The organism is Microtetraspora niveoalba, from assembly GCF_001570405.1.
Taxonomy (GTDB): Bacteria; Actinomycetota; Actinomycetes; order Streptosporangiales; family Streptosporangiaceae; genus Microtetraspora; species Microtetraspora niveoalba.
This window is the reverse complement of the sequence record NZ_BBYM01000017.1, coordinates 115,225-170,186: the sequence shown is the minus strand read 5'-3', so window position 1 is coordinate 170,186 and position 54,962 is coordinate 115,225. Positions and strand designations below refer to the sequence as shown.

The window sequence follows — 54,962 nt, the reverse complement described above, 5'->3', positions numbered from 1 at the left end:
GTTGAGGCGGTCCGCCCCCTCCCCCAGCGCCGCGCCCGCCCCCTCCGAGCCGCAGCGAAGGGATGAACACGATGTCATCGTCATCTAACGGTCGGATCCGGGTGTAGGCGGCCATCTAAAAACTCCAGGTCGACGGACAGGTGAATCCAGGCGGATGGCCAGAAGGGCCCCGATCGGCGGACATCGGAAACCCTGATCGATGGCCACGTATCTCTTGATCTTGCCGTTACTACCGGAGCTCCTGGAAGGACGACAATGACTGACCGCGATCAAGAGAAACGCGACGCGATGCGCTGGCTTGTCCTGACATACGGTGGTCCTGCTTTGCGATGGCTGGCCGCCGCGCTGGACGAACCCGATGACCCCACCACTGTGGGGGCACCCGTACCGCAGAGTGCCGGTGGGGTGGCGTCCGAGAGTCAGCCGGTCTGATCACCGGATCGAACCAATCGGCGTTCCCAGGCCAGGGCCGCGACCACACCGATGGCATAGGCGACCAGGTCCCATGGGTCGGGGAACGCGCCGACCAGGACTCCGCCGATGCCTGGCGGGGTCATGCCGACTATTTGGTAGAGCTCGACGGCGGTGGCGATCGCGGCCGTGGCCAAGGTGCGACGTGCGGCGGTGGTGCGCCACAGCAGCCCCAAGAACGCGTAGACCAGCATGGTGGCGCCGACGTCGCTCACGTAACCACGAATGAACGGTTGTCCCGGGCCCCGGTAGAAGAGGGCAAACGCGCCGACGGCGAGGGCGACGCCCCCCAGAAGGACCATGGCGCGGCGCATGAGATTGACATCTTCTCCGAATCTCAACGATCAGGACGAACTGATCATAGAGCTCGTCCCTTATGGCAGCATGCTGATTGCGTCGGGTCACCGGCCGCGGTGGAGTGCCATGGCGACGGCATGCCAGCACGCTGGAACGTAGTGACGATTCGTCCGGAATGAGGCGACCGCCTCAAACTGCACATGCGAAACGCACACGACGACGGCTCGTGGCGACGGCGACGGCGACGGCGACGGCGACGGCGGGAACTGTGGCCCGACCCCCACCCATACGACATCCGGATCGACCGGATCGGCGGCCTGCTCACTTTCCGCGCCGCACCGGTCCTCCTCAGACATTGGGCCCTGGAAGTGGCGCGGCTCGGCGAGGACGACTACCACGGCATGGCCTACACCGAGATCCACAGCGCGACATACGAGCCGTGCCGACGGCGACGGCGAGGTGCAGACCTTCCGGGACTACCACCAGCGAGTCGCCATCGCCCGGACATCCCGCCAGGAGATCCTCAACGGCCCAGCCGACTCCCTGGCACCCGGCGAGGCCAAACCCCTCATCTGGCGCCACAACAGCACAGTCCGCGCCCGCCACCGCATGAACGATCAAAGCGTCCGGCCGGATGCGAGAGCATGAGTTCGTTGGGCTGTTCGCCTGACCCGAAGCGCGAACCTTGCGGCTACGACATCGGCCAGTTCCCCGGAAAGCCGTACTCAAATCCCTCTTCCTCAAAGAGGGCAATCATCCAAGCACGCCGAACCGAAGTAGAAGCCGCCAAAGCGTAGGCCAGAGCACCAGGCACATCATCCTCCCTCTGGCGCCCCCGCGAAAGCCCAAGAGGCCGAATCAAATAGTGGCACAAATCAGCCAGCGCATAGATCCGGCGATACGCCTCTTGACATGCCGCCCCAGAGCCCATCTTGTCATTCTGCAAGTCCAGCGCTGCTCGCCGAACTTCCAGCTGAGCTCTATGCGCCATTTTAGCAGCTATTACTATCACCGCCGAAGGTGGCGGCACCTCATGCGATCTCCTAAGAAATTTCATTCGACCCCCCTTCCATGCCTGGCCAGACTTACGTTGCGAGTGATGAGCGTGCCGAGGAGCGACGATGCTCTTCTCCAGCCGCTCGACCACCTCGAAGAGCAAGTCCGCCGTCTCAGCATTCATCTTGCTCTCCCAACGCTCGGTCGCCACGGCTGTCCAGCTGTCAGCCGCTACCGGAGGGTAGCGCCAGCACTCTTGACGACACGCGGATCGGAGTCTTCGACCGTATCTGCAACAGGAAGTCGATCGTCTCGTCCGAGATGTCCATGTCGTTGGCAACGCCGTCCATCCGCCCAGCGTGATATTTACCCGATACCACGCTGGACCGGCCGCCAGCGGTGGAATGCTGTGAATGTCCCCTCCCGTATTCACTCAATTCCGCGGGGACTTGGTGAGCTACAGCAACGTCTGAGTGTCTTCCACCCGCCCCAGCCGCTTGTGGCGGTTCGCCGTGGCAGTTAACCACCGTGGCAGGTCCGTCGCGCTGGCCGCGATCACCCCCTCCGCTGAATCGGGAATGCAGCCGATCCAGGACCTGGCGGTGGCGGACCCCAGCGGATGGCGCCCTGCACATCAAATCAATGAACAATTCAGAGGAAGCGGAGAATAATCGCCTCTAAAGCTCAGCGCTCGTGGTGATCACCGGCGGGGAGCCATTGATCCAGCAGAGGCAACTGGTTCCGCTGGTGCGCCGCCTGGTTGAGGGGGGCGGCCGGAATACGCCAGAAACGGGCCGCCCCTGGGTGAGGGTTATCCGATCGCGTAGGCGCGGTGGATGGTCTGGCTGACGGTGTTGCCCGCGGTGTCGGTGGACGTGGCGCGCAGGGAGACGAAGCCTGCCGTGCGCGGGTTGGTCAGCTGCGCCGTCCAGCCCGAGCCGTTGGCTTTGATCCGGATGTCGCGCCAGGTCGCCCCGTCATCGGCGGACATCTGCAGACGGATGGACTTCACTGCCGTCGGGGAAGCGTCGGGGTTGCGTTCGATCCAGATCGGGAGCCTGGTGGTCGATCCGCGCTTGGCGCGGTTGTACTCGTCCAGCCCTTCCGGGGCGTAGCGGATCGCCGCCAGGGCGAGCGCTTCCCGCTTGGCAGTGCTCGCCGAGCGGAACGTCCACGTCGATTCCACCTTCGTGGACAGCGTGGAGTGTGGCACCTGGCGGCTGGCCGTCGCGCTGAGCGTGTACGTGGCGGGCTCCTGCGGGAGGCCGGCGGTCAACCGGCAGGAATCGATCTCCCACGGCCCGCACCTGGTGTAGTCGATCTTGGAGACGATCTGGCCGCCCTTGGCGAGGCTGACGGTGCCGGTGGCCGCGCCGTCCATGCCGACCCGGCCGGGCGCGCCCTCGGAGAACAGCCGGGCGCCGTCGAATGTCATGGTGTTCCCCTCTCGCCAGGCGCCCACGGTGGCGAAGGACGGGCCGCTCACCGCGACGCCCCATGTCTGCCGGTCGCGGCCGTCGCCGGTGGGTCCCTTGGTCCCCGTGACGATGGATTCGCCGATGCGTAGAGCGCTGGACCACTGGTGGCCTCGCGTCCGGTATTCCGTCAGCTTGCCCGGCAGCGGTACATCGTTCGTGGGGGTCAGGAATCCGTCAGAGATGCCTTCGATGGCGTTCGCCACGAAGTAGGTGCCCTTCGCGGCCGTTCCGGCGCCGCGGAAGGTCGTGGTCACCTTGTCGAGGTCCTTCACCCTGCCCGCGTAGGTGGGGTCGGCGGGGATGCCGTCGTGGCGTTCGTCCACCAGGTCGTAGCGGACGGGGGTGGGAGAGACGTCCTTCTTGTGGAAGTGCATCCGGGTGACGTACTTCAGGCCGGGTTGCTTGGAGCCGAGCACGAAGTACACCGCGCTTGGGTCGGGCCTGCCTCCGGCCCAGCCGAGGTACCACGAACCGTTGATCACCCACATCTCGGTCCACCCGCTGATGACAGCCGTGGGCTCGTCCAGGGTGAACCTGATCGGTTTGGCCTTGCGCGTGTCCAGGACGATCTCCGCGCCCTGTTGGCCGACCTTCACCGGCAGGTGCGTGGTCGTGATGCGCGCGCCTTCGAAGATGTCGACGTACAGGCTCCACTCGCCGGCGGCGAGCCGATAGGTGTCCGGCGCGCCGGTAAGGACCATCCGCAGGCTCTCGCCCTTGCCGTTGTAGAACTCCCCGATCGCGTCGACGGGCCGGCCGTCGGTGCCGAGCGCGCTGATCTTCACGTCGTAGGCTTCTGGCTCCACGTACGCGGTGGCGACGGTACGGACGAGAAGGTCACCCGATCGGGCCGTGACGGTGCCCGGGTGATCACCGGGCTGCTTGCCGGTCCCGTCGATCGTCACGGTGACCGATGCCGTCCCCTTGGCGGGCACCTCGACCCGCTGTGCCGAGGTGCGCAGCACGTCGCCCTCCACGGTGAGGTCCAGCGTGAGCGGGGAGCCACCGGCATTGGTGTAGGTGATCTCCTTGGTCGCCTGCCGCTCGCCGGATTCGCCCCAGCGGAAGACCGTGCTGATGTTCGCGGGACTGGCGTACACCTGCTGGTCGATCGCGCGGGCCACGTCGACGCGCCCGGCGCCCTGGTCGAAGTGCGTGGCGCCGGCCTGCGGCGCGGCGCTGCCGATGAGCACGGCCTTGAGCTGCTCGCCGTTCCAGTCCGGGTGCCGCTGGGCGAGGATCGCCGCCGCGCCCGCCACGTGCGGCGCCGCCATGGAGGTGCCGCTGTGGGCGATGTACGGGCCGTCCGCCGTGCCCTGCGCGGCCGCCGCCATGATGTCGACGCCGGGAGCGGTCACGTCGGGCTTGATCGCATGATCGCCCAGCCGTGGGCCGCGGCTGGAGAAGGGGGCCAGCTGGTCGGACTTGTCGACCGCGCCGACCGTCAGTGCCGCATCGGCGCTACCCGGGCTGCTGACCGAGCCGGGCACTCCGTCGTTGCCCGCCGCGATGACGAACAGCGCTCCCGTACGCGCCGACAGGGTGTTGACGGCGTGTTCCAGCGGATCGATGCCGGGCGTGTCGGGACCGCCGATGCTCACATTGATGATCTTTGCTTTGATCTCGGCGGCGGCCCACTCCATGCCCGCCAAGATCGCCGATTCGCTGGCGTACTCTCCGCCGACCTTGCCGAGCGCGATCTTCGCGCCCGGTGCGACGCCCCGATACTTCTCTCCTGCTCCCGCCACGATGGAGGAGACATGGGTGCCGTGCCCGACGCCATCGGTGATGTCGGGTTCGTCGGAGAAGTTCCGCGACTGCGTGACCACGTCCTTGAGATCGGGGTGGGTGGCGTCGTAACCGGAGTCGAGCACGGCGACCGTGACGCCGGCTCCGGTCAGCCCCTGTTGCCACGCCTGCGGGGTCCCGATCTGTTTGACGCTCTGGTCGAGGGTGGTGGGCCGCTTGCCGTCCAGCCAGATCTTCGACTTGCCCGCGGCCAGTGATCGGGCGCCGCCGACCAGGCTCTGCCAGGTCTGGCCCGCCGTCGCCTTGGAGACGCTCGTGACGGCCAGTCCCAGCCCGGCCAGTTCCGTGGCCTTGCGCGTTCCGCTGAGCGTCTGCGCCGTCTTCCCCTCGGCGGATTGCACGATCAGCGGGATGTCCGCCTTGTGGGCGTCGCCGTACCGCCATGTGAGCAGCTGCGTGACGTCGAACAGGCGCTCATCCAGCAGGCCCTGGGCGAGCAGCCGTTTGGCGTCTTCTGGAATGACGTGAAGGTGGCCCTGACGGCGCTGAACGTCGAAACGATCCTTTCTGCCTGGTCCAGGCTCGATCCGGTAGCCGTTCGCTGTGACGCTCACCCGGTCGCCGGTCAGCAGCGTCACCGAGCCCGACACCCCGATATCAGGAGATACCGGCTCGGCCGCCTGCGCGGCGCTCGTGGTGCCGCCTGCGATGACAGATCCCGCCACGATCATGGCGAGGGTTGTATGGGGTAATTTCATCTGCTCTCTCGTTGTCGATGTGCGGAGAATTGACAGCGTTCGTGACGCTGCAGCCTCGACAGGCCGGGTACGGAGGTATGCGGCAGAGACGCTGATGGCCTGGGAAGCGACTCTGCCGTACCTTCCGTCATCAAGTGATCTTGGAGGCGGACGCGGCGCAGGGGGCCGCTCGTCGAGGACGCCGCGGGCGATCAGCGGGTAGGGTGCCGCTCGCGCGCCACGAGCGGCGCCCCGGGAGTGCCGCGTCAGATGAGCTTGCGGTAGATCCGGGATGGGATCGCCTGGGCCGCGCCCTCCCGGCCGAACTCCTGGTAGACCCGCGACGTGAGCTCCATGGCCTTGGGAGAGTAGGCGGGGTAGAAGTCCTTACCGCACTGCAAATCCTTCAGCGCCGCCTTGATCTCCTTGTCCAGGTACGGCCTGGCCTGCGCGGGCTTCAGATTCGGGCGGAAGATGACGGTTTTGCCCTTGGGCAGTTCGCCCTTCCACGCCTTCTTGGCGACGTCCGAAGCCTGCCGCACGATCTTCGTGTGGCTCAGACCGTCCAGCGCGGTCGGCTCGGTCCGGCTGACGCCCAGGCACGCGGCGAACTGCTTGCCCAGCCGGGCGAGCTGCTTGTCCTGGTCGAGGGAGCTCAACGACTTCCGCACCGCCGCTTCGAGCTGGTCGTAGTAGTCCTCCTGGGAGGTAACGGTCTTGCCCAGCACCTCCTTGACCGCCTGGGAGAAGCAGGACTCGTCGGCGGCGCGCCACTTCTTCAGCTGGTCGGCCGAGAGCGACATCAGCGTCTTGTTGTTCGGGTTCTCGTGCTGAACGGGGTTGACGACCTTGTCCTTGGGATAGACATTCGGCGACCAGACACCGAAGCCGTACTTGGTCCGGTACGCCCGCAGCGCCTCCAGGTCACCCGCGAACCGCTCCTGCTCCCCGGGCTGCCACGTGTACCGGGGCTCCGGGAAGGCCACGTAGTCCAACCCCTGCTCCGTCATGCAGACGACGCGCTTGGCCTCCAGCTGCGTCTGCTTCTCGTACGCGGCAGTGTCTCCCGACGGTGGCGAGGTGAGACCGCCGAACGAGCCGGCGAGCAGGGTGGCAGCGATCGCCTTGGCGATGAACATGGATGTTCTCCTTCTTCCTTGAGGGCATGCCGGATCGATGTGAGGGCATGCGAAACAGAACTCACGGCCGGAAAGGCCGGATCAGGCGGGGAAAAGTCTCAGCAGGGGATCTTCATGCGGGACGCCTTCGGCGACACCTCGGGCAAGCCGGGGACAAGATCGACGGCGATGACGGCGGTGCCGTTCACCACGCCCTTCTTCTCGGTGTACTCGCCCCCGGAAATCATCTTCACCTTGCGGTCCCTGGTGTTCACCGTGCGCTCGCCCAGGTACCGGTAGGTTGTCCGATCGAAGATCAGCTCGGACCGGATGCCGTCGCCCTCGTCCATGGCGACGGCCAGGCCGGGGCGGCCGGCGGCGTCCACGGCCTCGCCGATGAGCACGATGCCGTCCAGCTCGGCGGCGACCTGGTACAACGCGGCAGCCAGGCTGGGCCGTACCACGGACTCACGGACCAGATCCTGCAGGGAGCGCCAGACGCGCAGCGGATCCTCGCCCGTGTCGGCCACGATCTTCGCCCGTACCTGGGCAGGGTCCGTCGGCCACGCGCCCAGCCGCGCATAGGCCGGCTGACCGGGACAGGCCCCCGGCTCGGACACGATGTCCTCGACGCCGCGATCCCAGTACTTGCGGGGCGCCGGTCCCGTGGCCGACAGGTTCTGGCTGCGGCTCAGCCAGGGCTTGCCCACGTCGGCGGCCTCCCAGCGTTCCTGGCTGACCAGCACCTTGGTGTAGACCATCCGGCCCGACTCGTCCTTGGTGTACAGGCTGTTTTGGGCCAGAGTCTTGGTAAGAACGTACTGGCCGCGGGCCGGCACCATGTCGGGCCGGCCGACGGCGGCCCGCGCGGCCAGGGTGAGCAGCACCTTGGCGTCGGCCGGAGGGGCGCCGACCAGATACCCGGTGGTACGCGGGTCGGAGCCACCCAGACTCACCTGGGTGACGATGATGCCGCCAGTAAGCATCACCGCCATGGCACCGACCAGGGAGACGCGCCGGATCAGCAACACGGCGGGCCACCTGCGACGCGGACGGCCCACCTGCGACGCCTGCGCTTCGCGGGTCAGGCGGAGGAAGCGGTCACGCCCCTTCGCCGCCGCCTCCGGCGTCGGCTCCGGCTGCGCGAACATGGCCTCGATCAGCTTCAACTCGTCCATCGCCACTCCCCGATCGGGTCGACGTCGCCCAGGGCTTTGCGCAGCTTCTTGCGTGCCCTGTTGATCCGGGACCCCACGGTCCCCACCGGTATGTCCAGGGCCGTGGCGATCTCTTCGTAGCCCAGCCCGCCGAACACGAGCAGGAACACGGCGTCGCGATCGCCCGTCGCCAAGCCCTTCAGCGCCCGTACGAGCTCCGGCCGACTGGCCTGCGCCGCGAGCCGCGAGATCACCTGGTCCTCGTGCCCGTCGGCGGACTCCTCAGCTGCCACCTTGCTGAGCGCGTTCAGGCGGCGGCCCTCCCGGCGGCGGTGCCGGGCCACGACATTCGTGGCGATGCCGAACAGCCACGACCGCACGGTGCCCCGCCGCGGGTCGAAGCCGCGCCTGCCGTTGAACGCGAGCAGGAAGGCGTCCGCGACCAGATCCTCGGCCAGGTCACTGCCGAGCCGGGCGGCCAGATAACAGTAGATCTCCTTGAAGTACCGGTCGTACAGGAGGGCGAAAAGCTCGGGATCATCCAATGACCGCTCGACCACGGTGACGTCTTCCATCACCTCGTTGGCGTCAGGTGGTGCAGTCATGGCGTCCTTCCGAAGGCAACGGTCGCCCAGTATTCGCCGCTCGGCAGGTTTTCTTCACGCCGATTTCCGGGGCGGCCATCGAAGCGACCTGGCGCGAAGGGTCTGTCCAGCCAACGGCTCTGTCGCAGATTCGGTGGTGACGGAACGTCTCGTCGCGTAACGGTAAGCCGTGCATGATCTCAACGAGCTTGTGAATGTGGTGTTCTCCGGGTTATCGCCACTGGTCGTGGAGGACGTGGCGGACGAGGGCGGGTGGATCCAGGTGCGGGCGCGAACCCCGGACCGGCCGGTCGCCTGTCCAGGCTGCGGCGCCGAGACGGCGCGCGTGCACGGCTATCACGAGCTCACCGCGCTGCGCATCCTGCTGCACCTGCCCCTGCCCCAGCCGCGAGTGCCCCGGGTGGTGGGGGTGGACGACTTCGCTCTGCGCCGGCGCCACCGCTACGCCACCGTGCTGATCGACGCCGAGACCCGCGAGCGGATCGACGTCCTGCCCGGCCGCACGGCCGATGTTCTGGAGGCCTGGTTGCGAGCCCATCCCGGAGTGCAGATCGTGTGCCGGGACGGCTCGGGCGCCTATGCCGAAGCGATCCGCCGCGCGCTGCCGGACGCCGTCCAGGTCGCCGACCGCTGGCACCTGTGGCACAACTTCAGCGAGGCCGTCGGCAAAGAAGTCGCCGGTCACAGCGCCTGCTGGGCCAAGGCCGGACCGCCCCCGCAGGACGGCACGCACGCGCGCCCAGACCACCCGCGAGCGCTGGCGTCAGGTCCACGACCTGCTCGGCAAAGGTGTCGGAGCCCGGCTTCCTCGTGCGGTTGGCCGGCGGCCCGGCGCTCCGGGCCCGCCGGGTGCTGGTGGCCACCGGGCTGCGCGACGAGCTGCCCGCGATCCCCGGCGTGCGCGAGCGATGGGGCAGGGACCTGCTGCACTGCCCGTACTGCCACGGTTACGAGGTCCGCGGTGAGCCGATCGGCGTCCTGGGCACCCATCCGCGCGCGGTGTCCCAGGCGCTGCTGCTGCAGAAGTGGTCGGCCGACATCGTCTTCTTCCCGCACACCCTGGCGCTGACCGATGGCGAGCGCGAGCTGCTGGCCGCCCGCGGAGTACGCGTCATCGGCGGTGTGGTCAAGCGGCTGGTGGTGGACGAGGACCGAGTGCGCGGAGTCGAGCTGGCCGAGGGCACCGTGGTGCCGCGCAGCGCGGTGTTCGTCTTTCCGCACCTTGTCGATCGGCTGATCGGCCGGGAAGGCGAGCGCGACCGCGTCGGCTCCCGCCTCGGCGAGGTCGGCCAGTCGGCGCGCGCAGTCACCTGGCGTGCCCACGACGGCCAGCCGGTCGAGCCACTCGTCGGGGATGTCGGGGATCGCGGCCTCGAGTCCCCGTGCCGCGAGCGCCTCCGCCTCGTCGGCGATTCCCCGCAGCTCCGACATCGGATTGCGAGGTCCGCTGAGCAGGTACAGCCCGAACAGCTCGCGCAAGGCGGCCCGCGCGGCGTCACGGTCGTCGTCGACCATGCACAGCGCGTAGACCACGACTCGGTGGCCGGCGTCGGCTCCCGCCTCCGCCAGCCGCTCGCGGGCCCATCGCACGTAGTCGGGATCCGCCAGCACCGAGAGCACGGTGCCGTCCGCCTCGGCCGCGGACAGCCGCAACGCCTTGGGGCCGCCCACACCCGCGTACAGCGGTGGCGGCGTCGCCGGCGGGTGTTCGAGCGTGATGTCGTGCGCGGTGAACGAGGTGAACTCGCCGGTGAGCGGGCCGCCGCGGAGGAGGGTGCGCAGCCCGCGCAGAGTGTCCCGCACCGCGCCGAGCGGAGAGCGGGGGCGCAGCTCCATCGCGTCCAGCCATTCGGGCACGCCGAGGCCGATCCCCGCGCGCACGCGTCCCGGGTGCAAACCGGCCAGGGTGGCGACCTCCATCGCGGTCACCGCCGGGTGACGGGTGGTGGCCGGGACGATGCCGATGCCGACCGGCAACCGGGTGGTGGCCAGGAGCGTGGCGGCGGTGGCGAAGGCCCCGGTGAAGAAGTAGTCCTCGCCGAGCCAGAGTTCGTCCAGGCCGGCGCGCTCGGCCGCGGCGGCGGCCGTCAGGATGTCCTCCGGCGACTGCGAGCTGCCGAGCACGAGGCCGAGCTCAGGACGGCCGGCGCGGGTCATCACGCCTCCCGCTCGGGGAGCGGCTCCCACGGCACCCAGCCGAGGCCGCGCGCCCGTATGGTGTCGTTGAATCCCGGCCGGGGCTCGTCCTCCGGTGGCAGCGGGCTGATGTGGGTGTGCCACATCCGCCACCGCGGGAGTCCGTCGCCGTTGTCGCGGTGGTAGATCTCGGTGGCGCGCACCAGCAGCGTGTTCCTCGTGTCGGGAGCGTGCTCGCCCTCGTCCAGCGCGATCTCGTCGATCCTGGCCTCACAGGCCAGCCACGCGGTGTCGCCACGCACCTCCAGGCGCATGATCCGCACGTCGGGCTTGCCGACGAAGTCCTCACGCGCGCGGTAGTGACTCCAGAGCGCGACCTTCTCCCGTAGGTAAGTGATACTGACCTGGGGTTTTCCGCTGGGTGCGCTGCCAGGGAGTCGAACCCTGGACCCGCTGACCAAGAGCCAGCGGTTCGCCCCCGGGTCTCTGCCAGGGAAGCACTACTGGCCTAGAAGCGGTAGTGCTGGACGGCGGTGCCCTTCCGCGAGATGGAGGTGCTCCAGGCGGTCAGGAAGCTGGCCAGGCGGGTGCTCCACGGGTAGTCGGCGACCTCGGGCTCGCGGGCCAGAAAGATCTCGCGTACCAACTTCAGGCGGGACTCCAGGTGTTCGACGTCCTGCGGGGTGTCGAAGCCGGGAGACCTCAGGTAGGGGGCGACGGACTGGGTGCCGGCGTACTTCTTGGCCGCCCACACGTGGAACCTCGTGTAGCCGTTGAAGCAGATTTCGCCTGTGGGGAAGTGGCGGATGAGGCGGTCGAGGAGGGTGGCCAGCTCCTCCTTGGACAGGAACCCGATCAGGCCGTCGGCGATGATCACGGCGGGGCGGTCGTCGGGGACTTCGTTGATCCATTGGGGGTCGTTGAGGTCGGAACCGATGGTGTGGGCGTGGGGGCGCTCGGGGAGCAGCAGTTGCCTGGCCTTGGCCACGCCGGGCAGGTCGACGTCGTACCACTCGACGGTGGCGGGCGGGTCGACACGGTAGACGCGGGTGTCGAGTCCGGCGCCCAGGTCGAGCCCGACCGCGTCGGGATTTCTGGCGATGAACTGCCGCACGATGTTGTCCATGACCAGGGAGCGGTGCGCGATGCCCACGATGGGGCTGGCGGAGAGTTTGAACTGCCCGGCGTCGTAGTCGAGCTTCCTGACGATGTCGTAGGCCGTCTTGTCGCGCAGGATCGGGCGCTTGGCCTGGTAGTCGAGCGCCTTGCCCGCCAGGGTGAGCCAGAGCGTGTTCTCCAGGGGGCTGAGGTTGGGGAGGGTGATGGCCATCGTGTCAGTCCTCTTCCTGTGGTGAGTCGTTCAGCGCGGCCCGGGCTGCCTTCAGCGCGGCATCGTCGGTGAACAGCCCATGGGTGTAGAGCTCCAGCGTGGGCAGCGCCAGGCGGCGCAGCACGTCGGGGCCGAACCGCTCGTAACCCAGCGCCCGCGCCAGGGGTGGCGGCATGGTCAGCGTGGCCACGCTGTGAAGCACGCTCAGCACCGCCAGCGCCCGCACGTCCGAAGACGGGTGCATCGTGCCGTCGGCGATCCCGGCCCGCAGGATCTCCTCGGACTCGTCCACCAGCGTGTTGACGAACGTGGCCGCGGCGGGCATGTCCTCCTCGATCGCGCGCAGCATGTACTGCACCTGGAGGCGGTATTCCTCCGGGTTGGACAGATATTCGCGAAAGGGGTCCTGCATGCCGCTCGGGCGGGCTTCGTCGGCCCGCTGGACCAGGAGGCGCAGGACGTGGTCGTCGCAGACGCTCCGGAGCTTCTCCTTGCTGCCGAAGTGGTGGATGACCAGGCCGGCGCTCACTCTCGCGGTCGCCGCGATGGCGCGCAGGTTGGCCTTCTGGAAGCCGTCCTGGGCGAAGTGCGCGATGGCCGCGTTTCGGATCTTGGCCTGGGCGGTCAGGTCCGACGATGCTGAACACATGTTTTAAATGCTAAACACATGTTCAATGCATGGCAAGTCGCAGGGAAAAGCCCCGCACCGGAGGGAACGCGGGGCTCTGGAGCCTTGGGTAGCGGCGGGTAATAGGGACCCCGGTCCGGACTCGGCGGGCAGATCCCACCAGGCACCGCGGGTACGACCTGCCGCTCACCGCTTCGAGCGGCGCTTACCCGGCGGCGGCGCGGCCGATGACGTCCTTGACGACGCGACCGCCCACGACGACGAACGGGGGATCCAGCAGCGCGTCGACGCCGGACCGCGGGTCGGCGTCGACCGCGATCAGGTCCGGCCAGGTATCCCGGCTTGACCGCGCCCGCCTTCGCCAGTCCGGCGGCGCGCATCCCGGCCTCCGTGGCCGCCGCCAGCGCCTGCCGTACGGACAGGCCGGAGGCGACGAGGCCGCGCAGGCCGTCGACAACCGCGCCGACTCGTTATCCATGAACCAGCAGTGCCCGTTGGTCCGGGTCAGCGGGCGGGGGCCCGGCGCCGTCCCGCTCCGGATCTCATCGCGGATCCGCGCGGAGAGTCCGCGCGGCGCGCCGAGGTCCCTGGCGAAGGTGACTCCGCTCTCCACCAACTGGCCCGCAACTGGAGGGCCACAGACACACGCCAGGCGAGCAGGGGTGGCGGTCGTCCTCCGGGGCGGCCGAGGATCGCAACGCAGCGGCGGCGGCGTGGCCCCGTTGACCCCCTCCGGTGGCGGTCGTCCTCCGGGGCGGCCGAGGATCGCAACAACCAATGACTGTGCTAGCGGATCTCGAAACGCTGCGTAGTAACAACCGCGGGGACGAACGCAGGGGAGGAGAGATCGTGCCTGAGTTCAAGCTCTTCCACCTCGGCCATGTTGCTGCACTGGAACGACTCCTCGACGAGGAAGGCCTTCTTACGATGGGCGGATTTACGCCGATCTCGTGATGGGCGTCCCGGGCCGGGCATGCCGTAAATTTACGGCGCTCTCATCTGCGGTTTCCTCGGGGCCGTCTCATTGTTGAGACCCGCGCCGAGGTGGTCAAGGGCGGTGTGGACCGACGGGCTCTTCCTCGTCGTCGACGCTGATCGTTGGATCCGAGGGACGACCACCTCGTCCGTGATGCCGGTCGCGGTCATTGCCGCGGCGGTGTCGTACCGGCATGTGCGGCAGTTGGCGCTCCGTCACGGGGGGAAGGGCACTCGTATCTGGACACGCTCATGGGCCTCGCGTCCAGTTTCGGCATTGGAGCACTGGTGGTCGGGCGGTCGGCGTCCGGAACGACCTGTGAGGTCGACGAGGACCACCCGGTGGCGGAGGCGTCCGGGGCACTGGCCGAGAAGCTGCGAGACACCCCCTGTTCCACCTGCCCCAGGAATCCGCGAGCGCGGTGCTCCACAAGCTCGCCGCGGGGAACGGCATGCCCGCAGAGCAGCCGGCACGGGAAGTGGACTTGTCCGTGCCGCCACCCAGTACCGCGGAGCGCCGCGTGCGATTGAGTATCGTCGGCGAGCCGATCGTCGAGGTCGATGGTAAGGCGGTCGACGTCTCCGGCCGAACCAAGGCTCTGGAGTTGTTCGTTCTCCTCGCGGTCCATCCGAAAGGGCTGGAACGCGAGGAGATCTGCGAGTATCTCTGGCCGGATGTGGACCCCGGCCCTTTGAGGCGACGCCCGGTCGCGACTACATCGTTGTGCCTACCGCTCCCTTCCCACCCGTCAGCTCGCGATTCCGACGATCTGCTTGATCGTCTCCGGCTGGTCCATCATGGCGAGCATGTGGTGGGCGACGTCGGCGCGCGGCACGGAGAAGCCGCCCCGGATGTTGCGGTTCAATGCGGTCCGGTACCTGCCGGTCAGCGGCTTGTCGGTGAGCTTGGGCGGGCGCGACACCGTCCATTCCAGACCGCTGTCGCGCAGGATCTGCTCGGTCATGGCGAGGTCGGCGTAGTGCCGGCCGAACATCGCCCGAGTCAGCGGAGCGCCCAGGTACCGCATGAAGATGCCATCGCCGGGGTCGTGCCTGGGTGGCTTCGGCCGGCCGGGCACCGCCACCGGTCCGACGGGTGCGGCGCTGACGATGATGATCCGCCGGACGTGCTCGGCCTGCATCGCCGTGACGATCGCGCGGGTGCCACGCGAGGTGATGCCCGCGTCCGCGCGTGGGTTTCGCGGGCCGAGCGCGGACAGTACGGCGTCGGCTCCGCGTATCGCCGAGGCGAGTGCCCGCATGTCCGGCCGGGCGAGGTCGACGGCGACAGCCCGGACGCCGTCCGGCAGGTCACGTGGGCGGCGGGCCACAGCGGTCACGTCATGCCCGCCGGCCACCGCCTGCTCGACCAGGTGTCGTCCGATGCCGCCGGTGGCGGCCACCATCGTGAGTTTCATCGTTGTCCTCCCGAGCTGAAGGCGGCGCTGTGGTCCGTCGCCCAGGTGGCGTACGTCCGCGCCGGGCGGCCCAGCAGCCGCCGTACGGTGTCGGTGGTGGGCCCGGCTTCGCGGGCGTAGTCGGCCAGCGAGCCGAGCAGCCGGTCGGGCACCTCGTCGGGCAGGCCGGCGGCGAGCATGCCGCGGCGTATCTCATCCGGTGTGGCCTCGACGAACGACAGCGCTCGGCCGAGCGCCGCGCCGATCGCGGCGACCTTCTCCGGCTGGCTCAGCGACTGCTCACCGGTGAGCAGGTACGTCTGACCGGCGTGTTGCGGGTGAGTCAGGGCGAGGGCGGCCACCGCGGCGATGTCGCGCTCGTCGATCGTCGAGGTCCTCGCCCGCGGGTACGCCCCCCGCACGGTCCCGGTCGCCTGGATCTGCCCGGCCCAGGCCAGCGTGTTGGCGGCGAAGTCGGCGCAGCGCAGGATCGTCCAGTCCAGGCCGCAACCCTTGGCGAGGTCCTCGACCGCATGGAACTGCTGCCGGAAGCGTGCCTGCCCGGCTGGGTACTGCACGGTGACGGCGGACAGCACGACAACCCTCCTCGCGCCCGTCTCGCGGGCGTGGCCCAGAAGGCCGGCGGCAGCGGCTCCGACGGCGCGCGGACTGAGCAGGATGGCTTCGACGCCGTCGAGGGTGGCGACCTCGGCGGGGTGGACGAGCTGTGTACCTGCGGGGAAGCCGGCGTGCGGGTTACGGGTGACGGCGGCGACCTTCGCTCCCTCCTCACCCAGGAGGCGGACGGCTTCCCTGCCGACAACGCCGGTGGCGCCGGTGATCAGGATCATGACTGAATCCTTCCACTGTCATATCATACGAAGGTCATAGTAGTTGAGTTTGAGATCGAGACAATATGAGTTACGTAACATCTGGAGACGGGCGTACCCGCAGGCGGCTCACCACCCAGATCAAGGACGCCCTGCGCGGCATGCACAACCAGCTGTCGATGCTCAACCGCCAGGTCGGCGTCCAACTCGCCCTCAAAGACATCGACATGGGCTGCCTGGACCTCATCAGCCGACACGGGCCGCTGAGCCCAAGCACCTTGGCTCGCCAGGCCGGGCTGCACCCGGCCACCATGACCGGAATCCTCGACCGGCTGGAACACGCCGGCTGGATCGCCCGCGAACGCGACCCTGACGACCGGCGCGCCGTCACCGTCCGGGCGCTGCCCGACCGCGGGAGGGAGATGTACCAGCTCTTCGCCGGAATGAACTCGGCCATGGACTTGATCTGCGCCGAGTACGACGAGGAGCAGCTCAGGCTGCTCGCCGACTTCCTCCGCAAGACCACTGACGCCGGACTCACCGCGACCCGCGACCTCACCACCGGCGGCGATGCCTGACCGCGTGCCTGCGCATCGACTGGACCGTGCCGGGCTCGAACAGCCGACCTTTGCAGCTTGCGAGTGCGTTCGTCAGCCGGTCGGCTCATCCAGGTCACGCCGTGTGTGCAGGGTCTCCGGGTGGGTGTGGCCCAATACGCGGACTCTGCCGTCCAGTTTCGTCTGGAGTTAGCGCCTGCCGCCCTCCACATCACCTCGCGGGCACAGCAGCGTGGCCAAGGTGTGACGGGTTCTCGGCGTCGCGGTGTGATCCGCGCCGAGAAGACGTTGCTGCTCGCCCCGCACCCCGCCCCCACCGGCTCCCGCATTGCCTCCCGCGCCGGGGCGGCAAAAGGGGAACATGATGCCCCCAGCTGTGGCGAGCAACTGACCAGCACCTAAAGGCCGGTACGTTCAGCCACAAGGCGGTCGGCATAGGAGGCCACGGACCTCCTACGCCGACCTGCGGTGTCTGCTGCGGGCTCTTCAGTGCGACTGCCGTGTGCTGTGGTAGCGCTGGGCGAGCCGGGCGAGAGCGACTGCGCCGAGCAGGAGGCCGAAGTCGCGCAGCGCGATGTCGTAGTGACCGGGGATGGTCAGCAGCTTGAGGATGATACCGGCCAGCCGGGCGGCGTGGGCAGAGGGCCAGTACTTGGCGCCCTGGAGCGTCTCGCCTTTGAGGGTGGCGTTGAGGGCCTCAGCGAGCGTTATCCGCGCTGGTGCCCACCGCTCCCATCGACTGGCGCACCCCGAGCTGCCTGCACACGGCGGCAAAGTCAGCAGAGGTGTATTGCGCCCCGTGGTAGCTGTGAAAGATCGCCCCGATCCGCGCACGTTCACGACATAGCCGTCGACCGTCGTGGAGCTTGAGGCCTGGGCAGGGCGACGGGGGTGACCGGTCCGGGAACGGTGACGGTGCGGCTGAGAACGAAGTCTTGGCCCTTGCCTGAGCCGGTGTCCGGAGTGAACTGGGTGAACAGCCGCCATGTCCCGGGCTGAAGCGCGGCCAGCGAGGCGGTCCAGACGCCATCGGAGGCCATCGTCGGGTGGATGTGCTGAGAACCGGTCAGGTCCGAGCGGATGGCGTAGAAGTTCAGCACCTTGGTCTGCGTGATGGCGAAAGCGGTGACAGGCTTGCCGTTCGGGCCGGTAATGGTGAAAACCGGTAGTCGGCGGCCTTGCCGGACGGCAGTGTGGCGGTGCTGGAGGCCATCGTGTAGCCGGCCTGCTCGGAGGACAAGCCGTCCATGGTGCCCATACCGGGTATTGGCGACGACGTGGCGGGCATCGAGCTGTGGCCCGTGCTCAGCACCGGGGCATGGTCCCCAGAACCGGGGTTGAGGCCGCAGGCGGCGAGCACGAGCGCGAGCGCGGCAGGAACTACGGCCACGACGCCAGCACGCCGACGCGATAACCAGCGGGAAGAGACACCCATGACGAGGTCCTTCGGGGGCGCACCATATGTGGGCAAGGCACGGTCATGCGATGCCCGTGCTATTTGGTGTTCAGAGCACATGGACGACGTGCACCTCATGAGTTAGCGGCAGGAGGCTCCGCTCTATGACTCGTTCCCCCGCTGACCGCCACCATGACGGCCACTACGAGTCATCCGGCCCAAGGTAGGTCGTGGAGTTGTCAGCAACCGGCATGAAAGACGTGGAATGTCTTCCATCCAGGGCGGGCCGATGTAACCGTGGTTGCAGAGGTGTTTCGTCGGGTGCTGAGGGGAGCACACGATGCACACTGTTTCGTTCCCACGCATGAGCCGGATCCGCACAACAGGGCTTGTGGTGATAGTCGCGCTGGTGACAGCATCGGGCGGCTCGGGCATGGCGACCGCGTACGCAGCTGACGGGGACGCACCACAACAGGACCCCCTCCTGCGGCCGGTGGCCACCAGCGAGGCCGACTGGAAGTCGACCGCCCAGGCACTGGGCAGATCCGGAAAGCTGTCAACCGATCACACCGTGTACCGGGTGGGATTCCCCCGATCAGACCTCAAGGTCACATCCAAAGGAGTTCCCATCAAGCCGGGGTTCGCGCTGGGCTCGTACGCGGCCTTCACCCGCTACGGAGACGGCCAGACGATGATGATGGGCGATCTCGTGGTCACCGAAGATGAAGTGGGCAAGGTGACCGACGCCCTACAAGCGGCCGGGATCTCCCAGACCGCACTGCACAAACACCTTCTGGCCCACGAACCGCCAGTCTGGTGGACCCACATCCACGCCATGGGAGACCCGGCGACCATCGCCCGCGGCATCCGCTCCGCTCTGGATCAGACAGCCACCCCTCCCGCATCCCCTCCGTCATCACCACCGCCGATCGACCTGGACACCGCCGGGATCGACGCCGCCCTGGGGACTAAAGGCACGAACGACGGCGGCATCTACAAGTTCACCTTCGCCCGCCGCGAGGACGTCTCCTCCGGCAACCGGGTCACCCCAGCGGGGATGGGCGTGTCCACCGGCCTGAACTTCCAGCCGACCGGGGGCGGAAAGGCCGCCATCAACGGCGACTTCGTCATGACCGCCCCAGAGGTCCAGAACGTCATCCGCGCTCTCCGCCGGGGCGGCATCGACATCGTCGAGCTGCACAACCACACCCTCGACGATCAGCCCCGCATGTTCTACATGCACTTCTGGGCGGTCGACGATGCCGTCAAGCTCGCCCGCACGCTGCATCAGGCGGTAGCGGCCAGCAACATCAAACCGGCTGCCTGAAGCTACGGCCACCAGCAATAGGGGGCGCGATGAACGGGACGGCCGGACACCACAGCCAGGCCGGTATGTGGAAGTCGCTGCGCCGGCTCCTGCTCCCGGACCGCGAGGCGGGACTGGCGGCGCTTCGCTGCGGGGCTGAATGGCGGCGCTTGGGCGCCCGTCTCGGCGCCCGACGCGATCCGGTCGCCCAGACGGGGCACGCGATCATTCGGGCGAAGCGGGACAGGCGAAGCTGAAAGGGGGAAGCGGCCACACGACCAGCGGGATGGGCTGGCGTTCGAGTTGCCGACCAGGGCGTTCGCCCGGAGACACCCATCACCAGCCCTCCCGTACCAGATCAGGTACAGGAACCGCGCCGATATGGCGTGCATGAGATCGCATCCGCGCTGATCGGCGCCACCGCGCTATGAGATGCCTGCCACCCGGGCGGGCCCCCGGCAGAGGTGATGGGCCGTGAACATGCGGCACGGCGGGACAGGCGAATGGGTGCTGCCGTCCTACCGGCTGCCCCGCGAGCCGTCCACCCCGCGCATCGGCGTTTGGCGCAAGCTCAAGCGCCTGGGCGTGGCACAGCTGTCCGATGGGCTGGTCGCGCTGCCGGCCGACGCGCGTACTCGCGAGCAACTGGAGTGGATCGACGATGAGGTGATCGAGGTCGGCGGGACCGCCGGGATCTGGCTGGCTCACCCCGCCACAACCGCCCAGGAACGACGGCTCGCGGCATCGATGTCTGCTGCCAGGGCGGCCGAATACGCCGCCGTCAGCGAGCAGGCCGCACTCGCACTCGCGTCCGGCCAGGACGAGGCGACCCGGCACTCAGCCGCCCGACGGCTGCGGGCCGAGTTGCGCCGCATCGGCCGCCGCGACTACTTCCATCCGCCCCAGCGCCGCACCGCCCACGCCGCGGTCGATGCCCTCATCGCCCCAGGCGGCCACCGGCGAGGAGACGAAGGAGCGGCAGAGATGAAGTGGAGTACCCGCGCGGGGGTTCACATCGACAGGGCCGCGTGCGCATGGCTGATCCGCCGTCACATCGACCCCGACGCGGAGTTCGTGTTCGTCGGTGACCCGGCCACCGGCAGCGCTTCCGTACGCGGGCCGAGGCACGGATGAAGATCGCGACCTGGATCGTCGACTTCTACAACACCAGCAGGAGGCACAGCGCTAACGACGGGCTGCCGCCTGTCACGTTCGAGCGTCAGATGATTGAGAAGAGGCAAGCATCAACGGCCCTGCTGAGGGCCGCTGTGGCATAGGACCGTCTCCACGCTTTCAGGGGATTGACAGGCCCGGTGGCTGGCGATGTTGCCCCGGACATCGGCGGTCGGGACGCCGGCCTTGCGACAGAGCGATGGTATGACTGCGGTGTTGATGTAGGTGTTGGCGAGACGCTTGGCCCGGTGGGCGAACAGGAAGTCCACGTGCTCGCTGGTCTTGCGGTCGAGCATCTTCGGCTGCTGCGGCCGGAGCTCCTGCCATGCCTCGATCGCCTTGCCGAGCAGGGGGTCGACGGGCTTGGTGAACGAGGTACCGGTCTTGTGGGTGGGGATGTCCAGCAGGCAGACGGCGTCCCGCACCAGAACCTCGCCGGAATCTCCGGGGATGGGGAATCCGTCGTGCTGCCAGCGGATGCAGCCGCTCCCGTGCGTGGAACTGCGGCGTCCACGGAGGCGATCCGCACCCGCGCCTCCTCCACCGAATGATCCGCACATGTTCGAGTTCACGGTCGCGGCGGGACGCCCCTCCCCGACCCCTGAGGGTGAGTTAGCCTCGCCGAACATTCGCATGCCGATATTCGTCAGCTCCCTCAGGTCCGCGGGCGCATCACATGTGCGCACCGCTGCGCGCATATGAGTTCCAGGTTCCGAGCTGGTTCCTCATCTCGTTCACGGTGGCCTCCGACACACTCTGCACATCGACGGTGGCTTTCAGTGCTAAGAGGACGCGGCTCTCAAGATTGCGGATGTTTCGCTCACTTCGCCGACTTCCTCACGCACTCGCAATGGAGGATTTCGAGTCCGTGAATCACCCCTGGATCATCTACCTGCGGGCTTGCCTGGGCATTCGGGAGCCTGCCGAGTGGATATCAGACACAGATCACGTAGACGGTTCCCTTAGCCTTCCTGGCGACGGCCAGCCAGCCCGTTGGCTTGTCCTTGGCCACCAAAGGAGCACTCGCGATGATCTCCCGGCCGTTCTCCGCGGGCTCGTCCAGGAAGAATCCTCCGCCCGTCGCGGTCTTCCCGCTGGGGCAGTAGACGATCTTGTTGCCCGAGCCGGGGAAGTTAAAGTCCCCGTGCTCGACGCTCGCCTTGATCGAGTCGGCCGGCCCCTGTGGGATGTTCTCATTCCATGAAAGCTTGCGTTCGTTGGCCCTGCACGTGGTCGTCTCGGCGACGATGCGGACGTCGCCCGACCCGTTCTTGACGCAAGCGTTGATGACGCCGGAGTCTGAGGATGCGGCGGCCATGCCGCCCGCCGCAAAGAGGGACCCGGCGAGCACGCCGACCGTCAAAGCAGCGATTGTGCGTCCACTCGAAGACTTGATGGCCATGGGATACATCCCTTCTGAGAAACTCTCCGGCGCCCGTATCTCTGCTTGCCGCCAGCAACGGCCAAACTGGTCAGACATTGCTCATCGGCGAATGAAGTCTGGGGCGGGCCTCTTGCAACCGGCTTAAGAGGGGATTGCATGTGGTATTGGCCCAGCCGTGAAGACGCCGACGTTGGCGGGTGTGCCGAACACCTGCTGCGTGCGGACCTGAATGCGGCGCGGCCGACAGTTAGGCACGCCGTTTCCAACCTGTTCCTTATCAGGCAACGACGAAACGCGCTCGAACTGGTCTCACAGAGTCGCCACCTGCGGGGATCGTCTGCTGTCGTCCGCCAGCATCCATGGTTGTCCATCGCCGTTGTCACGCAGTTGGTCACGCACCCGACCTTCTACTTACAAGGGAAGGGTAGATGCGTCGTCAGCAGCATCCCTGCTTGCTCAGATGGTAGACGCGGGCCGGTGGCGTGTGATCGTGTAAGGCCGCGTTGCTGTACGGACTGCTGTACAGATTTACGCCTGGCATCACCGCGAGCCCCGGGCCGGTAGCCCGGTTCGGCCACAACATGGACCCGCCGCAGTGGCGGCCCCTATGCAACCCTGATCCTGTGATCGCGTATCGAGTGCAGGAGTACAGCGGAACGATCGTTGCTCGTGGCCGGCAAGGCATTCACGCGTCAGCTATCGAAGCACTAATCGCATTGCTTTCCCCATGATCGGACACATCGATCCCTACGACGACACGATGTTCAACCGCTTGCAGGTCGACACTCTCGTCGAGGAACTGGGACGCTCGTCCGGGTCATGGAACAGGCGGTGCGTGACGGGATCATCGATCGCAACCCTGCACGGGTGACCGGCTGGCAGCGGGAGTATCAGCGGGCAGAGGACGAACTGGATGACCCTCGATCGCTGGCACTGCCCGATTGGGAGACTCTCTCCAAGCTCGCCGCCGCTCTGGTCGAGCGATCGGCGGACAGGTACGCGGGCTGGGGTGACGTGGTCATCTTCGCCGCCTGTACAGCTGCCCGCATCGGTGAGGTCTCCGGGGTCAGGGTAGGCGATATCGACCGCAAGGCGTGGACGTGGACCGTGCGTCGGCAGACGACTCCCAGCCCTGGCGGGGCCGTGGACAAGGGGACGAAGGGGAAGCGTGCGCGCGTCGTCCCGCTGATCGTGGAAGTGCGTGACCTGGTTGCCCGGCGTCTGGATGCTCTCGGCTCGAACCCTTCCGCCCGGCTGTTCACCGGCCCTCGGGGCGGACGCATCACCACCGCGGTGCTCAGAGACGCCACCCATTGGGATGACGAGGTGACACGCCTCGGCTACGAACACCTTCGCCGGCATGATCTGCGGCACACGGGTCTCACCTGGATGGCCGACGCCGGCGTTCCGGTCCACGTGCTCAGGAAGATCGCCGGACATGGATCCCTGACGACGACCCAGAGATATCTTCACCCCGACATGCGCTCGATCTCGGAGGCTGGGGCCGCGCTCAGCGCCCATCTCGCGGTCAGACGGTCCCCAGATGGTCCCCGGCTCAGGGCCGTCTAGCTGATCGCAAGGACACCCACAACACAGCAACAAGGCCTGCTGACCAGGGCTCTTGCCCCGGCCGACAGGCCTTGTTTTACTGTCGGGACGACAGGATTTGAACCTGCGACCCCTTGACCCCCAGTCAAGTGCGCTACCAAGCTGCGCTACGTCCCGTTGCCCGGCTGGCCGAGCGACACCAACCTTAGCGCAGATTCCGCCCACGTGCGTACACGTCGTCCCTCGGCGGGCCTAAGCTGTCGATCATGGGAAGAAAACCGCTGGTAGATCATGAGGAACTGGCCCGGCTGGCCGCGGCCGGATGGTCGAACGCGGACCTCGCCGCCCGGTTCGGCGTGACGGAGTCCGGCATCCTCCAGGCGAAGAGAGCGGCCGGGCTCTCCAAGCGGATGACCGACCACAGCCGGGCCCTTCCCTGGAAGCTGCGCCGCGAACACAACCAGTCGGGGCCCGCCACCAATCTCCGCAATCTGTCCTCGGTGGCGCAGGGCCGTACGGTCCCTAAGGAGAAGCTCAACACGGCGCTGCGCTGGGCCGGCCGTCTCGTCGACAACGGCCTCGACATCGCCTACGACCCCGAGCGTGGCTTTCACGAGGTTCCGGCCACCGCGGAGTCCCATGTCGCCGCCGTTCTCGCGGAGGCGCTGGCCGTGCTGGAGACACCCGAGTGACACGGCCGCTCGCCTGGCGTACGGCGCCCGCGCGGCAGGCGGTCTGTTCCGACCTCCTCGGCGAGTTCCGCCGCCGTGACGAGGTCCCGACCTCCTCGACGAGTTCCGCCTCGTCGCCATAGCCGGTCGCCTCCGGAGCGGCCGGAGCGGCCGGTGCGGCCGGAGCGAGATCGGGATCGGCATACCGGCATTTCCCGGCGCCCCCCATCGAGCGACACCGACGGAGACCGTGAAGGCGGCCCGCGCCCGCAATGGCTGTGCCGTACGTCCGAACGAGACTCTCTGTCCGCGACGGCCATGAGCGGTGACCCGACTCCCGCACGCGGCGGGCTCCCGGCCGGGCCGTCGCCATGTCCAGCCCGCCGGCGCACCGAAGCCGCCGCCCTACCGCCTCCCCGGCAGCGAAACGTCGGTGAGATCCCGGCTCCGGGCCGTCTCAGTCGTGCCGGTGGATGCGGCGGTTCTCCTCATGCACGTGGACGTGGGGTTCGACGGTCGGCTCAGGGGTGTACACGGTGTCGGGTTCGACCACCTCGACCGTCTCGTCGGTGCGGGGCCGGCGCGTGTAGAGACCGGTCAGCAGCGCTCCCACGGCGCCGACGGCGATGAGGATCCACCCGATCACGTGCAGGTCGATGCCGGGGACGTCCCAGTTGACGGCGAAGGCGAGGACCGCGCCGACGGCGATGAACGCAAGACTTGCTCCGAATCCCATGGTTTGCCTCCTCTTGCGGTGACCGTCCGGGCTACCCGGGAAACCCGGCATTACGCGCGCTTGACCGTCGCTTTCGACTCGGTCCGTGCGCTTGAAGGCCCGTATCCAGGGCAGTGCGAAGCGACAACGCACTCATCTCTGGAGGCTTGTATGACCCCCGTCGCATGGCTCGTCGTAGCCATTGCCATCGTGGTGGTGATCCTCGCGGTGGGTTACGTCATGATGACCAACCTGAACCGCCGGCGCCGCCTGCAAGATCGCTTCGGCCCGGAGTACGAACGTACGGTGCGGGAGCGCGACAGCCGGAGAGAGGCCGAGGAGGAGCTGCGGGCTCGCGAACAGCGGCACTCCCGGCTCGACCTCCGCCCCCTCACGCAGGAGGCGAGGAACTCCTACGCGCGGAAGTGGAGCGAGGTCCAGGAGCGCTTCGTCGACGCCCCGGGCTTCGCGGTGACCGAGGCCGACACTCTGGTCACGTCCGTGATGGGCGATCGCGGCTACCCGACCGAGAACTTCGAGCAGCGCCTCAGCGACCTGTCGGTCGAGCACGCCTCGACGCTCGACCACTACCGCAAGGCGCACGACATCAGCAGGCGCGCGGCCAGGCGGGACGCCACCACCGAGGAGCTGCGCCAGGCCATGGTCCACTACCGCGCGCTCTTCCAGGAGCTGCTCGACGAAGTGCCGGCCGAGTCCGACGGCCACCGCGCCGTACGTTCCAGTGCCAGGGAGGCTGATCACTGATGGAGAGGGACCGTTACGACTCCAGGTACGGCAACGGCCGGGCCGCGACCGGCGAGGAGCCGGTCGGGATCCGGCGGGACGCCGGTTCGGAGGGGCAGGCCGAGCGGCACAGCAGGTTCGAGGGCCCGGGTCCCGTCTACTCCCCCGAGGAGGCGGAAGCGACCTGGGACACCGGCGAGGCAGGGGGCCGGGGTGCGCCGGTGGCCCCGGAGGGCTTCGAACCGAGCGCGCCGGTACGCCGTGAGGACGCGATGCCTCAGACCCCGGCACGTGACGCGACGGGCGCCGCGCGATCGGGCGGCTTCGAGCGGCCGGGGAGAGAGCGGGCCGCCGTACCGGCGCAAGGGGACGTGCTCGCGGCGGGCCGCCCCGGCGGGACGAGCCGGGATCCGGGCCGTACCGGCGTGACAGGCGAGGACAGCCGCGACGCCGGGCAGGAGGGCGCGGACACCGGGCAGGAGTTCGCCGGGATCGACGTGGACCGTCGATGGCGCGACATCAAGGCCGCGTTCGTCGACGATCCGCGCGGCTCGGTCGAACAGGCGGACGCCCTCGTCGGCGAGGCGGTCTCCGCCATCACCGAACGGCGGCACAGCCTGGCCGACCACTGGAAGAACCCCGACGTCAAGGACACCGAGGAGTTGCGGCTCGCGCTGCGCGAGTACAGGACGCTGCTCACTCGGTTGACCGGAAAGTGAGGCCCGCATGTTAGCCGTCGTCGCCGCGATCGTCTTCGGGATCGCCTTCCTGTTCGATCTCCTCGACGTGGGACTCGGCATCGGCACGACCGCGCTCATCGCGCTCGGTCTGTGCCTGCTGGCGCTGCACCAGGCCGGGATCGGTACGGCGAGCGCCTGGCGCGGGGGCTGGCGCTCCCGTGCTCGGCGCTGACCCCCCGCCCGCCCGATCGGGTGATCATGTCCCCCAGGCCCGCGTCCCCCCGATCGCTCCGGTCCCCGGTCTTCCGAGGTCCGAGGCCGTCCCGGTCCGGGCACGTCGAGCCCCGGACCCCCGGTTCGCGCCCCTCGGCACCGACCCGAGACGCGACGCCGACCGCGCCGGTGCCCGTACGAGCCCCGGCGCCGGCCGCCGGGGCGGGGATCGGTCGGCGGCTCCGGGAACAGATGGGAGCCCGGCGGCCGCCGGAGACGATCGGAGCCCGCTCGAATGAGAGAACCCCCGGATCGGCCACCACACGGCAGGCGTTCCCCCGGAAGCGGAGTTCCCCCAGAAACCGGCCGAGACAGAAACCGTCCGAGACCCGACAAGGGCGGGGAGAGACGGAAGGGGCTGATCTTCATGAAGCAGAAGGCACGCGACGTCATGACTCCCGATCCGGTGACGCTGCCCGAGGACACGCCGGTGGTGCGGGCGGCCAAGCTCATGCGCGACCAGGCGATCGGCGACGTCCTCGTGACCAAGGGCGACCGGCTGCGAGGCGTGGTCACCGACCGCGACATCGTCGTCCGGGCGGTCGCCGAGACGCGTGACATGAGCGTGACCCCGATCGGGGCGCTGTGCTCGACGCACGTCGTGACCGTGAGCCCGGATCAGGACGCCGACGACGTGGTCCGGTTGATGCGCGAGAAGGCGATCCGCCGCGTACCCGTCGTGGAGAAGGGGCACGCCATCGGCATCGTCTCCCTCGGCGACCTGGCGGTGGAGTGGGATCCCACCTCGGCGCTGTCGGACATCAGCGCCGCACCGCCGAGCGACTGACGACGTTCCGCGGACCCCCACGGGTTCCGAGATCAGCGCCGCACCGCCGAGCGACTGACGACGTTCCTCGGGCCCCCGGGTTCCGGGATCAGCGGCCGACGGGCTCGCGGGCGGGCGTGTGCGGCGTGGTCCGGGCGGCGAGCTCGAACTCCTCGCGCGGCCGCTGGAGTGCGCCGAGCGACACGATCTCCCTGCGGAAGAACAGGGCGAGCGTCCAGTCCGCCAGGATGCGGGACTTGCGGTTGAAGGTGGGCATCCGCGACAGGTGGTAGCTCCGGTGCATCAGCCAGGCCACCATCCCGCGCAGCTCCCGGCCGTAGATCTGGGCGACGCCCTTGCGCAGCCCCAGCGCGGCCACCGCGCCCGCGTTCCTGTGCCGGTACGGCTTGCACGGCCGGCTCCTGATCGTGGCCAGGATGTTGTCGGCCATCCGCCGGGCCTGCCGTACGGCGTGCTGGGCGTTGGGCGGGCAGAACTCGCCCGGCCGGGTGAGGTCGGGGACGGCGGCGGTGTCGCCGGCCGTGAACGCGAACCGGGTTCCCTTGATCTGCAGGAACTCGTCGGCGAGCACCCGATCCCTGGAGTCGAGCGGCAGGTCGCCCGATCGGACCAGCGGGTGCGGCTTGACGCCGGCGGTCCAGACGAGGGTCTCGCAGTCGAACTCCTCGCCGTCGTCCAGGACGATGTGCCCGTTCTCGGCCGACAGCAGCCGGGTGCGCAGCCGGACGTCGATGCCGCGCCTGCGGAGCTGTTCGGCGGTCCAGCGGCCCATGTCCAGCCCCACCTCGGGCAGGATGCGGTCGGTCGCCTCGATGAGGAACCAGCGCATGTCCTGCCGGCGCAGGCCGTGGAAGTACTTGACGGCGTCGCTGACCATGTCCTCCAGCTCGCCGAGCGCCTCGACTCCCGCGAATCCGGCGCCGACGAAGACGAACGTGAGCGCGCGCCTGCGGAGCCGCTCGTCGGAGCTGGACGCGGCGACGTCGAGCTTGCCGAGGACGTGGTTGCGCAGGTGGATGGCCTCTTCCACGGTCTTGAACCCGATCCCCCGCTCGGCGAGGCCGGGGATCGGCAGCACCCGCGAGATCGACCCGGGAGAGAACACCAGGTAGTCGAAGCCGAGCACCCGTTCCGCCCCCTCGTGCGGCCGGAACTCGGCGATCTTCTCGGCGAGGCTGACCCGCAGGATGGTGCCGTTGAGGATCTCGCACCGCGAGAGCACCCGGCGCAGCGGCACGACGACGTGCCTGGGCTCGATGCTCCCGGCCGCGGCCTCGGGCAGGAACGGCTGATAGGTCATGTAGGAGTCGTAGTTGACGACCGTGATGCGGGCCTCCGCGCGGCGGAGTCTGCGCTGCAGCCGCAGCGCCGCGTACATGCCGACGTAGCCGCCGCCGACCACGAGTATGCGGGGAACAGTCATGGGGGGCTACTACCCCTGTCAGACGCTGAAACGCATCGTGACGGTGGTCCCGTTGCTCCCCGTTTCGATGCAGATGTCGGTGCTGAGCTTGCGGGCCACCCACAGGCCCATGCCGCGGGTGGCGTTCTCGGGCGGGGCGGCGCGTCCGGGCGGGCCCTCCGGCCGCCACTCCCTGCCCTCGTCGTGTATGTCCACGACCAGGGCGTCGCGGTCGCCCCACAGGCGCAGCCGCGCCTCCTCTGCACCATGGGTCACGGCGTTCGTCGCCACCTCGTTCAGCGCGACGACGAAGTCGCCGACGGCGTCCTCCCGCATCCCCTGGCTGCGCGCCTGCACCGCGGCGAACTCGCGCACGTCGGGCAGGTCGGCCAAGGAGAACGTGAGCTCCTTGGCCGTGCCGGGAACGGACGGTGGGACGCCATCCTCGCTCACCGGGTAACGCCTCCCACAGGACATTTCCGAATCGTCGGCCGCAAGATGCCGGATGTCGAACATACCCCGGAACGGCGGCGCCCCGACGCCACCGTCCCCCGGGCAGGGGCCCGTCATCCCGCGACGAGTTCCGACCGGAGCTGGTCGAGCACCTTCCGCAGGATCCGCGAGACGTGCATCTGGGATATGTGGAACTCGGCCGCGATCTCGGCCTGGGTCAGGTTGCCGTAGAACCTGAGCAGCAGGATGTTCTTCTCCCGCTCGGGCAGCTCGTCGATCAGCGGCTTGACCGCCTCACGGTCGACCAGCGTCGCCAGCGCGTCGTCCTCCTCCGGGAGCACGTCCCCCAGCGCGGCCGCGTCGTCGTCCGCGCCCAGCGGCGCGTCCAGGGACAGCGTGCTGTACGCGGCGGAGGCGTCCATCGTGAGGAGCATGTCCTCCTCCGAGATGCGCATCTTGGTGGCGAGCTCGGCGACCGTCGGGAACCGGCCGAGCTCCTGGGTCATGTCCGCCACGAGCCGGTTCAGCTCGGAGCGGCGCTCCTGGTAGAGCCGGGGGACGCGGACGGCCCAGGTGCGGTCGCGGAAGTGCCGTTTCACCTCGCCGGTCATGGTCACCATGGCATAGCCGCGGAAACCGTGCCCGAGGGTCGGGTCGTACCCGTTGAGCGCTTTCATGAGCCCGACGTAGGCCGCCTGGAGGAGGTCCTCCAGCGGCTCTCCGCGGTGCAGGTATCTACGTGCGACGTCCCGCGCCATGGGCAGGTGCATCTCGACGACCATCTCGCGGAGGCGTTCGCGCCGCTCCTGGGACAGGTCCTCGCGGGCCAGTTCGGCGAGGAGCTCCTCGGCCGTCGGCCGGTCCTGGTCGATCGGCCGTTCCGCGGAGTGGGCGTGCTTCGCCCGGGACGGCGGCGTTCCCTTGCGTCCGCCCGCCGGTCCGGTCTGCTGGGGGATGGTCGCTACTCGAGCCTCGGCAGCCATCTGGAATCTCCTCGTACTCGCATCGCGAGCGACGCCGAGCCGGGACCAGCCCACGCAGACGGCGCGCCTCGCTACAACATCGAGACAGGGCCCTCTGCTGGACCTCTCCTCCGATATTCCCCCAAAGTCCGAAGTATCACCACCCCCTGAGCGCCAGTAAAGTTGCCGGACAGGCCTCGCGCGGCGGGGCCTCCGTTCGTCGAGGGAGTGTCGGGAAAGTGCTGCCCGTCGTGAGCGTGGATTCGGACGTACGCGCCGCGAGGCGGAGAGGGAACCCGTAGCCCGGGAGGCTGCGGCGACGACACCGCGACGACCGGCCATCCGGGTCGCGCGCGGCGGAACAGGACTTTCGAGGCACGACTTAGGAGGCGCGAGGTGCCGAACCCCGGGACGTTGTCCCTGCACTCCACGGCGCACGCCACGCCGGCGGGCGGCGTCGTTGTGATCCACGTCACCGGGATGCTCGACGCGACGACGAGGGAGGAGTTCTCCGGCTATCTGGACTCCGCCGCCGACGATCAGGGGCCGGGCATGGTCCTCGACCTGGCCGGGGTCACGTTCATGGACTCGCGGGCGCTCGGGCTCATCGTCCACCACTGGCAGCGCGCGACCGGGGCCGGCGCCGACTTCGCCCTCGTGGGCGTGCAGTACCCCAGCTCCAAGGTGATGTGGGTGACCGGCCTCTCCCAGAGGCTGCCGATGTACGACACGCTGGACGAGGCGCTGGCTGCGTTCGGCGCCGACGGGGAGCGGCTCGGGTAGCTCAATCCGCGCTCTTGCCGCCGTGCTTGTTCTGGTGCTCGGTGACCAGCAGCCTGGCCAGGTCGGCGACCTTGACCTGATGGTGCTGCGACACCCGCCGCAGCTCGTCGAACGCGGCCTCGGCCGAGCAGCCGCTCGCCGACATGATGATGCCCTTGGCCTGGTCGATCACCGAACGGCCGGCCAGGGCCTCCTGCATCTGGGCGGCCCCCGTGACCACGTCGTCGTACTCCCAGATGTTGGACAGCACCACGGTGACCTGCTCGGCGAGCATGGTCATCAGGGGGCTGCCGCCGGCGAAGGCGCCGGGCCGCACCGCGTACAGGCCGATGACGACCACGGCGCGGTCCACCTCGATCGGCAGCGCCAGCACCGAGCGGACGCCGAGCCGCACGGCGGTCGCGGCGTAGCGGGGCCAGCGCGCGTCCCGCATCACGTCGGCGATCACGACCGGCCTCCCGGACGCGAGCGCCTCCCTCGACGGCCCCTCGCGCAGGTCCCGCTCCTGGTCGGTGAGGGCGATGAGCTCGCTGTGGGAGGCGGCGAGCAGCACCCTCCCCTCCTGCCACAGCTCGGCGGTGCCCGCCGCGCATCCGGGCACGCCGCGCGCCACCGCCTCGGTGACACCGCGCAGCACGCTCTCGTACGACACGCCCTCGGCGACTCTGCCCAGAGCGGCGAGGTCGCGGGCGAGGCTCGGCGTGGTTTCCATGACAGGAACCGTCATTCCCCTACTTTCTGCCTTAATACGGACCCCGTCGATTCGCGGAATCCGGTGACGTACCTTCGAACGAGAGAGGGGGCAAATGTTGACCAACCTACCCGAGCTGGAACGTGAGCTGAGCGGGCTGGCCGCCCGCATCGCCGCGCTCCGCGAAACGTCCGCGCCCGGTGCCGCGCTCGACGAGCTGGAGGCGGCGGAGGAGCTGCTCCGGTCGGCGCTCGCGGAGCTCGGGAGGAGCCGCAGGCGCAGGGAGGGTGGCAACCAGCGCGAGCAGAAGCTGCTGCGCCAGATCTTCCGCGCGCTTCCCGTCCCGGTGGTCGTCATGGACACCGGCGCCGTGGTGCGGCGGATCAACAACGAGACCGCCCGGCTGCTCGGCAGCCCCGCGGGTTATCTGCTCGGGCGGCCGTTCCCGCTGCTGGTGGACGTCTCCTGCCGCGCCGCCTTCCGGTCCCACCTGACCGCCGTGTTGCACGGCGACGAGAGCGCGACCTTCGAGACCCGGCTGGCCCACCAGGGCCGCACGCACACCGTGCGGCTCGTGCTCAGCAGGCTGCGGATGCCGGGCGAACCCCGCGAGATGATCGCGGCGGTCGTGCTGCCCACCGACGTGCGGCTCCCGGAGGCGCCCGCCGCGGGGGCCCCGGTCCCCGACGACTCCGCGACCATGGCCGCCGCGCGGCGGCACGACCTGCTCGCCCGGCTCACCCGGCTGCTGCTCGACGAGGAGAGCCTGCGCGAGCCGGTGGCCCTCATCCGCGCGGCGCGGCTGCTCGCCGCCGAGACCGCGGACTGGGTGGTCGCGGACGTCTTCCGGGACGGGGCCCTGCACCGGGCGGCCGTGGTCCCGCCAGCCAGCGAGCCGGCGACCCGCCTGCAGCGCGCCGTCGAGGGGATGGACCCGGCGAGCGCGCCGGTCGTGGGCCAGGTCCTGGAGACCCGGAGCGGGACGGTGCACGAGATGCTGGCCGACGACGGGCTCCTCGGCCCCGGCGTCCTCGACGGCATGCGGGCGGGGTCGCTGCTCTCCGTGCCGATCGAGGCCGGCCAGGAGCTCGTCGGCGTCCTCACGCTGGTACGGCTGCGCGACCGCCCGCCGTTCGGGCTCGCGGACCTCGGCCTGCTGGAGGAGGCCGGAGCCCAGCTCGGCCTGGCGATGCGGGCGCAGCGCGGCTTCCAGCGCCGGTCCCAGGCGGCCGAGACGCTCCAGACCGGCGTGCTCCCGCGTACGCTCCCGGACATCCCCGGCTTCGAGACGGCGGCGGCGTACCACCCCGGGTCGGAGCCGCGCGCGATCGGCGGCGAGTTCTACGACGTGTTCCCGGTCAGGGACGGCTGGGGGTTCGTGATCGGCAGCGCGGCCGGCCGGGGCGAGGAGGCCGCGTCGGTCACCGCTTTGGTGCGCGGCGGGCTGCGCGTGGTCAGCGTAGGCGAGGACGACCCCGCCGAGGCCCTGCGCAAGGTCAACGACGCCCTGGTCGCGCAGAACACCGGCCTGTTCGTCATGGCGGCGGCGGGTTTCGTACGGGGGCGGCGGGTCCGGCTCGCCTCGGCCGGGCACCACCCGGCCGCCCTGCTCCTCCCGGACGGCGGGGTGCGCTTCGCCGAGGGCGGCGGCGTCCCGCTCGGGTTCGAGGAGGGCGCCGTCCCCGCCGCCGAGGAGCTGACCATGACGGCCGGTGAGACGCTCCTGCTCTACTCCGACGGCCTGGTGGGCTCCCGGGGCCCGGACGGCGCGAGCTACGGCGAGGGCCGCCTCACGGAGGTCCTGGCGCGGTGCGCCGGCCAGCCTCCGGGCACCGTGGTGAAGGCGATCGAGGAGGACCACCGGGAGTTCTCCGGAGATCGTGTCCTCGACGAGATGACCGTGCTCACCCTGCGCCGATCCCGCTGACGTCCGTAGATCTCCGGCGGTCGCGGCGGGTCCCGTTCGCCCTGCTCAGCGACCGGCCGGGGAGGACGAAGCGCCGTGGGAGCGGCCCGCACCCCCTGGCGGGCCGACTCTCCTGGGAGCGGCGGAACCATCATGTCCGGACGAAGAGCGACTGTGTGTGATTTCCACCGATTCAGGGGTTTAGCGCGAGTTGGAGCGCGGTAAACTCTGCGGAGTAGTTGGTGCCTAAGACGCAGGCACACCCTTTTTCCAAGCTCTCTAGCTTGAGGTGTGCCATGAATATCGCCATTGTTTCCGCGCAGGCCCTGACGTCCGACACTCCCGCCATCGCCCGTGAACTCGCCCGCGGCCATCGGGTGACGGTGTACACGCGCTCCGCCGCCGGCCAGCCGTCCAAAGGCGTCGCCATGGAGCAGGTGGCGGCGGGCCCGGACGTGGAGCTGTCCGAGAGCGACCTGCTTCCCTACCTTCCCGACTTCAGCGCGGGCCTCATGCGCCGCTGGCGCGAGGAGCGGCCCGACATCATCCACGCGCACTCGTGGGCGGGCGGCCTCGCCGCGATCGCGGGCTCCGAGGGGCTCGGCGTACCGGTCACCCAGACGTTCCACGGGCAGTTCCACGGGGGGCAGACGCCGGTCCGGCGGCTGGAGTGCGCGATCGGCCGCCAGGCCCGCGCCGTCATCGCGACCTGCGCGGACGAGGAGTCCGAGCTGATCCGGATGGGCGTGCCCCGCCGCAACATCTCCGTCGTCCCCAGCGGGATCGACGTCGAGCGGTTCCGCCGCCAGGGGCCGTCGTTCCCGCGCGGCGACCGGCCGCGTCTCCTCCACGTCGGGCTGGGCACCGACCCCGGCGAGATCGCCGGGAGCGGCGCGGCGACCGCGATCGGCGCGCTGGCGGCGATCCCCGACACCGAGCTCGTGGTCGCCGGGGGCGACGACCTGAGCATCGAGCGGCTGCGGGCGATCGCCAGGGAGCACGGGGTCGCCGACCGCGTGGACCTGCTCGGCCCGGTCCCGCACACCGCCATGCCGAAGCTGATGCGCAGCGCCGACCTGGTGCTCTCCCTCGCCCCGACCGTGCCCACCGGCCTCGCCGCGCTGGAGGCGATGGCCTGCGGCATCCCGGTCGTCGCGTCCGCCGTCGGCGCGCACCTCGACTCCGTCGTGGACGGGGTCACCGGCTTCCTCACCCGGCCGGGCCGTCCCGCCGAGACCGCGCTCCGGATCCGCGAGTTGCTCGGCGACGTCACCCTGCGTACGGCCATGGGCTACGCGGCGGCCGACCGCGCCCGGTCCCGCTACTCGCTGGAGCGGATCAGCATGGAGCTGCTCCGTGTCTACGAGCGCACCTGCGCCTGATCCCGGCCGGACACGTTCCGGAGAGCCTCTCAGGTCACCCGGCCCACGCCGCGCCGCCCCGGAGAGCCTCTCCGATCGCCCGGCCCCCGCCGCGCCACCCCGGTGATGCGGGGCCCCCGCCGAGCGCTCCGCGCCTCATGGCGGTCCGGGGCACTCGGCCCGTACGGCCCCTCAGGGTGCGGCGGCCGGGGATTCCCCGGGGGCCGGATGCCCAAACGGCATGTTCCTGTAATTGAAGTGAGATCGGTGCTTTGATGCGTTCATGTCACTTCACGGACCTGGCTTAGCCGTGGCGGCGGCGATGGTGATCGCCGCCGCCACCGCCTGCGCGAGCGCGGAACCCGCGTCGGTCCTGACCGCCGCCGGCGAATCCGCCACCGAAGTGCCCACATCTCCGGCCGCCCCCTCCTCCGCGGCCGCCCGCGAGACGAAGGGGGACCCGGTTCCCGGCGCGCCCCGGACGACCTCCCCGAGGGAACCGCGCGCGGCGACCGTCGACCGCGGACCGGTCCGGGAGCGCGGGGACGCCAAGGTGCTGCCGCCCGCTCCCCCCGCGGCGCCCGCCCCGTGGGGCGGCCCGTCCCGGCCGGCTTCCGATCCCGCGTACCCGGACGGCACCTTCGCCTATCCGGACGACCGGGTCATGATCTACCCGGATCACACCTTCCCGTACGCCCCCGGAGTGGACGGTGCGGGAGTCGGCGGCATCGGCACGGGTTACGCATGGGGCGCCTTCGGTCATCCCGATGGCCGGATCCCGTGGCGGGACGGCGGGAACCCGTATGGGCACGGAAACCGATACCGGGACCGCTACGAGAACGGCTACGGCGATGGCTACGCGGACGGCGCCGGTGCCGGCTACGGAGACGACTACGCCGACGGCGCGTACGGCTACGAGCCCAGCGGAGACTACGCGGACGGTGTGCCCGGAACGTACCGGAACGGGTCCTCGGACGGCGCGTCCGGCGGCGATGGGAACGGATCCTCGGCCAGCGTGTCCGGCTCTGGGAACGGATCCTCGGGCAGCGCGTCCGGCGGCTCCGGCGGGTCCCCGCTCCCCCTCGGCGGCTCCGACAGCTCCTCCGTGATCCATCCCGCGACCGGGGCCGGAACGGGCACCGGGGTCACGGGCACCGGGGTCACGGGCACCGGGGTCACGGGCACCGGGGTCACGGGCACCGGGGTCACGGGCACCGGGGCCGGGCAGTCCACGACGGGCCCCGAGTGGGGGGCCCCGATCCTCGTGGAGGACTTCAACGGGACCCGGATCGACGAGAGCAAGTGGGGCGTCTACGACTCCCCGAACGCCCGGACCAACCCCCGCACCTCCCGGGCGACGAGCGTCGCCGGCGGGATGCTGCGCATGACCGGCGGCATCTACGGGGGCAAGGACCTGTCCGGCGGCGTGGCGAGCACCCTGCTCCAGCAGTACGGCCGGTGGGAGGTGCGGCTGCGCACGGAGGCCGGCGCGGGCTACTCGGCCGTGGCGCTGCTGATGCCGGAGGACGTGACCCCCTCCAACTACGCGGAGGTCGACTTCGTCGAGGTCGGCGACATCCCCCGGCAGCTCAGCGGCGTCTTCGTCCACGGGAGCGACGGGCAGCGGGCGGCGGGCTCGATGCGCGCGGACTTCACCCAGTGGCACACGGCCGCCGTGGACTGGCTGCCGGACCGGCTGACGTTCTGGCTGGACGGCAAGATGGTCTGGAACTACACCGGCCCGCTGGTGCCGAGGAACCGGACGATGGGCCTGGCGCTCCAGAACGACGTGATCTGCGACGGCGCCCTGTGCCGGAACGCGTCCACCCCGGCGACGGTCACGATGTACGTCGACTGGGTGCGTGTCTACCGGGCTCCCCGATGAGGGCGGCGGCCTTCAGCGACAGGTGGAGCAGCAGCCGGTCCCGGCCGTCGGCGAGGTCGAGCCCGGTGAGCTGCCCGGCGCGGCCCAGCCGGTAGTACAGCGTCTGCCGGTGGACGCCGAGCGCGGCCGCCGTCTCCTGGACCTGGCCGGCCCGGTCGAGGTAGGTCTCGACCGTGCCCGCCAGGTCGCCCAGGGACGCCGACTCGGCGGCCAGCTCGGCGATCTCGCTCCTGGGCAGCCGGGCCAGGAACCGGTAGACACCGAGGCCCGCCCAGTCCGCGACCGGCCCGGCCTCCCGCACGTGCTCGGCGACCCGGAGCGCGAGCACCGCCTCGGCCCAGCTCTCCCAGGCGTCGCCGGAGTCCTCGCGGGCTCCCCCGACGCCGGCGGCCGTGCCGTACGCGGTCTGGAGGGTGCGGGCGACGGCGGGCGCCTGCGACGCGGGGGCGAGGACGGCCGTGAGGGGCTCGGGGCCGTCGCCGGGCTCGGCGAGGACGCCGCGCGGGAGCCGCCACAGCGCCCCCGCCCGGTCCGGCGCGGTCCGTACGGCTATCGCGGCGACGGGGCCGGTGACCTGCAGCGCGGCGGCGGCCCGGGCGGCGGGGTCGGTGGAGAAGAAGTCCCACAGGCGCGCCCGGCCGGTGCGGGCCTCCCGCGCGAGGACGGCGGCGGCGCGCTCGACGAGCGGCGCCACGGCGGCGAGCCTGACGTCGGTCAGCGCGCCGGAGTCGAGGAGCCACAGATACCCGTAGGTCACGCCGCCGTGCCGCAGGGGCACGCACACACGGTCGAGCATCCCGCGCAGGCCGGGGATGCCGGGGATGCGGACCGGCACGGTCGAGGTGGCGATGCCGTACGCCTCGAAATGGGCCCGGACCTCGTCGCTGGCCCTCCTGCGCAGGATCGACTCCTGGCGGACGGCGTCGATGTCGCCGCTCTGCGCGCCGTACGCGAGGAGGTGGAACGAACGGTCCTCGATCGTCACCGACGCGTCGAGCAACCGCGCGATCTCATCGACGATTTCCTGCATGGCGTCATTATTGTGCATTTGTCTGAAAATGCTGTGACGCCTGTCCGTGGACCGGCTCTGATCTGCGTATCTACGCTTGAGCCATGCTCGGTTCCCTGCTTCTCGCGGCCTCGCGGAATCCGCTGGCGCGGCGCGCCGTCTCCGGCCTGCCGCCCACCCGCCGTGTCGTCGACCGCTTCGTGGCGGGCGAGTCCGCCGCCGACGCGGTCACCGCCGTACGCCGGCTGACCGACGCCGGCCTGACGGTCACGATCGATCACCTCGGGGAGGAGATCCGCGACGCGGAGGCGGCGGCGCTGACGGCCAAGGCGTACGTCACCATGCTGGACGCGCTCGCGCCGCTCGGCCTCGGCCGCCGCGCGGAGGTGTCGGTGAAGCTGTCCGCCGTCGGGCAGGCGCTCGACGAGGCGATGGCGCTGGAGCACGCCCGGCGGATCTGCGCGGCCGCGAACGACTGCGGCACCACGGTCACGCTCGACATGGAGGACCACACGACGGTCGACTCCACGCTCTCGATCCTGCGCGCCCTGCGCGAGGACTTCCCCGACACCGGGGTGGCGATCCAGGCGTACCTCTTCCGGAGCGAGGAGGACTGCCGCGACCTGTCCGGCTCGCGGGTGCGTCTGGTGAAGGGCGCCTACCGGGAGCCCGCGTCGGTCGCGCACCAGAACAAGGCCGAGGTGGACCGGGCGTACGTGCGGTGCCTGCGCATCCTGATGGCGGGTACGGGATATCCCATGGTGGGCACGCACGACGACCGGCTCATCGCGATCACCGAGACGCTGGCCGACCGGTACGGCCGGGGCCAGGACAGCTACGAGTATCAGATGCTCTACGGGATCCGGACGGACAAGCAGGAGGCGCTCGCGGGCGCCGGTGCCACCGTCCGGGTGTACGTGCCCTACGGCGACGACTGGTACGGGTATTTCATGCGCCGCCTGGCGGAGCGCCCGGCCAACGTCGCCTTCTTCCTGCGGTCTCTGAGGGGTAAGTGATGGACGCGATCAGCAATGTTCCGGTCCCGGCCAACGAGCCGACGTACGGCTACGCGCCGGGCAGCGCCGAGCGGGCCTCCCTTGAGGACCGGATCAAGGAGCTGAGCGGTTCGCCGCTGGAGCTCACGATGACGATCGGCGGCGAGCGGCGGCTCGGCGGCGGCTCGCCCATCGACGTGGTGCAGCCGCACAACCACGCCTCGCTGCTCGGACGGACGTCCGAGGCGACGGCCTCCGACGTGCGGGCGGCGATCGACACGGCGCTCGCGGCGGCTCCGGCCTGGCGGGCGCTGTCGTTCGACGAGCGGGCCGCGGTGTTCCTGAAGGCCGCCGACCTGCTGGCCGGCCCGTGGCGGGCCACGCTCAACGCGGCCACGATCCTGGGCCAGTCGAAGTCGGCGCAGCAGGCCGAGATCGACGCCGCCTGCGAGCTGATCGACTTCCTGCGGTTCAACGTGGCGTACGCGCGGCAGCTCCTCGCCGAGCAGCCGGTGTCGTCGCCGGGTGTGTGGAACCGGATGGAGTACCGGCCGCTGGAGGGCTTCGTCCTGGCGATCACGCCGTTCAACTTCACCGCCATCGCCGGAAATCTGCCGACTTCTGCGGCTTTGATGGGCAATGTCGTGGTGTGGAAGCCGTCGCCGACGCAGCAGTTCGCGGCGCACTTCACCATGCGGCTGCTGGAGGCGGCGGGGCTGCCCCCGGGCGTCATCAACATGGTGACCGGCAACGGCTCGGCGGTCTCCGAGGTCGCGCTGACCCACCCGGAGCTGGCCGGGATCCACTTCACCGGCTCGACCGGCACCTTCCAGCACCTCTGGCGCACGGTCGGGGAGAACATCACGGGCTACCGCGGCTACCCGAGGCTCGTCGGCGAGACCGGCGGCAAGGACTTCGTCCTCGCCCACCCGTCGGCGTCGCCGGAGGTCCTGTCCACCGCGCTGATCCGGGGCGCCTTCGAGTACCAGGGGCAGAAGTGCTCCGCCGCGTCCCGCGCGTACGTGCCGCGGTCGCTCTGGTCGCGGATGCGGGACGACTTCGTCGCCACCGCCGAATCCCTGACGGTCGGCGACGTGGCGGGCGACCTGTCCACGTTCATGGGCGCCGTCATCGACGGCCGGGCCTTCGCCAAGCACCGTGACGCGATCGACCGGGCCAGGTCGGTCGACTCGATCGACGTCCTCACCGGCTCGTACGACGACGAGGTCGGCTATTTCGTGAAGCCGACCGTCCTGGAGTGCTCCGACCCCACGGACGAGATCTTCGTGAAGGAGTACTTCGGCCCGATCCTCGCGGTCCACGTCTACGAGGACGCGGCGTTCGACTCGGTGCTCGACCAGATGGAGAGCGTCTCGCCGTACGCGCTGACCGGGTCGATCATCGCGCAGGACCGGTACGCGATCGCGTCCGCGTCCGAGCGGCTGCGGTTCGCGGCGGGCAACTTCTACGTCAACGACAAGCCGACCGGCGCGGTCGTGGGCCAGCAGCCCTTCGGCGGCGCCCGCGCCTCGGGCACCAACGACAAGGCCGGATCGATCTTCAACCTGATCCGCTGGGTGAACTCCCGCACGATCAAGGAGACGTTCGTCCCGCCGACCGACCACCGCTATCCGCACATGGGCTGACCGGCGAGCGCGCGCCGCGAAGGATCGACCCTCGCGAGCCCCCGCCTCGACGGCGGCCCCACCAGGACGGGCCCGGATCTCACCGCGAGATCCGGGCCCGCCCGCGTCCCCGCGTGAATGGAACGGCGGCCGGACCGGCTCTCAGGCCGACGGCGGCGGGTAGCGGTGGATCTCCGCTCGATGGCCCGTGGACCCGGCGAACTTGGCGTCATCGGTCAGCAACGGCACACCCAGCAGCTCGGCCAGCGCGACGTACATGCCGTCGTACGCGGTGAGGTTGTTCCTGAGCTGCAGCACGCGCGACTGCAGCGGCGCCATCGGGTGCCGGACGATCCTGAGTTCGGCATAGCGCCGCAGCATGATCTGGGCCCGCTCCTCGGAGATGCGGACCTCGGGCTTGCTGGTGATCACATGCCCGCGCACGACCGAGGCGATCTCGACATCGATCAACGCGGGCGCGTGCACCTTGCGGGCGAACCGCCGGCGGAGAAGGTGGTCGCCCTTGACGTTCGCCAGCAGGCGAAAAACGATCGAGGCGTCGACGACCAGGCTCACCTGCGCCCCTCGCGCAGGGTCTCGCGCACGAAGTCGGGATCGTACGGAACGGGCTCATCGGTCTCGATCCTGGCCATCACCTCGTCCAGCGTCGGACTGGCCGCCTCTTCGTTCAGCAGGTCGCGTACGTACGCGGCGAGGGACTTGCCGTCGCGCTCAGCCCTTGCCTTGAGCGTCCGCTCGGTCTCGTCGGGGACGTCTCGAACCTGAATGGTGCCCATGCCACCAACGTAACATGCAGGATGCATGCAGTTCTGCGTGAAAGCGGCATCCCGGACGCCCGTCCGGCCGAGCGGCGAAGGGACGAGGCGGCCTCACCGCGGGCCCGACCCGCGAGCGACGGCGGCCCCACCAGGGCGGGCCCGGATCTCTCCACGAGATCCGGGCCCGCCCGCGTCCCCGCCGTGAATGGAACGGCGGCCCGTCAGCCCCGCTTCGGCGGCCGCGTGTGCATGGGCGCCGCGATGCGGTTCCACAGGTTGATCTGCGCCACCTGGGCGACGAGGTAGGCGGCCTCCTCCGGCTTGAACTCGGCGGTCACCGCGTTCCAGACCTCGTCGGACACGCTGTCGGGCTGCTTCGTGGCGGCCTCGGCGTAGTCCAGCGCGGCCCGCTCGGCGTCGGTGTACAGCTCCGACTCGCGCCAGGCGGACACCTGGTAGATCCGATCGGGCGTCTCGCCGTTCCGCAGCGCCTCGTGAATGTGCATGTCGATGCAGAAGAGGCAGCCGTTGATCTGCGAGGCGCGGATCTTGACCAGCTCGCGGACCGTGGCGGACAGCGGGCCCTTCTGAACCGCCTGCTCCGCCTGCAGGAACGCCTTGTACACCTCGGGCACAAGCTGGGCGATGTTCTCCAAGCGTGACATCCTGCCCCACCTTTCTCCGTCTCTTTCGGGTTCTCGCCAGGGAGACGAGACAGCACTCACCGATGTGACGGTTTTCCCGGAAGTTTTGGCAAATTCGCCTGGCGCCCCTGTCTCACGCCCGGCCGGCCGTGCCGAGCCGGGGTCTCAGCCGCGCTCGGGGACGGCCATCTCGCCGAGGAGGGACCAGTCGTCCTGCGGGACGGTCGTGTTGACGATCCGGGGCGTCTCGGCGAGGTGCGGCGGCAGGGTCCGCTGGGCCTCCCTGAAGTGTTCCGACTGCACGTGCGCCGCCCCGGCGGCGTCGTCGCGGAACGCCTCGACGAGGACGTACTCGTTCGGATCCTCAAGGCTGCGCGACCAGTCGAACCACAGGCAGCCCGGCTCCTCGCGGGTGGCCCGGGTGAAGTCTCCGGTGATCTCGGGCCACCGGTCGGCGTGCTCCGGCAGAACGCGGAACTTCGCGGTAATGAAGATCATTTAATCCGTCCCCATGAGTAGCGGGATCGGCGGCGGGCCGATCTGAACCGGCCGACCATACCAATTCCGCCACCCGCCGGCCCGCTCGCGACGCTCCGGGTCACCGCGCCCGCCGGGCCCCGCGTTCCCACCGGCGAACCGGCCCGTGGCCGCCGTCACACGGCGGCGAGGAACTCCCGGACGGCGTCGGCGAACCCGGCGGGGTCGTCGTCGTGGACCCAGTGGCCGCAGCCGGGGAACTCACGCAGCACGGTGCCGGGGCGGCGCTCCGCCATCTCGACGGCCATCGCGGTGGGCAGGACGAAGCTGTCCCGGCCGTGGACGAGCAGGGCGGGGCAGGTGGAGGCGAGCCAGTCGGGCCACCAGTCGCCGATCAGCGCACGCTGGGAATCCATCATGTCGGCGGGGTCGAAGAGGAAGCCCCAGCCGTCGGGGTGCTCGGCCGCGCTCTCCAGGAAGTAGCCCGCGTCGGGGATGCCCCGCGCCTCGACCTCGCGGCGCAGCTCGGCGAGGGTGGCGGCGCGCCGGGGCCAGCCGGTCACGTCCAGGACCGGGTGCGGAACGTCCGGCTGCCGGTTGAGCGCGCCTCCCTCCTCGACGACGAGCGCGCGGACCAGGTCCGGGTGCCGGGCGGCCAGCCGGTACGCGACCACGCCGCCCATGGAGTGGCCGAGCACGATCGCCGGGCCGAGGCCGAGCCCGCGCAGGAACTCGGCGGCGTCGGCGACATAGGCGTCGGGAGTGAAGTCGCCGTCCCGCCCGCTGTGGCCGTGGCCGCGCTGCTCCAGGGCGATCACGCGGTGGCCGGGGGCGAGGGCGGCGGCCAGCGGCGCGAACATCCGGGCCCGTCCGAAGTGGCCGTGCAGCGCCAGCACCGGCACCCCCGGCCCGCCGAAGTCGATGTACGCGAGGCGCAGTCCGCGCATGGTCGCCTGACGCTCGACGGCCATCGTTCGTCCATCCTCTCCGGGGTGCCCCCGATCTCGCGACGCCCCGGATCACCGTTCCGGCGGGAGGGGCAAGCCTAGCGGGCCGGAACGCGGCACATCCGAATCTCCACCGACCAGGGCGATATATCACCGAAAATCCTTCAACATCAGCTTTTAACAGGAAAAGCGATCAAACCCGGCGAATCGGTGTATTGACGGCGAAGTAGTGTCGATCAAGACTTCTTCCACTCGCGTGTGCCCCCCGCCGGGCTGACCCCCTACCCGGACGGGACACACCGGAGAAGGAGTCTCTGCATGAGGAGTCCTCTGGACCGTAGGAGGGCGCGCCGCGTCGCGGTCACGCTCGCCCTGCCCCTGGCACTCACCCTGAGCGCGCTCCCGGCGCTCGCCGACCCCTCCCCCGCACCCGCCGAGGTCGTCCCCGACCGGCAGTCCACCACCGAACAGAACGGCGTCGCCCTGATGCGGATCGTCGTCCCCGACGAGGCGGCCGTGGACCGGCTGAACTCGATGGGCGTCGACCTCGCCGAGTACAAGAAGCCCCTCGACAACGGCATCGAGGTCCACGCGGTGCTCAGCCCCGACGAGGCGCGGCGCCTCCGCGACGAGGGCTTCGACGTCCAGGGCGTGATATCCGACCAGACCGACAACGCCGTGAACCAGGCCGAGCGGTCGCGGGCGCTGAAGTCGGCGGCCGAGGCGACCTCCGAGGCCGACACGCTGACCCCGCTGCGCGCCGAGTGGTTCACCAGTCAGGACGACCAGCGGTTCCTGTCCGTCGAGGTGAAGTCGAGCGCCACCGACGCCGAGACCGTGCTCACCGTCGCCTGGGACAGCGGCCGCGGCACCGCGCCCGACTCCGGCGGCACCGCGACGATGTCGCGCTTCACCGACGCCGGGCAGTACATGTACCACCGGTTCAACACGCCGCTGTCGATCGCGCAGGCGCCGACGACGGTCACGGTCACCAGCAACCGCGGCGGCTCCGTCACCGTGCCGGTGACCAAGTGGCTGGGCGAGCGGCGCAAACCGCCGAGCAGTCACTACGTCGCCGACTTCGTCGACCGCTACATGGACCCGACCGAGGTCACCGACCGGATCACCTCGCTGGCCCGCGAGTTCCCGAAGATCGCCGAGATCGTGGACCTGCCGTACAAGACGAACGGCTACCGGCGGGCGGCGCAGGCGCAGTTCGGCACCGCCGCGGCGAGCACGCTGTACGTCAGCTCCAAGGCGTACGGGCACGAGGGCGGCAACGACGTCAGCGTGGCGGTGACGAAGCCCGATGCCACCTCCTCGCCGCTCGGCGTCTCCGTCACGGGCAAGGCCATCGCGGTCTCGCTGGCCACGGACGCCTCCGGAGCGGCGGCCAGCACCGCCAGGCAGGTCGTGGACGCGATCAACGGCGACGCCGCCGCCTCCGCGCTGGTGACCGCCGCGACCTACCGGGGCAACGCGGGGGCCGGCCTGGTGGCCGCCGCGCCGGCGACGAGGCTGACCGACAACCTGAAGGCGCCCGCCTCCGTCTCGCGGGAGCCGTTCCAGATGAAGGCGCTGCGCGTCGGCAAGCGGCGGGACGGGTCGAAGACCGGCGTGTTCCTCTACTGCCAGGAGCACGCGCGCGAGTGGGTGACCCCGCTGACCTGCGTGGAGACGGCGGAGCGGCTGCTGCGCAACTACGCCGGGGACGCGGCGACCAGGAAGCTGGTCGACGACCTCGACATCTTCATCCTGCCGACGGTGAACCCCGACGGGGCGCACTACTCCTTCTACGACTACAACATGCAGCGCAGGAACATGACGAACCACTGCGCGGCCAACTTCGGCGATCCGGCGGCCCGCAACTCGTGGGGCGTCGACCTGAACCGCAACTTCTCCGTCGGGTCCGTCTTCGACGGGTACAGCGGGGCCTCGACGAGCTGCACCAGCGACACCTTCGCCGGTCCGGACGAGCTGTCCGAGCCCGAGGCGAAGAACGAGGTGTGGCTGACTCAGCGGTTCCCGAACATCAAGTTCGCGATGAACACGCACTCGTACGGCGGCTACTTCATGTGGCCTCCGGGGGCGTACAAGGCGGCCGGGCGCGAGCTGCTGCCGCGCGTGGACTACGGCACGGAGAGCTTCTTCTGGAGCGCGTCCAGCCACATCCTCTCGGCCGTGCAGACCTGGCGCGGCACGGCGATCTGGCCCGGCCGCACCGGCCCGGTCCCCGACGTGCTCTACTCGGCGGCCGGGAACAGCGCCGACGAGCACTGGTACAACCGGGGCATCATCGGCTGGGACTTCGAGGTCGGCGCGGACGTGTACAACGCCGAGACCAAGCGGTTCCAGGCGGTCGGCTTCCAGCCGCCGTTCAGCGAGGGGCACGAGGAGGCGATGGAGTTCTCCTCCGGGCAGATCGCCATCCTGGAGGTCGCCCGGGCGTACGCGGACGACCGGCAGGCGCCCAGGTCCGAGCTGAAGGTCACGGGGCGGACCGCCGGCTCCACCTCGTTCACGTTCACGGTGGACGAGCCGGCCAACGTGTACTACACGCTGGACGGCAGCCGGCCGACCCTCTCCTCCCCCAAGCTGACCGCGGCGGGGATGCGTGAGGGAGCGCAGCAGATCAGCGTCGGCGCGACCACCGAGGTGCACTGGTTCGCCGTGGACATCGCCGGCAACAACGAGAAGAACTACAAGCCCGACGGCAACGGCAAGAACTACAACAAGGCCAGGGTCGTGGCCGGCGACGGCCGCTGACCCCGCCCCATCGACCGGTCACCCCCCGGGACGCCCCTCACCGGCCGTCCCGGGGTGTGCCCGATCAGCTCCAGGTGGCGTTCTTGAGTACGCCGGACAGGCCCTTGTGGTCCCACAGGTCCACCACCAGGATCTTCGAGGTCGGCAGGAACCACTCCCGCTGCGTGAAATGCACCTTCCGCCCCGAACTTCCCTGCGCCTCGCAGTAACCGGGCCAGGCGGTGTACGCGGCCGCGTGCCCGCGTCCGACCTGCCGCAGCCCTCTCGAGGTGGCCTTGTCTCCGAGAACCGTGAGGGACATGCCTCCGAAGGGGCACGACGGCTGCGTGAGAGTGGGAACGTACCGGTCCTTTCCGGTGTAGCCCCAGTAGGCCAGCGTCTTGGGGCCGACCAGCCAGAAGCTCTTGCAGTCGGCGTAGAAGTACTCGGGATCGGTGCACGGACCGGTTATCACCCTGGCCGTGTCCCCGTAACGGCGCACCTTCCACGCCGACGGCATCCTCAGGTTCATCCCCCGGAAGGAGAAGGTCGTGGTCCCGCGGGCCGGCAGCGCGCTCGCGCCCGACGGGATCCCGGCCGGCGGTGCTCCCACCGCGGCCGAGGCGGCGGCGGGAACGGCCAGCGTGACCGCCGTGGTCAGGACGGCCAGGACAGCAGATCGTTTCCTCATGCCCCGGAAGCTACCGATCATGACTTGGCGCTCACTTGCGGCGAGCAGCAGCGTGACTGGTACTGCCGCGGCGGAAGATTCTGATCGTCGACCGGTGGGCCGTTCCGGGGCCGGCCACGATTTCGTGTGACGCGCTCTGGGACCACCGACCTACGGGGCATGACCGACCGGTGCTCGGACTTTTCGTTCCGATGCCCGTCATGCCCCGGGCCGCACCGGTCCGGCCGGCGGTTCACCGGCCGGATGCGAATCCTCCGAGCATGGCCGCGACCATGACCGCCGTCAGCACGCCCGCTCCGATCTTCATCGGCCTGGACCCCTCCAGGAGGCCGAAGCAGAACAGCAGTATGGCCGGGGTGAGCAGGACGACGCTCATCACCAATATGGCCTTCCATACGCCTCGGGCGCCGGTGGGAATGACATGGTCTCCCAGCGGACCGATCGCGGCCGGGAATGTCTCGCCCACCTCCACGTCCGCCACGGTCTTGATGACGATCGGTGCTCTGGCCGGGTCCTCGAAAACGAACCGGGCCCTGCAGTCGTGGTGGGTGCTGCGTCCGCTCCGGTACGCCCTGCAGGACAGGACGGTCGCGGTCCCGGGCACGCCCCTCATGCCGAGCGCCGTCTGCATCTCGGGCAGGGTGGAGTCGAAGATGAGGAACGGAATTCCCACCAGCGCGAAGAGCGGCATGAGCATCCCCAACGCGGCGAACAGCTTCGCGCCGACCTCGCCCGTCGAAGAAGAGCCGTTCGTGTTGAGGCGCCGCTCCTGCGCCTTCGCCTGCGCTCGGGCCGCTTCCCATCGCCGTCATCTGTTACGGCGCTCCCGCGTCGTCTTCCCCATGATCAGATCATGAACAGCGACCCCTAAGGACTGGTTGGGACCGACTGGGGCGATCGAAGGGGGAGACCGAGAAGCAGGGGTACCGCACCGAAGACGTCCTCGGGCTCGACAAGCGTCGGCCGGGTCTGCGCGCGGCCCACGAGCGTTCGGACAGCGCCGAGGGGCGTGACTGGGAGCGCTTCGGTGCCCTGCCCGGCGAGGATGTGGTGTACGAGATGCCGCAGACCCGGGAACGGATCCGCGGGAAGTCGGCCTTCCTCCAGTTCAACATCGAGTACCCCGGTGATTATGATCATTTCCGGTCACAGCGCTAGGACACCTCGCCGGAGCCCGGCCCGGCGGAGCGGGCCTTGCGGGGGGAGTCCATGACGGCGGCCTCCTCCGGGGTGGGGGCGGTGCCACCGAGGTGGGCGGGCTGCCACCAGACGCCCGGCGGGATCTCCGGGTAGGTCCGCTGCGCCCGGTCGAGCAGCTCCGCCATCCTCCGCCGGAGCTCGGCGTTCAGCCCGGCAAGGTCGGTCGGCCGCGCGCCCGGCTCGGGCTGCCCCGGCTCGGCGAGGGGCGCGGCCGGCTCGGCGTACCCCGGGTCGGCGAGGGGCGGGGCGGGCTCCGGGAGCATGGGCTCGCCGACCAGGATCGTGACGGGCACGTGCCGCTGCAGGAGCCTGCGCGGGCGGCCCTTGGTCCACAGCCGGTGCGGCCCCCACACCGCGACCGGGATGAGCGGGACGCCCGCGTCGGCGGCCATCCTGATCGGGCCGCTCTTGATCTCCTTGACGGTGAACGAGCGGCTGATCGTGGCCTCGGCGAAGTTCCCGACGATCTCGCCGTCCTTCAGCGCGCGCACGGCCGCGCCGTACGCCCCGGCCCCGGCGGAGCGGTCCACGGGGATGTGGTGCATGCCGCGCATCAGCGGCCCGGCCACCGGGTTGTCGAAGACCTCCTTCTTCGCCATGAACCGGACGAGACGCCGGGACGGCCAGGCGGCCAGCCCCGCGAAGATGAAGTCGAGGTAGCTCACATGGTTGCTGACGAGCACCGCCCCGCCCGTCCTGGGCACACGTTCGGCGCCCTCGATGCGGATCTTGAGATCCAGCGCCTTGAAGAGCACCAGCGCGCTCCGGATCACCGGGGGATACACGATCTCAGCCATGACCGAACGGTAACTTACGCCACCGTAACCTCCCGATCCGCCCCCGGGCGAAAGCCCGCCTCGGGGACGGGAGATCGCCGGGCGGCGACGCCGGGGGCCGGTCGGCGGGCCCGCCGACCGGCGGCCCCGAGGCGACCGGCACGCGCGGACGCCCCGGGGCCGGGGGCGGCTCAGTGGGCGCGGAACGCCTCCTCCAGCCACCACGCGCCCCGGTCGGCGGTGACCTTCGCCTGGACGACCAGGGGTGTCTCGCGCGGCCCCTTCAGCCACTCGGCGACCCCCGACAGATCGGCCCGCTCGCGTACGGTCACCGCCTCGCAGCCGAAACCGCGGGCGATGGCCGCGATGTCGACGGGCGGGAAGGTGACGGTGTCGAGCGCGTGGCCGTCCGGTCCGAAGTGGTGGACCTCCGCGCCGTACGCCTCGTCGTCGTAGACCACGACGATCATCGGCAGGCCGAGCCGCACCACCGTCTCCAGCTCGGCGACGCCCATCAACGCGCCGCCGTCGCCGAGCGCGGCCACGGGCAGCCGGTCGGGCCGGGCGAGCGCCGCGCCGATCGCGGTGGCCAGGCCGAGCCCGATCGACTGGAACGCCTGCGTGAAGCAGAAGCCGTTCTCGTCCGGCACCGACAGGAACATCGACGGATATCCCATGAAGTTCCCGGAATCGACGGAGACGATCCGCTCGGCAGGCAGCAGGTCGTCCAGCTCGATCGTGAGCGTGCGCGGGTCGATGCGCCCGTCCCCGCTCCGGTCCTCGTACGGGATGTCCCGCCAGCGGATCCCCGCCGCGATCCGCGCGGCCGACTCGGCGGTGCGGTACCCGTCGCGGGGCGCGCCGAGGGCCAGGGTCACGGCACGCGCGGTCTCGGCCGCGTCGCCGATCACGCCGAGGTGGACCGGGCGGTGCGCGCCGACGGCGTCCGGGTCGAGGTCGACCTGTACCACGGTGGCGTCCGGGCCGACCAGCGTGCCGTGCCGGGTGGTCCACATGTTCAGCGCGCAGCCCCAGGCCACGATCAGGTCGGCGTCGCGGATCAGCTCGGCGGCGGGCGGCGAGGCGAAGCCGCCGCTCACGTCGAGGTCCCACCGGCTGCCGCGGAACAGGCCGCGCGCGACGGCCGACGTCGCGAGCAGCGCGCCCGACCGGTCGGCGAGCGCCTCGATCTCCCGGCGCGCGCCGCGCGCTCCCCTGCCGGCGATGAAGACCGGCCGTTCCGCGCGGGCGAGCAGCCGGGTCAGCTCGCTGACGGAGTCGGCCGGGGCCGGTCCGGGCGGCGTCGCCTCCGGCCCGCCCGGGAGCGGCCCCTCCGGGACCGACACGGCGGAGTCGGCCGGAGCCAGGTCGGCGGGCTCGCCGAGATCCTCCGCCAGGTCGCGCCGCGCCCGGTCCCGCAGGTCGCGTACGGCGGCCCAGGCGCGGCTCCCCTGCTCCCCCACGTCGCTGATCCGGCTCGACCGCAGCTCGCGTACGGCCTGCACGGCATCGTCGGGCAGGACCGCCTCCTGCACGTCGAGGGGCAGGTTGAGCAGGACGGTGCGGCGGCCGAGCAGCGCGGTGAGGAAGGCCAGCACCGTGTCCTCGACGACGGTCTCGGCGGAGCCGACCCGGGCGGCGAGCGCGCCCACGGCCGACGCCAGGCCCGGCTGGTCGATCCGGAAGTTCGAGCCCGGCGCGGTGGCCTCGCCGGCCAGCACCAGCAGCGGCGTGCGGCTCTTGGCGGCCTCGGTGACCCCGGTGAGCGCGTTGGTGAGGCCCGGTCCCTGGTGGACGCTGAGCACCGCCACGGTGCCGCTCATCCGCGCGTACGCGTCGGCCATGGTGGCCGCGCCGCCTTCGTGGCGGGCGGCGACGAAGCGCACGCCGTGCGCGGTGAGGGAGTTGGTCACGTGGAAGTTGCCGCTGCCGACGACGCCGAAGGCGGTGTCGACTCCGAGCGAGGCGAGGACCGCGCCCACGGCCTCGGCGACGTTCACCGCTCCACCAGGGCGAGGACGCGGGCCGGGCTGCCGGAGCCGCCGACGATCGGGAGGGGGCCAGCGACGACGACCGCTCCGGTGGGCGGCAGCCGGTCGAGGTTGCGGAGCTGGGTCAGGCCGTACTTGCCCGCCCCGAGCAGGAACGAGTGGCAGGGGAACGGCGGGTCGAAGGAGTGCGCCGCCCCGGCGTCCGTGCCGACGGTCTCCACGCCCAGCCCGATGATCGGCGTGCGCTCGGCGAGGTGGCGGGCGCAGTCCGCGGAGATGCCGGGGGTGTGCGGGCCGTTCTCGTCGGCGTTGAGGATGCTCTCCTGGTCGTGCGCGCGGGCGTCCCAGCCGGTGCGGTAGAGGAGCCAGCCTCCGTCGGGCAGCGGGCCGTGTTCCTCCTCCCAGGCGGTGACGTGCTCGACCTCCAGCAGGAAGTCGGGGTCCTTCGCGGCCTCGGCGGTGAAGTCGAGGACGACGGCGGGGGCGAGCAGCCGGGCGGGGGCGACCTGCGCGACGTCCTCGCCGTCCCGCGCGGTGACCCAGTGGATCGGGGCGTCGAAGTGGGTGCCGGTGTGCTCGCCCGTCGTGATGTTGTTCCAGTACCACGCGGGCCCGCGGTCGTCGTACCTGCTGATCTCGTGGAGGCCGAACGGGACGGTGTTGCCGAACGGCTCGGGCAGCATCAGGATCGGCGTCGTGTCCGACAGCGGCGCGGTGAGGTCGACCACCTCGATCCCGCCGCCTCTGATGCCCTCCATGAGATCCCGCAACACCGACATGCCCGCCTCCCATTCATCGCAGATCCCCAGAATCCTCCTACAGCCGCCGTCCCGAGCGCCAGCGTGCCGGCGGCGGCGCCGCGGGCCGTGGATCAGCCGATCAGGGCGTAGACGGGCCAGCAGACGGCGGCGCCGGCGACCGCGCCCGCGACGACCTGCGCGGGCGTGTGGTCGCGCAGGACGATCCGCGACCAGCCGGCCAGCGCCGCGAGCGGCCAGCAGGCCCACGCCCACGCGCCGAACTCCACCGTGAGGACGGCCGCGGCCCCCGCGACGGCGGCCGTGTGGAAGGAGATCTTCCACACGCGGGTGATCGGCAGCATGACCACGCCCATGCCGAGCAGCGCGTACTGCACCGCCAGAACGGCGTCGGGCGCGTCCGCGGCCACCAGCACGACGAGGCCGCCGAGCACCAGCGCGATGCTGATCGCCAGGGGGACGAGGCGCTGCTCGCGGCGGGTGATGTGCCGGTCGCTCGCCCGCCCGCGCGCCACGCGCCACAACACCAGCGCGTACGGCAGCACGCCGCCGGAGACGGCGGCGAACAGGCCCCACAGCAGGCCGGTGACGGCGGGGTGGGACTGGTGCCAGCCCACCGCCACGGGAAGCGGGATCACCACGTGGAAGGGGTTGAGCACCTCGGTGACGACCCGGGCCGCCCGGGACTCGCGGGCGGGGGGACGCGCCGCCTTCAGGGGAGTCGTCACCGCTTTCCTCCATCGCTCGCAACGACGCCGCGGCGTACCGGGGACGAGGACGCCGGGGGTTCGACCGGCCACCGACAGTATCGCGATCTTCCCCGGGGCGGTCCACCGTCGCGGACGCCGGGCGCCGGGCGCCGGGGGCCGGGGGCCGGGGGCCGGGGGCCGGGGGCAGGGGGCCGGGTTCGAGGCTTGCCGTCCCTTGCGACAGGGCAGGCGTAAAGGAGGCGACGGCCCCCCACACAAGGACGGCGGCATGAAGAAGCTCATCAACGATGTCGGCTCGGTGGTCACCGACACTCTGCGCGGCGTGGCGGCCGCGCATCCCTCTCTCCGGGTGGACATCGAGAACAAGATCATCTTCAGGCGGGACGCTCCCCGGCCGGGCAAGGTCGGCCTCGTCTCCGGCGGCGGATCCGGTCACGAGCCGCTGCACGGCGGATACGTCGGATACGGCATGCTCGACGCCGCCTGCCCCGGAGAGATCTTCACCTGCCCCGTCCCCGACCAGATCGTGGAGGCGACCACCGGCGTGAACGGCGGCGCCGGCGTGCTGCACATCGTCAAGAACTACACCGGGGACGTGCTCAACTTCGAGATGGCGGCCGAGCTCAGCGGCGACGAGGGCGTGGAGGTGATGGGCGTCCTGGTGGACGACGACGTGGCCGTGCGCGACTCGCTCTACACGGCCGGGCGCAGGGGCACCGGGGCCGCCCTGTTCGTCGAGAAGATCGCCGGGGCGCTGGCCGAGAGCGGGGCGCCGCTGGCCGAGGTGGCCCGCGTCGGCAGGGAGGTCAACGCGCGCAGCCGCTCCTTCGGCGTCGCGCTGACCGCGTGCACCACCCCCGCCGCCGGAATGCCCACGTTCGAGCTCGGCGGGGCGGAGATCGAGCTCGGCATCGGCATCCACGGGGAGCCCGGCCGGGCCCGCGCCCCGCACCGGAAGGCGCGCGAGCTGGTCCGCGTCGCGATGGACGCGATCGACGACGACCTGCCCCTCTCCGGCGAGACCCTGGTCATGGTCAACGGGATGGGCGGCACGCCGCTCATGGAGCTGTACATCGTCTTCGCCGAGGTCGCGGCGTACCTGGAGGAGAAGGGCGCGACCGCCGCGCGCCGCCTGGTGGGCGACTACGTCACCAGCCTGGACATGCAGGGCTTCTCGGTGACGACGTGCGCGCTGACCGACGAGCTCGCCCGTCTCTGGGACGCCCCGGTGGAGACGCCGGCGCTGCGCTGGGGCCGTTGACCGACACCCGACCCTCTGGAGTCCCCCTTGGACACGCGTTTCTTCGTCACCTGGATGGAGGAGATCACGACGGCCGTGCACGCCGGTCGCGACCGCCTCACCCGCCTGGACGCCGCCATCGGCGACGCCGACCACGGCGCCAATCTCGACCGGGGCTTCACCGCCGTCGCCGAGGCCCTGGCCGCCCGCCCGCCCGGCACGCCGGGCGCGGTGCTCGTCCTCGCCGGCACCACGCTGATCCGCAAGGTCGGCGGAGCCTCCGGCCCCTTGTACGGCACGGCCTTCCGCGAGATGGGCAGGGCGCTCGGGGAGGCTCCCGACGTGCCGGTCGCCGCGCTCGCCTCCGCCCTGGAGGCCGGGCTCGCGGGTGTACGGCGGCTGGGCGGCGCGGAGGACGGCGACAAGACGATGGTGGACGCCCTTGCCCCGGCCATACGGGCGCTGGCCCGATGCGCGGGCGAGGGCGGCGAGCCGGAGGAGGCGTTCGCGGCGGCCGCGGCGGCGGCGGAGGAGGGCGCGAAGGCGACGGTTCCGCTCGTGGCGCGCAAGGGGCGGGCCAGCTATCTCGGGCCGCGCAGCGCCGGGCACGAGGATCCGGGGGCGGCCTCGACCGTGCTGATCGTCGGCGCGCTCGGGACCGCGGCCGCCCGCCGAAGGCCGCGTACGGGATGACGGCCAAGCTGACGGGACACGGGGAGGGCACCCCGGACACACGCGGCCGGAGCCGGTGCAAGGTCGCGCTCGGTGTGGCGGCGATGCCCCGGCGCGGTGCGTTCATCGGCCCTCGGCAGGCCGATCTCGTCGTGGTGGCGCAGGCCCCGGGAAGGGGAACATGGCCGGGAAGACCGCCAGGCGACGCGTTCGACGACTCTCAGGGGAAGACGACTCTCAGGGAAGCGGAATGGTGGGCATCGTTCTCATCTCACACAGCAGCGGCCTCGCCGCGGAGACGGTCGTGCTGGCCAGGGGCATCTGCGGCACGGACGTGCCGATCCTGGCGGCGGGCGGCACCGACGACGGCGAGTTCGGCACGAGCGTGGACAAGGTCGCGGCGGCCGTCGAGAAGGCGGACCAGGGGGACGGCGTGCTCCTCATCCCGGATCTCGGCAGCTCCGTGCTGACGGCGCGGCTGCTGGAGCAGCCCGGTTCGGTCGTGGTCGCGGACGCGCCGTTCGTCGAGGGCGCCGTCTCGGCGGCCGTGGCGGCCGGGTGCGGCGCGACGCTGGACGCCGTGCTCGCCGCCGCCGAGGAGGCCAGGACCATCCGCAAGATGTGATCCCGGATCCCCGGCGCCTTCCTCCAGTCGAACCCCGCAGGCCTGGAGCGTCAGCGGCCTACGACGGCCGGGCACCCGTTTCGGATTCCACTCCTGACTCCACCTCGATCGGGTTCTTCAAGCCGCCGGGGCCCGTGGCGTCAGACGAACCTCGACATCCGCGTCCAAAGCCCTTGCCAGGCGCTCCAGAACCGGCAACGTGGGAATGGTGCCGCTGGGAATGGTGCCGCCCGCCTCCAACCGTGCCACCGCCGACTGCGTCATGCCGGCCTCGCGTGCCAGGTCGTTCTGGCTCCAGCCACGCCCCTCCCGCATGCCCCGGACCGTCCTACCCAACTCGTAGGCGAGGCGTGCGGCTTCATAGGCCTCCGCCGCGCCTGACTCGGCCATCCGGCGCTCTCGGAGTTCCCGCCAACTCTCCTGCTCGCTCATACCGCTTCTTCTTCCTCGTCGACGGTGTGCGCCAAGCGACGCCATGATCTCTGTGTGGATGATCA

Annotated in this window: 53 protein-coding genes, 1 tRNA gene and 3 pseudogenes; 21 read left to right on the top strand and 36 right to left on the bottom strand. The window is 70.3% G+C overall.

All coding sequences use genetic code 11. The annotated features are described in order from the left end of the window. Positions 1 to 419: 419 nt before the first annotated feature. The 6 genes from AWQ70_RS17365 to AWQ70_RS17345 all read right to left on the bottom strand — a co-directional run bounded on the left by AWQ70_RS17365 (position 420) and on the right by AWQ70_RS17345 (position 8,608). Positions 420 to 773, bottom strand: a complete 354-nt coding sequence (locus tag AWQ70_RS17365) for a DUF2809 domain-containing protein (RefSeq protein WP_169808690.1) — start codon at positions 771 to 773, stop codon at positions 420 to 422. Between the two features lie 1,215 nt (positions 774 to 1,988). Next, on the bottom strand, positions 1,989 to 2,114 hold the full coding sequence (locus tag AWQ70_RS42025) for a hypothetical protein (protein ID WP_281197028.1): 126 nt from the start codon (positions 2,112 to 2,114) through the stop codon (positions 1,989 to 1,991). 461 nt (positions 2,115 to 2,575) lie between these two features. Further along, the gene (locus AWQ70_RS17360; protein WP_084517248.1) at positions 2,576 to 5,749 is read right to left on the bottom strand and encodes a S8 family serine peptidase; all 3,174 of its coding nucleotides are present in this window, start codon (positions 5,747 to 5,749) and stop codon (positions 2,576 to 2,578) included. Between the two features lie 245 nt (positions 5,750 to 5,994). Further along, positions 5,995 to 6,867, bottom strand: a complete 873-nt coding sequence (locus AWQ70_RS17355; protein ID WP_067177206.1) for a hypothetical protein — start codon at positions 6,865 to 6,867, stop codon at positions 5,995 to 5,997. A gap of 98 nt (positions 6,868 to 6,965) precedes the next feature. Further along, positions 6,966 to 8,024, bottom strand: a complete 1,059-nt coding sequence (locus tag AWQ70_RS38970) for a CU044_5270 family protein (RefSeq protein ID WP_157530122.1) — start codon at positions 8,022 to 8,024, stop codon at positions 6,966 to 6,968. Then, positions 8,012 to 8,608: an RNA polymerase sigma factor gene (locus AWQ70_RS17345; RefSeq protein WP_067177202.1), complete on the bottom strand. Its 597-nt coding sequence runs from the start codon at positions 8,606 to 8,608 to the stop codon at positions 8,012 to 8,014. The genes AWQ70_RS38970 and AWQ70_RS17345 overlap by 13 nt, the downstream gene beginning before the upstream one ends. 169 nt (positions 8,609 to 8,777) lie before the next feature. Here AWQ70_RS17345 and AWQ70_RS37715 point away from each other — a divergent pair. Beyond that, positions 8,778 to 9,402, top strand: a pseudogene (locus AWQ70_RS37715) (ISL3 family transposase); the annotation flags it as partial. 481 nt (positions 9,403 to 9,883) lie between these two features. Here AWQ70_RS37715 and AWQ70_RS41250 read toward each other — a convergent pair. The 7 genes and pseudogenes from AWQ70_RS41250 to AWQ70_RS17305 form a co-directional block, all read right to left on the bottom strand. Continuing rightward, positions 9,884 to 10,765: pseudogene (locus AWQ70_RS41250) on the bottom strand (LLM class flavin-dependent oxidoreductase); the annotation flags it as partial. Next, on the bottom strand, positions 10,765 to 11,058 hold the full coding sequence (locus AWQ70_RS17330) for a nuclear transport factor 2 family protein (RefSeq protein WP_169808689.1): 294 nt from the start codon (positions 11,056 to 11,058) through the stop codon (positions 10,765 to 10,767). The gene AWQ70_RS17330 and the pseudogene AWQ70_RS41250, both read right to left, overlap by 1 nt. Before the next feature lie 194 nt (positions 11,059 to 11,252). Then, positions 11,253 to 12,074: a class I SAM-dependent methyltransferase gene (locus AWQ70_RS17325; protein WP_067177193.1), complete on the bottom strand. Its 822-nt coding sequence runs from the start codon at positions 12,072 to 12,074 to the stop codon at positions 11,253 to 11,255. 4 nt (positions 12,075 to 12,078) lie between these two features. Then, complete coding sequence (locus AWQ70_RS17320) at positions 12,079 to 12,723, bottom strand: TetR/AcrR family transcriptional regulator (RefSeq protein WP_067177190.1); 645 nt, start codon at positions 12,721 to 12,723, stop codon at positions 12,079 to 12,081. Between the two features lie 184 nt (positions 12,724 to 12,907). After that, complete coding sequence (locus AWQ70_RS17315) at positions 12,908 to 13,318, bottom strand: hypothetical protein (RefSeq protein WP_067177188.1); 411 nt, start codon at positions 13,316 to 13,318, stop codon at positions 12,908 to 12,910. A 1,108-nt stretch (positions 13,319 to 14,426) separates the two neighbouring features. Next, positions 14,427 to 15,095, bottom strand: coding sequence for an NAD(P)-dependent oxidoreductase (locus AWQ70_RS17310; RefSeq protein ID WP_067177186.1), 669 nt, complete (start codon positions 15,093 to 15,095; stop codon positions 14,427 to 14,429). Further along, positions 15,092 to 15,925, bottom strand: coding sequence for an NAD(P)H-binding protein (locus tag AWQ70_RS17305; RefSeq protein ID WP_067177184.1), 834 nt, complete (start codon positions 15,923 to 15,925; stop codon positions 15,092 to 15,094). The genes AWQ70_RS17310 and AWQ70_RS17305 overlap by 4 nt, the downstream gene beginning before the upstream one ends. A gap of 65 nt (positions 15,926 to 15,990) precedes the next feature. Here AWQ70_RS17305 and AWQ70_RS17300 point away from each other — a divergent pair, with 65 nt between their 5' ends. Then, a complete protein-coding gene (locus tag AWQ70_RS17300; protein ID WP_067177182.1) occupies positions 15,991 to 16,482 on the top strand; it encodes a MarR family transcriptional regulator in 492 nt (163 codons plus the stop codon). Between the two features lie 597 nt (positions 16,483 to 17,079). Here AWQ70_RS17300 and AWQ70_RS41245 read toward each other — a convergent pair. Continuing rightward, a pseudogene (locus AWQ70_RS41245) lies at positions 17,080 to 17,284 on the bottom strand (IS3-like element ISRhosp5 family transposase); the annotation flags it as partial. Positions 17,285 to 17,297: 13 nt separating this feature from the next. Beyond that, the gene (locus AWQ70_RS38955; protein ID WP_157530121.1) at positions 17,298 to 17,561 is read right to left on the bottom strand and encodes a hypothetical protein; all 264 of its coding nucleotides are present in this window, start codon (positions 17,559 to 17,561) and stop codon (positions 17,298 to 17,300) included. A 636-nt stretch (positions 17,562 to 18,197) separates the two neighbouring features. On the opposite strand from AWQ70_RS38955, the gene AWQ70_RS17290 reads away from it, so the two are divergent. From AWQ70_RS17290 to AWQ70_RS42380, 3 genes are all read left to right on the top strand, one after another. Continuing rightward, entirely contained in the window at positions 18,198 to 19,184 is a 987-nt protein-coding gene (locus tag AWQ70_RS17290; protein ID WP_218004556.1) for a DUF1259 domain-containing protein, read from the top strand. Between the two features lie 459 nt (positions 19,185 to 19,643). Beyond that, on the top strand, positions 19,644 to 20,297 hold the full coding sequence (locus tag AWQ70_RS17285) for a chromate resistance protein ChrB domain-containing protein (protein ID WP_281197041.1): 654 nt from the start codon (positions 19,644 to 19,646) through the stop codon (positions 20,295 to 20,297). Beyond that, positions 20,294 to 20,440: a hypothetical protein gene (locus tag AWQ70_RS42380; RefSeq protein WP_157530119.1), complete on the top strand. Its 147-nt coding sequence runs from the start codon at positions 20,294 to 20,296 to the stop codon at positions 20,438 to 20,440. The genes AWQ70_RS17285 and AWQ70_RS42380 overlap by 4 nt, the downstream gene beginning before the upstream one ends. On the opposite strand, the gene AWQ70_RS17280 is transcribed toward AWQ70_RS42380, so the two are convergent. Next, complete coding sequence (locus AWQ70_RS17280) at positions 20,408 to 20,761, bottom strand: hypothetical protein (RefSeq protein ID WP_067177175.1); 354 nt, start codon at positions 20,759 to 20,761, stop codon at positions 20,408 to 20,410. The genes AWQ70_RS42380 and AWQ70_RS17280 overlap by 33 nt on opposite strands. A gap of 509 nt (positions 20,762 to 21,270) precedes the next feature. Continuing rightward, positions 21,271 to 21,738 carry a hypothetical protein gene (locus tag AWQ70_RS17275; protein ID WP_157530118.1) on the bottom strand — a complete coding sequence of 156 codons (468 nt, stop codon included), beginning with the start codon at positions 21,736 to 21,738 and terminating at the stop codon, positions 21,271 to 21,273. A gap of 801 nt (positions 21,739 to 22,539) precedes the next feature. On the opposite strand from AWQ70_RS17275, the gene AWQ70_RS17270 reads away from it, so the two are divergent. Continuing rightward, entirely contained in the window at positions 22,540 to 23,289 is a 750-nt protein-coding gene (locus tag AWQ70_RS17270; RefSeq protein WP_218004555.1) for a tyrosine-type recombinase/integrase, read from the top strand. 82 nt (positions 23,290 to 23,371) lie between these two features. Here AWQ70_RS17270 and AWQ70_RS17265 read toward each other — a convergent pair. Next, positions 23,372 to 23,445: transfer RNA gene (locus tag AWQ70_RS17265), tRNA-Pro, on the bottom strand. An 89-nt stretch (positions 23,446 to 23,534) separates the two neighbouring features. Between AWQ70_RS17265 and AWQ70_RS17260 the strand changes: the two genes are divergently transcribed. Beyond that, the gene (locus AWQ70_RS17260; RefSeq protein ID WP_067177170.1) at positions 23,535 to 23,960 is read left to right on the top strand and encodes a hypothetical protein; all 426 of its coding nucleotides are present in this window, start codon (positions 23,535 to 23,537) and stop codon (positions 23,958 to 23,960) included. Positions 23,961 to 24,396: 436 nt separating this feature from the next. On the opposite strand, the gene AWQ70_RS17255 is transcribed toward AWQ70_RS17260, so the two are convergent. Further along, positions 24,397 to 24,675 carry a DUF6458 family protein gene (locus AWQ70_RS17255; protein ID WP_067177168.1) on the bottom strand — a complete coding sequence of 93 codons (279 nt, stop codon included), beginning with the start codon at positions 24,673 to 24,675 and terminating at the stop codon, positions 24,397 to 24,399. A gap of 150 nt (positions 24,676 to 24,825) precedes the next feature. On the opposite strand from AWQ70_RS17255, the gene AWQ70_RS17250 reads away from it, so the two are divergent. From AWQ70_RS17250 to AWQ70_RS17235, 4 genes are all read left to right on the top strand, one after another. Further along, positions 24,826 to 25,419, top strand: a complete 594-nt coding sequence (locus tag AWQ70_RS17250; protein ID WP_067177166.1) for a hypothetical protein — start codon at positions 24,826 to 24,828, stop codon at positions 25,417 to 25,419. Further along, positions 25,419 to 26,117 (top strand): hypothetical protein, encoded by a 699-nt coding sequence (locus AWQ70_RS17245; protein ID WP_067177164.1) that lies wholly within the window; start codon positions 25,419 to 25,421, stop codon positions 26,115 to 26,117. The genes AWQ70_RS17250 and AWQ70_RS17245 overlap by 1 nt, the downstream gene beginning before the upstream one ends. Positions 26,118 to 26,124: 7 nt before the next feature. Next, complete coding sequence (locus tag AWQ70_RS17240) at positions 26,125 to 26,310, top strand: hypothetical protein (protein WP_067177162.1); 186 nt, start codon at positions 26,125 to 26,127, stop codon at positions 26,308 to 26,310. Positions 26,311 to 26,718: 408 nt separating this feature from the next. Continuing rightward, positions 26,719 to 27,138: a CBS domain-containing protein gene (locus AWQ70_RS17235; protein WP_067177160.1), complete on the top strand. Its 420-nt coding sequence runs from the start codon at positions 26,719 to 26,721 to the stop codon at positions 27,136 to 27,138. Between the two features lie 88 nt (positions 27,139 to 27,226). Here AWQ70_RS17235 and AWQ70_RS17230 read toward each other — a convergent pair whose 3' ends face one another. The 3 genes from AWQ70_RS17230 to AWQ70_RS17220 all read right to left on the bottom strand — a co-directional run bounded on the left by AWQ70_RS17230 (position 27,227) and on the right by AWQ70_RS17220 (position 29,976). Beyond that, positions 27,227 to 28,561, bottom strand: coding sequence for an NAD(P)/FAD-dependent oxidoreductase (locus AWQ70_RS17230; RefSeq protein ID WP_067177157.1), 1,335 nt, complete (start codon positions 28,559 to 28,561; stop codon positions 27,227 to 27,229). Between the two features lie 18 nt (positions 28,562 to 28,579). Further along, positions 28,580 to 28,993: an ATP-binding protein gene (locus AWQ70_RS17225; RefSeq protein WP_067177155.1), complete on the bottom strand. Its 414-nt coding sequence runs from the start codon at positions 28,991 to 28,993 to the stop codon at positions 28,580 to 28,582. Positions 28,994 to 29,106: 113 nt separating this feature from the next. Beyond that, positions 29,107 to 29,976: a SigB/SigF/SigG family RNA polymerase sigma factor gene (locus AWQ70_RS17220; protein ID WP_084517244.1), complete on the bottom strand. Its 870-nt coding sequence runs from the start codon at positions 29,974 to 29,976 to the stop codon at positions 29,107 to 29,109. A 375-nt stretch (positions 29,977 to 30,351) separates the two neighbouring features. On the opposite strand from AWQ70_RS17220, the gene AWQ70_RS17215 reads away from it, so the two are divergent. Then, on the top strand, positions 30,352 to 30,738 hold the full coding sequence (locus tag AWQ70_RS17215) for an STAS domain-containing protein (protein WP_067177153.1): 387 nt from the start codon (positions 30,352 to 30,354) through the stop codon (positions 30,736 to 30,738). A 1-nt stretch (position 30,739) separates the two neighbouring features. On the opposite strand, the gene AWQ70_RS17210 is transcribed toward AWQ70_RS17215, so the two are convergent. Beyond that, the gene (locus AWQ70_RS17210) at positions 30,740 to 31,450 is read right to left on the bottom strand and encodes a GAF and ANTAR domain-containing protein (protein WP_067177151.1); all 711 of its coding nucleotides are present in this window, start codon (positions 31,448 to 31,450) and stop codon (positions 30,740 to 30,742) included. Positions 31,451 to 31,544: 94 nt separating this feature from the next. On the opposite strand from AWQ70_RS17210, the gene AWQ70_RS17205 reads away from it, so the two are divergent. The 3 genes from AWQ70_RS17205 (at position 31,545) to AWQ70_RS38945 (ending at position 36,581) form a co-directional block, all read left to right on the top strand. After that, the gene (locus AWQ70_RS17205) at positions 31,545 to 33,356 is read left to right on the top strand and encodes a SpoIIE family protein phosphatase (RefSeq protein WP_157530117.1); all 1,812 of its coding nucleotides are present in this window, start codon (positions 31,545 to 31,547) and stop codon (positions 33,354 to 33,356) included. A 275-nt stretch (positions 33,357 to 33,631) separates the two neighbouring features. Then, positions 33,632 to 34,717, top strand: coding sequence for a glycosyltransferase (locus AWQ70_RS17200; RefSeq protein ID WP_067177149.1), 1,086 nt, complete (start codon positions 33,632 to 33,634; stop codon positions 34,715 to 34,717). A gap of 289 nt (positions 34,718 to 35,006) precedes the next feature. Then, positions 35,007 to 36,581 (top strand): glycoside hydrolase family 16 protein, encoded by a 1,575-nt coding sequence (locus AWQ70_RS38945; protein ID WP_067177147.1) that lies wholly within the window; start codon positions 35,007 to 35,009, stop codon positions 36,579 to 36,581. Here the strand turns inward: AWQ70_RS38945 and AWQ70_RS17190 are convergent. Beyond that, the gene (locus AWQ70_RS17190) at positions 36,535 to 37,611 is read right to left on the bottom strand and encodes a PucR family transcriptional regulator (RefSeq protein ID WP_245647008.1); all 1,077 of its coding nucleotides are present in this window, start codon (positions 37,609 to 37,611) and stop codon (positions 36,535 to 36,537) included. The genes AWQ70_RS38945 and AWQ70_RS17190 overlap by 47 nt on opposite strands. Positions 37,612 to 37,694: 83 nt before the next feature. Here AWQ70_RS17190 and AWQ70_RS17185 point away from each other — a divergent pair, with 83 nt between their 5' ends. Together AWQ70_RS17185 and pruA are read left to right on the top strand one after the other, a co-directional pair. Continuing rightward, positions 37,695 to 38,606 (top strand): proline dehydrogenase family protein, encoded by a 912-nt coding sequence (locus AWQ70_RS17185; protein ID WP_067177143.1) that lies wholly within the window; start codon positions 37,695 to 37,697, stop codon positions 38,604 to 38,606. Continuing rightward, positions 38,606 to 40,231, top strand: a complete 1,626-nt coding sequence (gene pruA / locus AWQ70_RS17180; protein WP_067177141.1) for an L-glutamate gamma-semialdehyde dehydrogenase — start codon at positions 38,606 to 38,608, stop codon at positions 40,229 to 40,231. The genes AWQ70_RS17185 and pruA overlap by 1 nt, the downstream gene beginning before the upstream one ends. 141 nt (positions 40,232 to 40,372) lie before the next feature. On the opposite strand, the gene AWQ70_RS17175 is transcribed toward pruA, so the two are convergent. The 5 genes from AWQ70_RS17175 to AWQ70_RS17155 all read right to left on the bottom strand — a co-directional run bounded on the left by AWQ70_RS17175 (position 40,373) and on the right by AWQ70_RS17155 (position 43,081). Further along, positions 40,373 to 40,786 carry a type II toxin-antitoxin system VapC family toxin gene (locus AWQ70_RS17175; protein ID WP_067177139.1) on the bottom strand — a complete coding sequence of 138 codons (414 nt, stop codon included), beginning with the start codon at positions 40,784 to 40,786 and terminating at the stop codon, positions 40,373 to 40,375. After that, on the bottom strand, positions 40,783 to 41,007 hold the full coding sequence (locus tag AWQ70_RS17170) for a FitA-like ribbon-helix-helix domain-containing protein (protein WP_067177137.1): 225 nt from the start codon (positions 41,005 to 41,007) through the stop codon (positions 40,783 to 40,785). Before AWQ70_RS17170 ends, AWQ70_RS17175 begins: the two co-directional genes overlap by 4 nt. A 203-nt stretch (positions 41,008 to 41,210) precedes the next feature. Further along, a complete protein-coding gene (locus tag AWQ70_RS17165; RefSeq protein WP_067177135.1) occupies positions 41,211 to 41,654 on the bottom strand; it encodes a carboxymuconolactone decarboxylase family protein in 444 nt (147 codons plus the stop codon). 144 nt (positions 41,655 to 41,798) lie between these two features. After that, positions 41,799 to 42,131, bottom strand: coding sequence for a putative quinol monooxygenase (locus AWQ70_RS17160; protein WP_067177133.1), 333 nt, complete (start codon positions 42,129 to 42,131; stop codon positions 41,799 to 41,801). A 155-nt stretch (positions 42,132 to 42,286) separates the two neighbouring features. Next, positions 42,287 to 43,081: an alpha/beta fold hydrolase gene (locus AWQ70_RS17155; RefSeq protein ID WP_067177131.1), complete on the bottom strand. Its 795-nt coding sequence runs from the start codon at positions 43,079 to 43,081 to the stop codon at positions 42,287 to 42,289. A gap of 294 nt (positions 43,082 to 43,375) precedes the next feature. Here AWQ70_RS17155 and AWQ70_RS17150 point away from each other — a divergent pair, with 294 nt between their 5' ends. Next, positions 43,376 to 45,823 carry a M14 family zinc carboxypeptidase gene (locus tag AWQ70_RS17150; RefSeq protein ID WP_067177129.1) on the top strand — a complete coding sequence of 816 codons (2,448 nt, stop codon included), beginning with the start codon at positions 43,376 to 43,378 and terminating at the stop codon, positions 45,821 to 45,823. Between the two features lie 64 nt (positions 45,824 to 45,887). Here the strand turns inward: AWQ70_RS17150 and AWQ70_RS17145 are convergent, their stop codons facing one another. From AWQ70_RS17145 to AWQ70_RS17120, 6 genes are all read right to left on the bottom strand, one after another. Continuing rightward, positions 45,888 to 46,493 (bottom strand): hypothetical protein, encoded by a 606-nt coding sequence (locus tag AWQ70_RS17145; protein ID WP_067177126.1) that lies wholly within the window; start codon positions 46,491 to 46,493, stop codon positions 45,888 to 45,890. 232 nt (positions 46,494 to 46,725) lie between these two features. Beyond that, positions 46,726 to 47,184 carry a hypothetical protein gene (locus AWQ70_RS17140; RefSeq protein ID WP_157530116.1) on the bottom strand — a complete coding sequence of 153 codons (459 nt, stop codon included), beginning with the start codon at positions 47,182 to 47,184 and terminating at the stop codon, positions 46,726 to 46,728. A gap of 463 nt (positions 47,185 to 47,647) precedes the next feature. Further along, positions 47,648 to 48,490: a lysophospholipid acyltransferase family protein gene (locus tag AWQ70_RS17135; RefSeq protein ID WP_067177122.1), complete on the bottom strand. Its 843-nt coding sequence runs from the start codon at positions 48,488 to 48,490 to the stop codon at positions 47,648 to 47,650. 170 nt (positions 48,491 to 48,660) lie between these two features. Beyond that, entirely contained in the window at positions 48,661 to 50,469 is a 1,809-nt protein-coding gene (locus AWQ70_RS17130; RefSeq protein WP_067177120.1) for a thiamine pyrophosphate-binding protein, read from the bottom strand. Beyond that, positions 50,466 to 51,239 (bottom strand): cyclase family protein, encoded by a 774-nt coding sequence (locus tag AWQ70_RS17125; RefSeq protein ID WP_067177117.1) that lies wholly within the window; start codon positions 51,237 to 51,239, stop codon positions 50,466 to 50,468. The genes AWQ70_RS17130 and AWQ70_RS17125 overlap by 4 nt, the downstream gene beginning before the upstream one ends. Before the next feature lie 92 nt (positions 51,240 to 51,331). Further along, complete coding sequence (locus tag AWQ70_RS17120) at positions 51,332 to 51,946, bottom strand: phosphatase PAP2 family protein (protein WP_084517236.1); 615 nt, start codon at positions 51,944 to 51,946, stop codon at positions 51,332 to 51,334. Between the two features lie 250 nt (positions 51,947 to 52,196). Here AWQ70_RS17120 and dhaK point away from each other — a divergent pair, with 250 nt between their 5' ends. The 3 genes from dhaK to dhaM all read left to right on the top strand — a co-directional run bounded on the left by dhaK (position 52,197) and on the right by dhaM (position 54,465). After that, complete coding sequence (gene dhaK, locus AWQ70_RS17115; protein ID WP_067177115.1) at positions 52,197 to 53,189, top strand: dihydroxyacetone kinase subunit DhaK; 993 nt, start codon at positions 52,197 to 52,199, stop codon at positions 53,187 to 53,189. Between the two features lie 27 nt (positions 53,190 to 53,216). Then, positions 53,217 to 53,861, top strand: a complete 645-nt coding sequence (gene dhaL / locus AWQ70_RS17110) for a dihydroxyacetone kinase subunit DhaL (RefSeq protein ID WP_067177113.1) — start codon at positions 53,217 to 53,219, stop codon at positions 53,859 to 53,861. A gap of 229 nt (positions 53,862 to 54,090) precedes the next feature. Beyond that, the gene (gene dhaM / locus AWQ70_RS17105; RefSeq protein ID WP_067177111.1) at positions 54,091 to 54,465 is read left to right on the top strand and encodes a dihydroxyacetone kinase phosphoryl donor subunit DhaM; all 375 of its coding nucleotides are present in this window, start codon (positions 54,091 to 54,093) and stop codon (positions 54,463 to 54,465) included. A 117-nt stretch (positions 54,466 to 54,582) separates the two neighbouring features. Here the strand turns inward: dhaM and AWQ70_RS17100 are convergent, their stop codons facing one another. Then, entirely contained in the window at positions 54,583 to 54,897 is a 315-nt protein-coding gene (locus tag AWQ70_RS17100) for a helix-turn-helix transcriptional regulator (RefSeq protein WP_067177109.1), read from the bottom strand. Between the last annotated feature and the right edge of the window lie 65 nt (positions 54,898 to 54,962).

Coding starts and splice junctions, on each gene's coding strand:
- AWQ70_RS17365 (WP_169808690.1), bottom strand. CDS start 773: ATGGTCCTTCTGGGGGGCGTCGCCCTCGCCGTCGGCGCGTTTGCCCTC.
- AWQ70_RS42025 (WP_281197028.1), bottom strand. CDS start 2,114: ATGGACGGCGTTGCCAACGACATGGACATCTCGGACGAGACGATCGAC.
- AWQ70_RS17360 (WP_084517248.1), bottom strand. CDS start 5,749: ATGAAATTACCCCATACAACCCTCGCCATGATCGTGGCGGGATCTGTC.
- AWQ70_RS17355 (WP_067177206.1), bottom strand. CDS start 6,867: ATGTTCATCGCCAAGGCGATCGCTGCCACCCTGCTCGCCGGCTCGTTC.
- AWQ70_RS38970 (WP_157530122.1), bottom strand. CDS start 8,024: ATGGACGAGTTGAAGCTGATCGAGGCCATGTTCGCGCAGCCGGAGCCG.
- AWQ70_RS17345 (WP_067177202.1), bottom strand. CDS start 8,608: ATGACTGCACCACCTGACGCCAACGAGGTGATGGAAGACGTCACCGTG.
- AWQ70_RS17330 (WP_169808689.1), bottom strand. CDS start 11,058: ATGCGCCTGGAGGTGCGTGGCGACACCGCGTGGCTGGCCTGTGAGGCC.
- AWQ70_RS17325 (WP_067177193.1), bottom strand. CDS start 12,074: ATGGCCATCACCCTCCCCAACCTCAGCCCCCTGGAGAACACGCTCTGG.
- AWQ70_RS17320 (WP_067177190.1), bottom strand. CDS start 12,723: ATGTGTTCAGCATCGTCGGACCTGACCGCCCAGGCCAAGATCCGAAAC.
- AWQ70_RS17310 (WP_067177186.1), bottom strand. CDS start 15,095: ATGAAACTCACGATGGTGGCCGCCACCGGCGGCATCGGACGACACCTG.
- AWQ70_RS17305 (WP_067177184.1), bottom strand. CDS start 15,925: ATGATCCTGATCACCGGCGCCACCGGCGTTGTCGGCAGGGAAGCCGTC.
- AWQ70_RS17300 (WP_067177182.1), top strand. CDS start 15,991: ATGAGTTACGTAACATCTGGAGACGGGCGTACCCGCAGGCGGCTCACC.
- AWQ70_RS17290 (WP_218004556.1), top strand. CDS start 18,198: ATGCACACTGTTTCGTTCCCACGCATGAGCCGGATCCGCACAACAGGG.
- AWQ70_RS17285 (WP_281197041.1), top strand. CDS start 19,644: ATGCGGCACGGCGGGACAGGCGAATGGGTGCTGCCGTCCTACCGGCTG.
- AWQ70_RS42380 (WP_157530119.1), top strand. CDS start 20,294: ATGAAGATCGCGACCTGGATCGTCGACTTCTACAACACCAGCAGGAGG.
- AWQ70_RS17275 (WP_157530118.1), bottom strand. CDS start 21,738: ATGGCCATCAAGTCTTCGAGTGGACGCACAATCGCTGCTTTGACGGTC.
- AWQ70_RS17270 (WP_218004555.1), top strand. CDS start 22,540: ATGGAACAGGCGGTGCGTGACGGGATCATCGATCGCAACCCTGCACGG.
- AWQ70_RS17260 (WP_067177170.1), top strand. CDS start 23,535: ATGGGAAGAAAACCGCTGGTAGATCATGAGGAACTGGCCCGGCTGGCC.
- AWQ70_RS17255 (WP_067177168.1), bottom strand. CDS start 24,675: ATGGGATTCGGAGCAAGTCTTGCGTTCATCGCCGTCGGCGCGGTCCTC.
- AWQ70_RS17250 (WP_067177166.1), top strand. CDS start 24,826: ATGACCCCCGTCGCATGGCTCGTCGTAGCCATTGCCATCGTGGTGGTG.
- AWQ70_RS17245 (WP_067177164.1), top strand. CDS start 25,419: ATGGAGAGGGACCGTTACGACTCCAGGTACGGCAACGGCCGGGCCGCG.
- AWQ70_RS17240 (WP_067177162.1), top strand. CDS start 26,125: ATGTTAGCCGTCGTCGCCGCGATCGTCTTCGGGATCGCCTTCCTGTTC.
- AWQ70_RS17235 (WP_067177160.1), top strand. CDS start 26,719: ATGAAGCAGAAGGCACGCGACGTCATGACTCCCGATCCGGTGACGCTG.
- AWQ70_RS17230 (WP_067177157.1), bottom strand. CDS start 28,561: ATGACTGTTCCCCGCATACTCGTGGTCGGCGGCGGCTACGTCGGCATG.
- AWQ70_RS17220 (WP_084517244.1), bottom strand. CDS start 29,976: ATGGCTGCCGAGGCTCGAGTAGCGACCATCCCCCAGCAGACCGGACCG.
- AWQ70_RS17210 (WP_067177151.1), bottom strand. CDS start 31,450: ATGGAAACCACGCCGAGCCTCGCCCGCGACCTCGCCGCTCTGGGCAGA.
- AWQ70_RS17205 (WP_157530117.1), top strand. CDS start 31,545: ATGTTGACCAACCTACCCGAGCTGGAACGTGAGCTGAGCGGGCTGGCC.
- AWQ70_RS17200 (WP_067177149.1), top strand. CDS start 33,632: ATGAATATCGCCATTGTTTCCGCGCAGGCCCTGACGTCCGACACTCCC.
- AWQ70_RS17190 (WP_245647008.1), bottom strand. CDS start 37,611: ATGCAGGAAATCGTCGATGAGATCGCGCGGTTGCTCGACGCGTCGGTG.
- AWQ70_RS17185 (WP_067177143.1), top strand. CDS start 37,695: ATGCTCGGTTCCCTGCTTCTCGCGGCCTCGCGGAATCCGCTGGCGCGG.
- pruA (WP_067177141.1), top strand. CDS start 38,606: ATGGACGCGATCAGCAATGTTCCGGTCCCGGCCAACGAGCCGACGTAC.
- AWQ70_RS17170 (WP_067177137.1), bottom strand. CDS start 41,007: ATGGGCACCATTCAGGTTCGAGACGTCCCCGACGAGACCGAGCGGACG.
- AWQ70_RS17165 (WP_067177135.1), bottom strand. CDS start 41,654: ATGTCACGCTTGGAGAACATCGCCCAGCTTGTGCCCGAGGTGTACAAG.
- AWQ70_RS17160 (WP_067177133.1), bottom strand. CDS start 42,131: ATGATCTTCATTACCGCGAAGTTCCGCGTTCTGCCGGAGCACGCCGAC.
- AWQ70_RS17155 (WP_067177131.1), bottom strand. CDS start 43,081: ATGGCCGTCGAGCGTCAGGCGACCATGCGCGGACTGCGCCTCGCGTAC.
- AWQ70_RS17150 (WP_067177129.1), top strand. CDS start 43,376: ATGAGGAGTCCTCTGGACCGTAGGAGGGCGCGCCGCGTCGCGGTCACG.
- AWQ70_RS17145 (WP_067177126.1), bottom strand. CDS start 46,493: ATGAGGAAACGATCTGCTGTCCTGGCCGTCCTGACCACGGCGGTCACG.
- AWQ70_RS17140 (WP_157530116.1), bottom strand. CDS start 47,184: ATGCCGCTCTTCGCGCTGGTGGGAATTCCGTTCCTCATCTTCGACTCC.
- AWQ70_RS17135 (WP_067177122.1), bottom strand. CDS start 48,490: ATGGCTGAGATCGTGTATCCCCCGGTGATCCGGAGCGCGCTGGTGCTC.
- AWQ70_RS17125 (WP_067177117.1), bottom strand. CDS start 51,239: ATGTCGGTGTTGCGGGATCTCATGGAGGGCATCAGAGGCGGCGGGATC.
- dhaK (WP_067177115.1), top strand. CDS start 52,197: ATGAAGAAGCTCATCAACGATGTCGGCTCGGTGGTCACCGACACTCTG.
- dhaM (WP_067177111.1), top strand. CDS start 54,091: ATGGTGGGCATCGTTCTCATCTCACACAGCAGCGGCCTCGCCGCGGAG.
- AWQ70_RS17100 (WP_067177109.1), bottom strand. CDS start 54,897: ATGAGCGAGCAGGAGAGTTGGCGGGAACTCCGAGAGCGCCGGATGGCC.